Origin of the sequence: Microbacterium sp. Beta, assembly GCF_005502545.1 — a bacterium.
Taxonomy (GTDB): domain Bacteria; phylum Actinomycetota; class Actinomycetes; order Actinomycetales; family Microbacteriaceae; genus Microbacterium; species Microbacterium oxydans.
This window is the reverse complement of the sequence record NZ_SCOG01000019.1, coordinates 1-57,170: the sequence shown is the minus strand read 5'-3', so window position 1 is coordinate 57,170 and position 57,170 is coordinate 1. Positions and strand designations below refer to the sequence as shown.

The 57,170-nt window shown below is 68.4% G+C and carries 54 protein-coding genes, 1 tRNA gene, 1 other RNA gene and 2 pseudogenes; 14 read left to right on the top strand and 44 right to left on the bottom strand.

Going from position 1 to position 57,170, the window contains the following annotated elements; translation table 11 throughout:
* Positions 1-52 precede the first annotated feature (52 nt).
* From tmk to FFS56_RS15690, 5 genes and pseudogenes are all read right to left on the bottom strand, one after another.
* Positions 53-682, bottom strand: a complete 630-nt coding sequence (tmk, locus tag FFS56_RS15710) for a dTMP kinase (protein WP_127012525.1) — start codon at positions 680-682, stop codon at positions 53-55.
* On the bottom strand, positions 679-3,525 hold the full coding sequence (topA, locus tag FFS56_RS15705; RefSeq protein WP_127012526.1) for a type I DNA topoisomerase: 2,847 nt from the start codon (positions 3,523-3,525) through the stop codon (positions 679-681). The genes tmk and topA overlap by 4 nt, the downstream gene beginning before the upstream one ends.
* An 80-nt stretch (positions 3,526-3,605) precedes the next feature.
* Positions 3,606-3,932 (bottom strand): hypothetical protein, encoded by a 327-nt coding sequence (locus FFS56_RS15700; RefSeq protein ID WP_058632084.1) that lies wholly within the window; start codon positions 3,930-3,932, stop codon positions 3,606-3,608.
* Positions 3,932-4,306 (bottom strand): TadE family type IV pilus minor pilin, encoded by a 375-nt coding sequence (locus FFS56_RS15695; protein WP_164734106.1) that lies wholly within the window; start codon positions 4,304-4,306, stop codon positions 3,932-3,934. Before FFS56_RS15695 ends, FFS56_RS15700 begins: the two co-directional genes overlap by 1 nt.
* Before the next feature lie 20 nt (positions 4,307-4,326).
* Positions 4,327-4,437: pseudogene (locus tag FFS56_RS15690) on the bottom strand (DUF4244 domain-containing protein); the annotation flags it as partial.
* Between the two features lie 23 nt (positions 4,438-4,460).
* Here FFS56_RS15690 and FFS56_RS15685 point away from each other — a divergent pair.
* A complete protein-coding gene (locus tag FFS56_RS15685) occupies positions 4,461-6,020 on the top strand; it encodes a recombinase family protein (protein ID WP_137772279.1) in 1,560 nt (519 codons plus the stop codon).
* A 48-nt stretch (positions 6,021-6,068) separates the two neighbouring features.
* Here the strand turns inward: FFS56_RS15685 and FFS56_RS15680 are convergent, their stop codons facing one another.
* From FFS56_RS15680 to FFS56_RS15615, 13 genes are all read right to left on the bottom strand, one after another.
* Positions 6,069-6,725, bottom strand: a complete 657-nt coding sequence (locus FFS56_RS15680; RefSeq protein WP_127012528.1) for a cation transporter — start codon at positions 6,723-6,725, stop codon at positions 6,069-6,071.
* On the bottom strand, positions 6,722-7,081 hold the full coding sequence (locus FFS56_RS15675) for a metalloregulator ArsR/SmtB family transcription factor (RefSeq protein WP_127012529.1): 360 nt from the start codon (positions 7,079-7,081) through the stop codon (positions 6,722-6,724). The genes FFS56_RS15680 and FFS56_RS15675 overlap by 4 nt, the downstream gene beginning before the upstream one ends.
* A gap of 210 nt (positions 7,082-7,291) precedes the next feature.
* On the bottom strand, positions 7,292-7,717 hold the full coding sequence (locus tag FFS56_RS15670) for a hypothetical protein (RefSeq protein ID WP_127012530.1): 426 nt from the start codon (positions 7,715-7,717) through the stop codon (positions 7,292-7,294).
* A gap of 3 nt (positions 7,718-7,720) precedes the next feature.
* Entirely contained in the window at positions 7,721-8,179 is a 459-nt protein-coding gene (locus FFS56_RS15665) for a hypothetical protein (RefSeq protein ID WP_127012531.1), read from the bottom strand.
* 46 nt (positions 8,180-8,225) lie between these two features.
* Complete coding sequence (locus FFS56_RS15660) at positions 8,226-8,804, bottom strand: recombinase family protein (RefSeq protein WP_127012532.1); 579 nt, start codon at positions 8,802-8,804, stop codon at positions 8,226-8,228.
* A gap of 491 nt (positions 8,805-9,295) precedes the next feature.
* On the bottom strand, positions 9,296-9,532 hold the full coding sequence (locus tag FFS56_RS15655; RefSeq protein ID WP_127012533.1) for a hypothetical protein: 237 nt from the start codon (positions 9,530-9,532) through the stop codon (positions 9,296-9,298).
* Entirely contained in the window at positions 9,529-9,990 is a 462-nt protein-coding gene (locus FFS56_RS15650) for a hypothetical protein (RefSeq protein ID WP_127012534.1), read from the bottom strand. Before FFS56_RS15650 ends, FFS56_RS15655 begins: the two co-directional genes overlap by 4 nt.
* A gap of 15 nt (positions 9,991-10,005) precedes the next feature.
* Positions 10,006-10,356 carry a hypothetical protein gene (locus FFS56_RS15645; RefSeq protein ID WP_127012535.1) on the bottom strand — a complete coding sequence of 117 codons (351 nt, stop codon included), beginning with the start codon at positions 10,354-10,356 and terminating at the stop codon, positions 10,006-10,008.
* Positions 10,353-11,021 carry a hypothetical protein gene (locus FFS56_RS15640; RefSeq protein WP_127012536.1) on the bottom strand — a complete coding sequence of 223 codons (669 nt, stop codon included), beginning with the start codon at positions 11,019-11,021 and terminating at the stop codon, positions 10,353-10,355. The genes FFS56_RS15645 and FFS56_RS15640 overlap by 4 nt, the downstream gene beginning before the upstream one ends.
* A complete protein-coding gene (locus FFS56_RS15635; RefSeq protein ID WP_127012537.1) occupies positions 11,018-11,584 on the bottom strand; it encodes a hypothetical protein in 567 nt (188 codons plus the stop codon). The genes FFS56_RS15640 and FFS56_RS15635 overlap by 4 nt, the downstream gene beginning before the upstream one ends.
* A gap of 81 nt (positions 11,585-11,665) precedes the next feature.
* A complete protein-coding gene (locus tag FFS56_RS15630) occupies positions 11,666-12,301 on the bottom strand; it encodes a protein rep (protein WP_171011059.1) in 636 nt (211 codons plus the stop codon).
* Positions 12,302-12,891: 590 nt separating this feature from the next.
* The gene (locus FFS56_RS15620; protein ID WP_338068254.1) at positions 12,892-13,791 is read right to left on the bottom strand and encodes a type II secretion system F family protein; all 900 of its coding nucleotides are present in this window, start codon (positions 13,789-13,791) and stop codon (positions 12,892-12,894) included.
* The gene (locus FFS56_RS15615) at positions 13,788-14,798 is read right to left on the bottom strand and encodes a TadA family conjugal transfer-associated ATPase (RefSeq protein ID WP_231589625.1); all 1,011 of its coding nucleotides are present in this window, start codon (positions 14,796-14,798) and stop codon (positions 13,788-13,790) included. The genes FFS56_RS15620 and FFS56_RS15615 overlap by 4 nt, the downstream gene beginning before the upstream one ends.
* A gap of 414 nt (positions 14,799-15,212) precedes the next feature.
* On the opposite strand from FFS56_RS15615, the gene acs reads away from it, so the two are divergent.
* Positions 15,213-17,180: an acetate--CoA ligase gene (gene acs / locus FFS56_RS15610; protein ID WP_046746459.1), complete on the top strand. Its 1,968-nt coding sequence runs from the start codon at positions 15,213-15,215 to the stop codon at positions 17,178-17,180.
* 45 nt (positions 17,181-17,225) lie between these two features.
* Here acs and FFS56_RS15605 read toward each other — a convergent pair whose 3' ends face one another.
* Positions 17,226-17,951 (bottom strand): TetR/AcrR family transcriptional regulator, encoded by a 726-nt coding sequence (locus tag FFS56_RS15605; RefSeq protein ID WP_082108520.1) that lies wholly within the window; start codon positions 17,949-17,951, stop codon positions 17,226-17,228.
* Here FFS56_RS15605 and FFS56_RS15600 point away from each other — a divergent pair.
* Positions 17,950-19,737 carry a hypothetical protein gene (locus FFS56_RS15600; RefSeq protein ID WP_137772330.1) on the top strand — a complete coding sequence of 596 codons (1,788 nt, stop codon included), beginning with the start codon at positions 17,950-17,952 and terminating at the stop codon, positions 19,735-19,737. The genes FFS56_RS15605 and FFS56_RS15600 overlap by 2 nt on opposite strands.
* Positions 19,738-19,937: 200 nt before the next feature.
* A pseudogene (locus FFS56_RS15595) lies at positions 19,938-20,222 on the top strand (acetyl-coenzyme A synthetase); the annotation flags it as partial.
* Positions 20,223-20,312: 90 nt separating this feature from the next.
* Here the strand turns inward: FFS56_RS15595 and FFS56_RS15590 are convergent.
* Complete coding sequence (locus FFS56_RS15590; RefSeq protein WP_061016521.1) at positions 20,313-20,771, bottom strand: RidA family protein; 459 nt, start codon at positions 20,769-20,771, stop codon at positions 20,313-20,315.
* On the bottom strand, positions 20,768-20,992 hold the full coding sequence (locus FFS56_RS15585; protein ID WP_021199127.1) for a hypothetical protein: 225 nt from the start codon (positions 20,990-20,992) through the stop codon (positions 20,768-20,770). The genes FFS56_RS15590 and FFS56_RS15585 overlap by 4 nt, the downstream gene beginning before the upstream one ends.
* 89 nt (positions 20,993-21,081) lie before the next feature.
* Between FFS56_RS15585 and FFS56_RS15580 the strand changes: the two genes are divergently transcribed.
* The 7 genes from FFS56_RS15580 to FFS56_RS15550 all read left to right on the top strand — a co-directional run bounded on the left by FFS56_RS15580 (position 21,082) and on the right by FFS56_RS15550 (position 27,458).
* Positions 21,082-23,643 (top strand): transglycosylase domain-containing protein, encoded by a 2,562-nt coding sequence (locus FFS56_RS15580; protein WP_233437317.1) that lies wholly within the window; start codon positions 21,082-21,084, stop codon positions 23,641-23,643.
* On the top strand, positions 23,634-24,581 hold the full coding sequence (locus FFS56_RS15575; protein WP_233437318.1) for a metallophosphoesterase: 948 nt from the start codon (positions 23,634-23,636) through the stop codon (positions 24,579-24,581). The genes FFS56_RS15580 and FFS56_RS15575 overlap by 10 nt, the downstream gene beginning before the upstream one ends.
* A gap of 9 nt (positions 24,582-24,590) precedes the next feature.
* Positions 24,591-25,136, top strand: a complete 546-nt coding sequence (locus FFS56_RS15570; protein WP_127012542.1) for a hypothetical protein — start codon at positions 24,591-24,593, stop codon at positions 25,134-25,136.
* Between the two features lie 55 nt (positions 25,137-25,191).
* Positions 25,192-25,268 (top strand) — tRNA-Pro (locus tag FFS56_RS15565).
* A gap of 66 nt (positions 25,269-25,334) precedes the next feature.
* On the top strand, positions 25,335-25,811 hold the full coding sequence (locus FFS56_RS15560; RefSeq protein ID WP_127012543.1) for a VanZ family protein: 477 nt from the start codon (positions 25,335-25,337) through the stop codon (positions 25,809-25,811).
* The gene (locus FFS56_RS15555; protein ID WP_046747913.1) at positions 25,808-26,563 is read left to right on the top strand and encodes an HAD-IIB family hydrolase; all 756 of its coding nucleotides are present in this window, start codon (positions 25,808-25,810) and stop codon (positions 26,561-26,563) included. The genes FFS56_RS15560 and FFS56_RS15555 overlap by 4 nt, the downstream gene beginning before the upstream one ends.
* Positions 26,564-26,615: 52 nt before the next feature.
* Entirely contained in the window at positions 26,616-27,458 is an 843-nt protein-coding gene (locus FFS56_RS15550) for a DUF1295 domain-containing protein (protein WP_127012544.1), read from the top strand.
* A 38-nt stretch (positions 27,459-27,496) separates the two neighbouring features.
* Here the strand turns inward: FFS56_RS15550 and FFS56_RS15545 are convergent, their stop codons facing one another.
* The 16 genes from FFS56_RS15545 to ffs form a co-directional block, all read right to left on the bottom strand.
* On the bottom strand, positions 27,497-28,756 hold the full coding sequence (locus FFS56_RS15545) for an alpha-hydroxy acid oxidase (protein WP_046747911.1): 1,260 nt from the start codon (positions 28,754-28,756) through the stop codon (positions 27,497-27,499).
* Between the two features lie 10 nt (positions 28,757-28,766).
* Positions 28,767-29,489 (bottom strand): FCD domain-containing protein, encoded by a 723-nt coding sequence (locus tag FFS56_RS15540; RefSeq protein WP_127012545.1) that lies wholly within the window; start codon positions 29,487-29,489, stop codon positions 28,767-28,769.
* A 103-nt stretch (positions 29,490-29,592) separates the two neighbouring features.
* Complete coding sequence (locus tag FFS56_RS15535) at positions 29,593-30,246, bottom strand: thymidine kinase (protein WP_046747909.1); 654 nt, start codon at positions 30,244-30,246, stop codon at positions 29,593-29,595.
* A 9-nt stretch (positions 30,247-30,255) separates the two neighbouring features.
* Positions 30,256-31,686, bottom strand: a complete 1,431-nt coding sequence (gene mqo / locus FFS56_RS15530; RefSeq protein ID WP_230977863.1) for a malate dehydrogenase (quinone) — start codon at positions 31,684-31,686, stop codon at positions 30,256-30,258.
* 124 nt (positions 31,687-31,810) lie between these two features.
* On the bottom strand, positions 31,811-32,881 hold the full coding sequence (locus FFS56_RS15525; protein ID WP_046747907.1) for an aspartate-semialdehyde dehydrogenase: 1,071 nt from the start codon (positions 32,879-32,881) through the stop codon (positions 31,811-31,813).
* Between the two features lie 180 nt (positions 32,882-33,061).
* A complete protein-coding gene (locus FFS56_RS15520; RefSeq protein ID WP_046747949.1) occupies positions 33,062-34,342 on the bottom strand; it encodes an aspartate kinase in 1,281 nt (426 codons plus the stop codon).
* Between the two features lie 105 nt (positions 34,343-34,447).
* Positions 34,448-35,365: a DMT family transporter gene (locus FFS56_RS15515; protein ID WP_046747906.1), complete on the bottom strand. Its 918-nt coding sequence runs from the start codon at positions 35,363-35,365 to the stop codon at positions 34,448-34,450.
* The gene (gene recR, locus FFS56_RS15510) at positions 35,362-35,955 is read right to left on the bottom strand and encodes a recombination mediator RecR (protein WP_046747905.1); all 594 of its coding nucleotides are present in this window, start codon (positions 35,953-35,955) and stop codon (positions 35,362-35,364) included. Before recR ends, FFS56_RS15515 begins: the two co-directional genes overlap by 4 nt.
* On the bottom strand, positions 35,955-38,297 hold the full coding sequence (locus tag FFS56_RS15505; RefSeq protein ID WP_171011034.1) for a DNA polymerase III subunit gamma and tau: 2,343 nt from the start codon (positions 38,295-38,297) through the stop codon (positions 35,955-35,957). The genes recR and FFS56_RS15505 overlap by 1 nt, the downstream gene beginning before the upstream one ends.
* Positions 38,298-38,342: 45 nt before the next feature.
* The gene (locus FFS56_RS15500) at positions 38,343-40,850 is read right to left on the bottom strand and encodes a glycosyl hydrolase family 65 protein (protein ID WP_046747903.1); all 2,508 of its coding nucleotides are present in this window, start codon (positions 40,848-40,850) and stop codon (positions 38,343-38,345) included.
* Positions 40,847-41,605, bottom strand: coding sequence for an HAD-IA family hydrolase (locus tag FFS56_RS15495; RefSeq protein WP_127012547.1), 759 nt, complete (start codon positions 41,603-41,605; stop codon positions 40,847-40,849). The genes FFS56_RS15500 and FFS56_RS15495 overlap by 4 nt, the downstream gene beginning before the upstream one ends.
* Positions 41,606-41,705: 100 nt before the next feature.
* Positions 41,706-42,926 carry an acetate kinase gene (locus FFS56_RS15490; protein WP_127012548.1) on the bottom strand — a complete coding sequence of 407 codons (1,221 nt, stop codon included), beginning with the start codon at positions 42,924-42,926 and terminating at the stop codon, positions 41,706-41,708.
* Entirely contained in the window at positions 42,923-45,067 is a 2,145-nt protein-coding gene (gene pta / locus FFS56_RS15485; protein ID WP_137772199.1) for a phosphate acetyltransferase, read from the bottom strand. The genes FFS56_RS15490 and pta overlap by 4 nt, the downstream gene beginning before the upstream one ends.
* Before the next feature lie 64 nt (positions 45,068-45,131).
* On the bottom strand, positions 45,132-45,824 hold the full coding sequence (locus FFS56_RS15480) for a hypothetical protein (protein ID WP_052748705.1): 693 nt from the start codon (positions 45,822-45,824) through the stop codon (positions 45,132-45,134).
* Complete coding sequence (locus tag FFS56_RS15475; protein ID WP_061016496.1) at positions 45,821-46,429, bottom strand: rhomboid family intramembrane serine protease; 609 nt, start codon at positions 46,427-46,429, stop codon at positions 45,821-45,823. The genes FFS56_RS15480 and FFS56_RS15475 overlap by 4 nt, the downstream gene beginning before the upstream one ends.
* A 65-nt stretch (positions 46,430-46,494) precedes the next feature.
* An RNA gene (gene ffs / locus FFS56_RS15470) (signal recognition particle sRNA small type) lies at positions 46,495-46,591 on the bottom strand.
* Positions 46,592-46,749: 158 nt separating this feature from the next.
* Here ffs and FFS56_RS15465 point away from each other — a divergent pair.
* Genes FFS56_RS15465 through FFS56_RS15455 form a run of 3 tightly spaced genes read left to right on the top strand, consistent with a single transcriptional unit; the run spans position 46,750 to position 51,197 of the window.
* Positions 46,750-47,739: a MoxR family ATPase gene (locus FFS56_RS15465; RefSeq protein WP_113681385.1), complete on the top strand. Its 990-nt coding sequence runs from the start codon at positions 46,750-46,752 to the stop codon at positions 47,737-47,739.
* Positions 47,740-47,749: 10 nt separating this feature from the next.
* Entirely contained in the window at positions 47,750-48,940 is a 1,191-nt protein-coding gene (locus FFS56_RS15460; protein WP_046747897.1) for a DUF58 domain-containing protein, read from the top strand.
* Complete coding sequence (locus FFS56_RS15455) at positions 48,927-51,197, top strand: DUF3488 and transglutaminase-like domain-containing protein (protein WP_046747947.1); 2,271 nt, start codon at positions 48,927-48,929, stop codon at positions 51,195-51,197. Before FFS56_RS15460 ends, FFS56_RS15455 begins: the two co-directional genes overlap by 14 nt.
* A gap of 22 nt (positions 51,198-51,219) precedes the next feature.
* On the opposite strand, the gene FFS56_RS15450 is transcribed toward FFS56_RS15455, so the two are convergent.
* Genes FFS56_RS15450 through mpaA3 form a run of 7 tightly spaced genes read right to left on the bottom strand, consistent with a single transcriptional unit; the run spans position 51,220 to position 57,021 of the window.
* Positions 51,220-52,110 carry a rhodanese-related sulfurtransferase gene (locus tag FFS56_RS15450; RefSeq protein ID WP_046747896.1) on the bottom strand — a complete coding sequence of 297 codons (891 nt, stop codon included), beginning with the start codon at positions 52,108-52,110 and terminating at the stop codon, positions 51,220-51,222.
* Between the two features lie 51 nt (positions 52,111-52,161).
* Positions 52,162-52,896, bottom strand: a complete 735-nt coding sequence (locus FFS56_RS15445; protein ID WP_127012550.1) for a hypothetical protein — start codon at positions 52,894-52,896, stop codon at positions 52,162-52,164.
* Positions 52,893-53,621 carry an ABC transporter permease gene (locus FFS56_RS15440; protein ID WP_127012551.1) on the bottom strand — a complete coding sequence of 243 codons (729 nt, stop codon included), beginning with the start codon at positions 53,619-53,621 and terminating at the stop codon, positions 52,893-52,895. The genes FFS56_RS15445 and FFS56_RS15440 overlap by 4 nt, the downstream gene beginning before the upstream one ends.
* Positions 53,618-54,340 (bottom strand): ATP-binding cassette domain-containing protein, encoded by a 723-nt coding sequence (locus FFS56_RS15435; protein WP_046747893.1) that lies wholly within the window; start codon positions 54,338-54,340, stop codon positions 53,618-53,620. The genes FFS56_RS15440 and FFS56_RS15435 overlap by 4 nt, the downstream gene beginning before the upstream one ends.
* Positions 54,337-56,028 (bottom strand): daptide biosynthesis intramembrane metalloprotease, encoded by a 1,692-nt coding sequence (mpaP, locus tag FFS56_RS15430; RefSeq protein ID WP_137772198.1) that lies wholly within the window; start codon positions 56,026-56,028, stop codon positions 54,337-54,339. Before mpaP ends, FFS56_RS15435 begins: the two co-directional genes overlap by 4 nt.
* Positions 56,025-56,846 (bottom strand): daptide-type RiPP biosynthesis methyltransferase, encoded by an 822-nt coding sequence (mpaM, locus tag FFS56_RS15425; RefSeq protein WP_249352993.1) that lies wholly within the window; start codon positions 56,844-56,846, stop codon positions 56,025-56,027. Before mpaM ends, mpaP begins: the two co-directional genes overlap by 4 nt.
* A 55-nt stretch (positions 56,847-56,901) precedes the next feature.
* On the bottom strand, positions 56,902-57,021 hold the full coding sequence (gene mpaA3 / locus FFS56_RS20985; protein WP_307723493.1) for an MpaA3 family daptide-type RiPP: 120 nt from the start codon (positions 57,019-57,021) through the stop codon (positions 56,902-56,904).
* Positions 57,022-57,170 lie beyond the last annotated feature (149 nt).

The following is a 57,170-nucleotide window of genomic DNA, read 5'->3' as shown; positions in this document are numbered from 1 at the left end:
GCCTAATCGTGGCCACAGACGTCGGAAGCACGGAGAGGTGCCACCGCGCTGGTCAGTCGAGAAGGGCGCCGATTCTCGCCCTGATCTGCTCCGCGATCGCATCCGGGGCCGCTGCGGCGTCGACGACGAGGAACCTGTTCGGCTCGGCTCTCGCAAGGTCGAGGAAGGCGTCGCGGACGCGTCCGTGAAAGTCCGACTGCTCCGCCTCGAGCCGGTCGAACGGCTTGTCGGCGGAGTCCAGCCGAGCCCGCGCCTCACTGGGGGCGAGGTCGAGCAGGATCGTCAGGTCGGGCAGCGCACCCTCGGCGGCCCAGAGCGAGAGGTCGCGGATCTCCGTCCCATCGAGCACCCGACCCGCGCCCTGATACGCCACGGACGAATCGAGGTAGCGATCCTGCAGCACGATGTCGCCCCGACCGAGGGCCGGGCGTACGACGGTGGCGACATGGTGCGCCCGGTCCGCGGCGTACAGCAGAGCCTCCGCGCGCGGTGCGATGTCGCCGCGATGGTGCAGGACGATGTCGCGGATGAGCTGACCGACCTCCGAGCCGCCGGGCTCACGGGTGCGGACGACCGTACGTCCGGCCCCTTCGAGCCAGTCCGCGAGCAGGTTCGACTGTGTGGTCTTGCCCGAGCCGTCGCCGCCCTCGAGAGTGATCCACACCCCGCGGCCTGAGGTCACGAGTCCGCCTTCTCCGCTGCCTTCGCCGCGGCGTTCGCGGCACGCGTCGCGGCGGCCTTCTTCGCCGCCGCCGAACGCGCAGCGGACGTGGCGGCCGTCGTCTTCTTCGCTGCAGGCTTCTTGGCCGGTGCCTTCTTCGCTGCGGGCTTCTTCGCGGGTGCCTTCTTCGCGGGTGCCTTCTTGACGGCACCGCGCTTGGGGGCGGGGCCCTTGGCGCGCTTGTCGGCGAGCATCTGCACCGCGATCTCGAAGGTGATGTCCTCGACCTTCTGCCCACGCGGAATCGTGACGTTCGTCTCGCCGTCGGTCACGTATGCGCCGAAGCGGCCGTCACGGATCCGGATCGGCTTGCCGCTGACCGGGTCGGCCTCGAACTCGGCGAGCGCGCTGGAGGCCCTGCGTCCGGCGCCGTACTTCGGCTGGGAGTAGATCTCCAGCGCCTGCTCGAGCGTCACGTCGAAGATCTGCGACTCCGACTCGAGCGATCGCGAATCGGTGCCCTTCTTCAGGTACGGTCCGAACCGCCCGTTCTGCGCCGTGATCTCATCGCCGGATTCGGGGTCGACGCCCACGACGCGCGGGAGGCTCAGCAGCTGCAGCGCCGTCTCGAGGTCGATCTCGTCGACGGACATCGAACGGAACAGCGACGCGGTGCGCGGCTTGGGAGCCGCTTCCTTCTTCGCGCCCCGCTTCGGCTTCGGCTTGTCGACGACCTCGCCGGTCGCCTCATCGACGGCGGCATCCTCCGACACGGGATCGTTCTCCTGAACGTACGGCCCGAACCGGCCGTCCTTCACGACGATGATCTTGCCGTTCTCGGGATTCTCCCCGAGAACGCGGTCACCGGCGACGGGAGCGTCGATGAGCTCCTGCGCCTTCTCGGCGGTCAGCTCGTCCGGCGCCAGGTCTTCCGGAACGTTGACGATGCGCGGCTTTGCCTCGGGATTCGCCGGGTCGGCCACCTCGAGGTACGGGCCGTACTTGCCGAAGCGCAGCGTGGCGGTGTCGGTGATGCGCGTGGAGTTCAGCGCACGGGCATCGATCTCGCCGAGGTTGTCGACGACCTGGCGCAGCCCGACGTGGGCGTCAGAGCCGAAGTAGAACGACTTGAGCCACTCGACGCGGTTCTGCTCGCCACGGGCGATCGTGTCGAGGTCGTCTTCGAGCGCAGCCGTGAAGTCGTAGTCGACGAGGTCGGCGAAATGCTCTTCGAGCAGACGCACCACGCTGAACGCGAGCCAGGTCGGCACGAGCGCCTGCCCGCGCTTGACCGCGTACCCACGGTCGAGGATCGTCTCGGGGATCGAGGCGAACGTCGACGGACGTCCGATGCCCTTCTCCTCGAGGACCTTCACGAGAGAGGCCTCGGTGTAGCGCGGCTTCGGCGTGGTGCGGTGACCCTTGGCCTCGGCATCCGACACGGCGAGCTGGTCGCCGACCGCGACGGCAGGCAACGACTGGTTCTCCGCGGCGTCGGCATCTCCGCGCTTCTCGTCGCGACCCTCCTCGTACGCCTCCAGGAAGCCCTTGAACGTGTAGACGGTTCCGGATGCCGTGAACTCGGCCTTCCTCTCCCCCGCGTCGACGGCGATGGTGACCGTCGTGGTCTCGTACTTGGCGTCGGACATCTGGCTGGCGACGGTGCGCTTCCAGATGAGGTCGTAGAGGCGCTGCTCATCGCGATCCAGCTCGGATGACAGGGAAGCCGGCGTGCGGAAGTTGTCGCCCGAGGGGCGGATGGCCTCGTGGGCCTCCTGGGCGTTCTTGCTCTTCGACTTGTAGACGCGCGGCTTCAGCGGCACCGCTGCATCGCCGTAGAGCGAGACCGCCTGGCTCCGTGCCGCCTGCACCGCCTGGGTGCTCAGCGACGTGGAGTCAGTACGCATATAGGTGATGTAGCCCTTCTCGTACAGACGCTGGGCTACACCCATGGCCTGCTTGGCTCCCATCGACAGCTTGCGGCCCGCCTCCTGCTGCATCGTGGAGGTCGTGAACGGCGCGTAGGGGCTGCGCGTTCCCGGCTTGGCCTCGACCTTGGTGACGTTCCCGGTGCCGACGGCGTCCACAGCCGCGGCGAGCGCGGTGGCCGCGGCCTCGTCGAGGATGACGACGGCCTTCTTGAGCTTGCCGTCGTCGTCGAAGTCCGAGCCGCGTGCCAGCTGGCCGCCGTCAACGCGGACGAGTCGGATCTTGAACGAGGTACCCGTCGCCGCGGCTGCCGCATCGACGTCCCAGTACTCGGCAGAGGTGAACGCCATGCGCTCGCGCTCGCGGTCGACGATGAGGCGCGTCGCGGCGGACTGCACACGACCGGCCGAGATCCCGGTCTTGACCTTGTACCAGAGCACGGGCGAGACATCCCACCCGTACAGGCGGTCGAGGATGCGGCGGGTCTCCTGCGCGTCGACGAGGTCGTGGTCGAGTTCGCGGGTGTTGCCGACGGCGGCCTGGATCGCGTCCTTGGTGATCTCGTGGAACACCATGCGCTTGACCGGGACCTTGGGCTTGAGGGTCTCCAGCAGGTGCCAGGCGATCGCCTCGCCTTCGCGGTCCTCATCAGTGGCGAGCAGGAGTTCGTCGGCGCTCTTCAGCGCACGCTTGAGCTCGGCGACCGTCTTGGTCTTCCGATCGGAGACGACGTAGTACGGGTCGAACCCGTTGTCGATGTCGATGGAGTACTTCCCGTACGCCTGCTTGTCCGCAGCCGGGATGTCCTTCTTGTCAGCGAGGTCGCGGATGTGGCCGACGGAGCTGAGCACCTCATAGCCGTCGCCGAGGTATCCCTGAATAGACCGCATCTTCGTCGGGGACTCGACGATGACGAGCTTCTTGCCTTCAGCCAAGGGTGCGTCCTTTCTTCGAAGCACACCATACACACCACTGTGTGGGGTCGTTCACAGTGAGCGAGGTCGCGCTGCCGTCGCTATCCCTCGGGTGGCCCGGCACGGGCTCGGGAGACGGCTGCGAGTCCAGCGTACGCCGCCTGCACCTCCACGGTCGCCACGAAGCCCTCGAGGACGCAGCCGGTGAGGGTCGCGCCGGCAGCGAGCGCGACCCTCTCGGCGAGTGCGCAGGGCTGCTCGGATGTGGTCACGGCACCGCTCGCCGCATCGGCAGCGGCGAGCGCCGCAGCATCGGCCGCACCCGCCGCTCGTTGCGCCGTCACGGCCGCACCTCCGACAGCGGCGAGACCCAGGGAAATGGTGGCCGCGACCGCGAGTATGCCAGCCGCCAGCGCCGAACCGGCCATCAGAGTCCTCCCTCGAGTGCGCAGCTCGAGGCCCGCAGCGGCATGCGGATCAGCGCGCCGACGGAGACATCGACGGAGGTGGTGACGCATACGAGGTCGCCCCGGGGCGAGGACGACATCTCCGCCCCTGGCACGGCAGCATGCACCACCCGCTCTGCCGCACCGTGTCCCTCGCCACGTCCGAGAAGACGAGCGGCGTCCGCGGAGGCGTCCTGCAGCGCGACCTGGCGCGACGCCGCTCCGAGCGCCCCTGCCCCGAGAAGGAGCGCGAGCACGACGGCGGGAAGTGCGAGTGCCAGCTCCGCTGCGGCGGATCCGCGCTCGTCCGCATGTCGCGGCGTCGGCGCCGCATCGCCACCGCCAAGCTCGGTCATCGCGCGTCTCCCTGCCCACATCACGACACCGTGAGCGCGCGCCGCACGAGGTCCGTGAGGATGCCGCGGACTTCATCGGAGCGCATGATCACGACGAGGAGCCCGGCGAAGGCGACCGCGGCCACCGTCGCAGGAAACGAGCATAATTAGATGAATGGCACAGGAAAAGGTACGCGCGGCGCTGTACGTCCGGCAGAGCGACCGGGTAGAAGCGGGCATCGAACAACAGATCGAAGTGCTGGAGGACAAGGCCAGCCGAGAGCACTGGATCGTGGCGGACGTGTACAGCGACAACAACACGAGCGCGAGCAAGACTCGGAGGGCGGGCACTGATTGGGCGCGCATGCTCGAAGACATCGATGCAGGGAAGATTGATCTTGTCGTGGCCGTCACTGCGGCACGACTCCTACGCCGTCGAGTAGACGTCATCGAGTTGGCCAAGCCGAAGCGCGATGTACGCGTCGTCACCGTCCGCGACGGTATCGACACCAGCACGATGGGCGGGCGCATCATGCTCGACGTGCTCACCGGCATGGCTGAGGAGGAGATCACCGAGAAGGACGCGCGTGCTGTCCCCTACCGAGCGAAGCGGCGCAGTGCGGGTCATCCACCTTCCGGCCTGGTGCCGTTCGGTTACTCGTGGGTGCCCGCCGACCGGAAAGATCCGGACTGGCGGAACCGCACCCGTTACGTCATCGTGCCAAGCGAGGCCGAGATCGTTCGCTACATGTCTGCGGAGTTGCTCGGCGGGGCCAAACTCGGTGCCATCGTTGCCGCGATGAATGAGATGGGATGGAAGACGCGCGAGGGAGCCCGCTGGACCTCCAGTACAGTCCGGCGCATTCTCATCTCTCCCTTCCATGCGGCCATGCTGCCGCCTGCCATGCCGGAGGGCGTGAAGTACTCGGCGGACCGGTTCGGATGGTCTGAATGCACGCCCGGGGCCTGGGACGCGATCCTGCCGGAGGACGCCGTCATCGCTGCGCGGTCCAAACTGCTGGATGACACGCGGCGCACCCACGACGGAGACACCAGGGCGAAGTGGCTGCTCTCCACCATCGGGCGCTGCGGCGCTTGCGGTGGTCCTCTGCGTATGGCCACCACCAAGACGGTCAACCCAGTGCGCGGGTACCGCTGCACCAAGGGTTGCTTCCAGCGCCCAGCGAGCCTAATCGAGGACTACGTCACTAACGCCGTAGTCGGCGTTCTCAGTGCCCCTGGATTGCTCTCCTGGGTAGATGACGGCGGGCACGACATCGACGCGCTCAGGCTTCGCAGAGAGGCGATAGCGGCACGACGAGCTGAAGCGGAGGCGCTCTACCGCTCGCGCAGGCTGAGCGCCGAAGGCTTTGCCGACGAAGTCGATGAGCTGGATGTTGAGGCTGACGAAGTGGAACGGGATCTCGCGGATGCGCTGAGGTCAAACCCTCTCGCTCAGTTCGTCACCGGCGACGACATCCGCACCATCTGGGACGGGCTCAGCATGGGTCGGCGACGTGCGGTCCTCAGCGCGCTCGTGCACGACGTCCAGGTGCTTCCCGTGGGCAAGGGACGGCGGCTGCGCACGGTCGAGGAGATCGACGGGACGGTCACCCTCGGATGGCGACGAGTCGAGCGTCGCCGGAGCCTGGAGACAGGCCAGGCGACGAGGACACCGAAGGTTGCACAGGAGGCGCAGGACGCCATCGCTGCCGCTCTCAGCGGCCAGGAGTAGGTCGCGGTGATCCAGACCGCACAGAAGGGACTGGATCACCGACGCCAGTCAGTCGTCGTCGCTCTCGCCTGCCAGGTCTTCGAGGACCTCGAACGGCGATTCGACGTCTCCGCGCCACGCCTCGATGCCCTCCCGGATCGCGAGGACGGCCACCACGAGCGCGGCGACAGAGTCGGCCCACCACCAACCGAACAAGGTGTTCAAGATAAGTCCGATGAAGACGGCACCGGACAGGTAGATGCACAGAATGAGCTGCTTGGCATCGGCCATCACGCTCTTGGAGTCCAGCTCTCGCCCTGTGCGCACTTCGAACCACGCGAGCAACGGCATGACAATGAGGCTCAGGGCGGTGATGCCGAGGCCCAGCGGGCTGTGCTCGGGGCCTTCCTGGCTGATGAGGCTCATCACCGCATCCACGGTGACGTAGGCCGCGAGCGCGAAGAAGGCCAGACCGATGACCCGAACGGTCACCTTCTCCCAGCGCTCCGGGTCCTTCCTGGTGAACTGCCACGCGATGGCTGCGGCGGACAGAACCTCGACCACAGAGTCGAGCCCAAACCCGATGAGGGCCGCGGAAGATGCGAGCGTGCCCGCCCAGATCGCGACGATGGCCTCGATGACGTTGTACGAGATCGTGAAGCCCACGATGAACCGCACACGGCGGTGCAGGGTGGTCCGCCGTGCGGCTGTCAGCTCGGCGCTCATGCGCTCTCCTCCGCTCCATAGCAACCGGCCACCGTGCACGACGAATCGACGCACGGAGCGCTCTCGTCAACGGCGAGAGTCACATCGACCAAGGCCACCAGGGCGGCGGTCAGGTGCGGGTCTGCGATCTCGTACCGCGTCTGGCGTCCCTCCGGCTCCGCCACCACGATCCCGCAGTCTCTGAGACAGGTCAGGTGGTTGGAGACGTTGGAGCGGGACAGCTCCAGTGCGCGGGAAAGTTCTGCCGGGTAGCTCGGGGCCTCCAGCAATGACATGAGGATTCTGGATCGCGTCGGATCTGCCATCGCTCGGCCAAGCCGATTCATGACATCGAGTCGAGTAGTAATAGTCAGCACTCGATGACTATACAGTGAGCGCTGTACTGAGTGCCAGTTTGGTCGCCCTTCAAGAGAGCCTGGTAGCCCTACATTGCGGGCAGGCCCACCACTCGCCGCGGTCAGACTGCTGCGGCACCATCGTGGCCACGCACTCGGGGCACCGCGGGCTCATCCCGTCGAAGTCGTCACCCTGGGACATCGGGATGTCCGGATCGATGGGCGGCAGGATCATGCAGTGACACTCGGCAGGATACGGCGGTTTCGGCGGACCTCGTCAGCGTCCACGAACCTCCACACGAGAACGACGTCAGGGCGACTCAGAGAGTACCGCTCGCCGACCAGAACGCCGAGTGAGTCCCCTGCGTAGATCGTCAGCGGGAACTCTTGACGGAACCTCAACAAGCCCGCCTTCTTGGCGGGGTCGGCCTCCACCGCCGTCACGACGACATCGCGCGTCGAGGTGTTGCGAATAGTGAACAGATCGCCGCTGTCGTGCTGGGCGTCGTCCCACGGAGGCGCATCGTCGTCGCGCCTGATCCGTCGCTCAGCTCGGCGTGCACGTAGTTCTCCGAGAATGCCGAAGAGGAGACCGACGAGGCCGATCAGCCACGGAACCCAGTCCCACACCGCTGCGCCGATCTTCTCCCAGTCCATGGGCTACTCGACGGTGAGGTCATCGTGGCGGGGGCCGTAGTCCGGGGGCTCGCCGTTTTCGCCCCCGACCGGCTTGCCGTCCGGACGCTTCAGGGGAACGTGACAGGTCTCGCAGACGATCCAGTCGCCATCTCCACGCGGCACGTGATACCCACGGGTCAGGCACTTTTCGGCATTGGCATCGCTCTTCTCTCGGAAGCCCATAACCATGCTGATCGTCTCGTCGTCTTGGACGAAGTAGCCGCCCTCGCGGCGGACCCACACGCCCGCTAGTTCAAGCTCCGCTGCCGTCAGCGTCGTCTCCGCGGGGATCGCCTCCAGGTAGTCGTCGGAGACGAATCCCGGCACGCCACGCTGGAAACTCTCGATGATCGCGAACGTGTGCAGTTGAAACGCGGGCATGCTCAGCGGGGGAAGCTCGCCCGCTTGGATGAAGTTCTCGTGCTCGTCATCGTCGCTCATACGCTCAGCCTGGCAGATTCCCCCGACCGTAGCGCGAGAAGATCGGCTAGTCGGCCAAGGCTCGGTAGACCGATGCGCGGCTGATGCCAGTCAGCTTCACGATCTCGGCCACCGTCCGTCCCTTGGCCTTGTGCTGCCGAATTTTCCTGACGTTCTCCGCGGTCATTGCCGTAATTGGTCGTCCCGCGATCTGCTCGCCATCCTTGGCGCGGGCCGCACGAGCTGCGCGAGCCTCTGCGACGCGCTCGGCGTTCATCGACCTCTCCCACTCCGCCACATGCGTCATGACCGCCCGCACGAGCTTGCCCGTAGCGCCGCTGAAGTCCTCGCCCGGCTTCAGGCTCTTGACGATGATGCCGCGCTCTTCGAGGTCGGCCAGGGTCGAAAGCACGTGCAGGGCGGAGCGGCCTAGCCGGTCCATGCTCGCGACGGTGATCGTGTCGCCCGGGCGAACTCGGGACAAAAGGTCATCCAGGCCGGGGCGAGACTGCCGTGCGCCGCTGATCCTGTCGCGGAAGATGTCGGCGTCATCAATGCCCGCGCCGAGCAGTGCGTCGATCTGACGGTCGTTGGTCTGCGATGTAGTCGAGACTCTTGCGTAGCCGAAGCTCTTCGAGGTGGTCATGTCTCAACTGTAAACCGTACGGGGTATCTGAGACAAGTAGCAGAGACAGTTTTTGGTCACTGTTTCGAGCCGATCTCATCCTCGAATCTGGTCTTCCGCGGATCGTCTCGAATCCTTGGAATTGAGACACGGCGCTGCACGGCGTCCTGGCTCAGTTCGACTCGATCAAGATCGAGCGTCGCCTCGCAGGGTCGTCTGGATCGTCAACGCGACCGTCTCGCGCGCGACACCGAAGTGCTCCGCCAACTGCTGATGCGTCCATCCACCTCGCCATAGCTGGATCAGCTCACGATCCTGGTCCACGGTGAGGCGGCGGCGTCCTCTAGCGCTTTCCACTCCCTGCCGTCTGAGTACCGAGTGCAGGGTTCGCGGCGCGATGCCAAAGAGATCGGCGACGGACGCGACGCCGTATCCTGCGCTCCGAAGCGTCGCCGCCATTGCTTCACGCTCGGGACTCAGCGCACGCGGCTTCCCAGGACCGCGTGCGGCGGTCACGGTTCCCCACCGAAGAGTGAGCGTGCGTGGTTGGTCTCGACGTTGGACATCGGCGCTTCCAGTACCCGCCCCTGACGCTCGACCAGCCGGACGACGCGCCCTGAGCGTTCATGCACGAGCGTGTAATCGGGGAGAACGAGAACATCAGCGTCTAGGGGCACGCCGGTGGTCATCGTGCCGCCCACGCTGACGACCCGCACTCCGTTGATCGACGGCTCCACGAAGGCGCTCATCGTGCACCCCTTGGGAACCGCCAGGCCACGATGTCCGAAACGAGATCCGCTGAGAGCCCGTGCAGCTCTCGTAGTTCTCCGTCCGCGTTGAGGGTCAGCACATGCAACCGCTTCGCGGAGTCAACCACGTAGATCGTGTCCTTGCCCTTCGAGGAGCTGAAGGCGATGCTCCAGTCCGCGGGAAGGCGAACCCTCGTCCCGTCGATGAACACGGAGATCGTGGTGGTGGATGCGGGGACGCGCGGAGGATCTCCCAGAGTGACGCCCTGCATGTTCGCCAGGTGCGCCTGGATGCGCGGAGTCGGCTTCCGCGGAGGGAACGACATCGTCCGTACCGGGGGTGGCGCGTCCCAGTCGTCCCCGGGTGGCTGCTGGGCTTGCTGCGGGGCGGAGTACGCCTCTGGGTGCGCGACCCACGGAGCACGAGGGTGGATCTTGCGGCCTGCGCGGCTGGTCATGGTGATACCTCGGGATCAAGTGTGTGCAGCGGTGACCTGCGAGAAGGTTTCCAGGGTCATGCAGACGAGCGAGTCGCCCAGGGGACGCTCGCGGCGGTGCTGCACGAGAGCAACGAGCTGATCCTCATCGGCCTCGGCGTGCGCGCTGTCGAGGTCGCCACCGATCCGGAACGTCGCCCTGCTGGAGGTAGCGAGGTGCCAGCCCTCGACGCCACGCACGTCGGAGCTGCTCTCCCCGATGGCATCGGAGATCTTCCGGCGCATGGGGCGAGCCTCGGCATCATCGTGGCCGCTGATCGCGAGGTACAGCGCCGTGGCCTCGCGGAACCGGAGGGCGTCCGTCAGATTCCGATTTCGACCGGTCACGACGTGCCCCCACGAAGATTCGGCGTGCCCGCCCCCGCGCTCGCCGCGATGGCCGCCTGCTGCGCCTCGTACGCCACGTCGCCCCTGTACACCGCGTGCACCGTGCTCGTGGTCGGCGGAGCACCGTAGACCTCCTTCACGCGCTGGAGAGCCTCTGCGCGGCGGTTCGGGTCGGTCTCTGCCCACGCCGCCCTCCGCGCGATCTCTCTCTGCTCGGACCATGCCGTGTCGCCATACTCCCAGGGCTGCATCTCCGCGGGCGGCTCACCCGGGGCAAGGTGGACTCGACCCCACCGCGCGACCTGGCGATCTGGATCGTGCACGAGGGCAGTCCAACCTGGGTTGCCGTTGCGGTCCACGTCGGCTGCGATCATCTCCTCGGTGACGACGACGCGGTCGCCGCGGGTGAGGGCAAGCGAGGGAAGTCCACCCCAGAGCGACGTGGTGCGCGGGAGCAGCATGCCGGTCGCCGTAGCGTGCACGACATCACCGGCCTTCACCAGAAGCACGCTCTCGACGTCGGAGACCTGAGACGCCTCACGCACGGCTGCGGCCTCTCGCGCCTCTCGGAGACGCCGGACACCTGCGGGTTCAGGCGCTGCTGCCGCACCCAGCTCGTCGGTCAGCTCGGCCAGTCGTGCAGCCTTGTCGATGTTGTCGCTCATGATGCGACTCCTTTCATTTCTGGATCTGAGGGAAGCTCGGCCCGTATGCCGTCTGCCAGCTCGGTGAGCCCTTCGGCGTCGAGCGCATCAGCAACGAGAGAGGCCAGCTCTGGGGATGCATCGAGAGCGGTGTCCAGGGCTCTCGCGAGCTGCGAGACCTTGGTCCGGTCGGCTGCGACGCTGTCGTGGTTGATCTGGAATCGGTCAGCCAGTGAGTCGAGGGCACGGCGTTCGGCTTCGCCGAGTCGGGCTCCCAACTGGGAGTTGCCAGCGGCGTACGCCGTCGTTCGGGCGGCACGAGCATCGTTAGCGATCTCCGCGAGGCGCTCCACGAGGGCGACCGGCCTGGTCTCCGGAGTCGAGGTGAGGACCTCCTGCAACGCGGGCCGGAGATGCCACTTCAGATGCCGGTACAGAGAATCGCGAGACACCTCGAACTGTCGCGCCAGTTGCGCAATCGGCAGATGCGCCACGAGACCAGCATCGATGTCTCCGACGTGCTGGTGGCTGCACACGGTGCACGATCTGCCGTACAAGGTGACGTTGCTCTGTGGTGCTGGCATGAAAGAACCCTCCATATTCAATATCGACCGGTTCAGCCAATTCCCAGACTCAGCGCTGCATGACGTCTTGGCTCGGCAGGGTCACGAGGGCTTGCAGATGCCCGCCGTTCGCCACAACTGCTTGCCGTAGGTCGCACCCTCGACCTCGTGGAGGAGATCCAGGGCGTCGGCGTCTCCGCGCGTGTAAGCGTCCATGGTGAGACTGGAGAGCGTGGCACTGCCGTCCGCCTTGGGCTTCGTCAGCACGTGCTGCTTGGTCACGTAGCGCACGGCGACGTCGATCTGCTCCACGGGGACGAGGCGGACGTGCTGGCCCATGGTCGAGGCGCTGATGCCCAGCCTGTTGGCTGCTGCGAGGTACCGGTCGCGGAGGGTTAGCGCGAATGCGCGAGCCTCGGTCCGGGTCATTCGATTCTGGAAACAGAGAAGAACGTGTCCGTGCGGATGCCAGCCGCCGACAGGGCGCTCGATCTCGATCACCCTGGCGTACCCGTCCACCTTGGACGACAGCCATCCTGAGGCGTTGACCGCCGTCATCAGCTTCGTGAGATCTCGGAGCATCGGCCCGAGCGCCCTATCGGGCGAGGAGGCGATGGTGTACGTCCACAACAAGGCGTACCTGACTCTGCTGGAGTCGAGAGCATCGAGGAGCTGTCTGCGCTGACGCCGGGCTCGGCGGGCACTGCATCGGTCGCAGAGCGACCCCTTGCAGGTCATGCCGCGTCGGCACTGCGCGATGCTCCGTCGAGTCGTCAGAGCCCGCTGCGCCGCGTTCCTCGCGTACTTGGCCTCTGAGCCGAAAAACACGCCATCTGTTGAGGAATAGATAGAGGAGCGCAGACCCAGGCGGACGGCGTTGGCCTCGCAGATCTCGATACGGCGAGGATGGCGACGGTGGGCGTCGGCTAGTACTGTAGACATCGGAAATCAACCTTCAGCCGCTCTCGTCTTGGTAGGACGCGGGCGGCTTTCCATTTGCCAGCCCGGGCGGCACTCAGCGCCGAGAGTACCCTCTCGGACGCCCCCTGTCTATTTAGTGTTTATACGCGCTAACCAGGGATTCCTTCGTGCCGCATACGCTCTAACCTGTCCACAGGGTTATCCCCAGCTTTGACGCGTAGAAGTGTCATTTGGCTGTGACAGTGGCCATCGTGGTGATCGCGTATTCGGCTGTGGCCGCCCCGGTGTCGTCGCCGAACAGCATGGCCGCGCGGCGGCGGTCGAGCGCAGGGATGTTCTTCATGGTGTTCCTTCTTTCTCTCTGGGCGATGCGTAGGCATCGGATGGTGCTGATGGACTGTTGGCGGTCACAGGGGCATCGGAGTGGATGCGAGGACGCTGAGCAGGAGAGGCGCGACGCCGAGGAGCAGGAAGGCGGGCAGCGTGCAGATACCGAGCGGGAACAAGAGCCGTGTCGAGAGCTTCGCCGCACGGAGCTGCCCCTGGACCCTCGCGGCATGCCGGTCCTGGGCGGCCGCTGCCCGCAGGAGCTCTGCGGCAGGGACCCCTGCAGCGCGGGACAGCTCGAGCACGGCGGCGACCCGCTCGTCGCCGCCTCCGGAGACGGATGTCTGCGAGACCAGGTGCAGCGCGCGGTCGATGGAGGCGCCACCGGCGAGCGCGATCGCGACCAGTTCTGCCCGCATGCCGGGGGTGCCGGGTTCCGGCGCCGCTCTCCTCAGGAGCAGCGATGTCCACAGCCGCGCCGCCACCACGAGGAGGAGGCCGAGAATCACGCAGGCGGCCCCGAGCACACTCCCGAAGATGACACTGAGGGTGTCGAAGCCGAGCGCGAAACCGAGGAGCAGCCCGGCCATGGGCATCCAGAGCAGCAGACGTGCCGTCCCGGCCGGTTCCGCGAGAGCGATGCGCACATCATCGGCAGCAGCGGCGGCATCCCGCAACGTCTCCGCGATCATGCGGAGAACCTCGGCGAGCGGGGCCCCGACCGTCGTCGCGACCTCCCAGGCCGCGGCGAGATCGACCCAGGCCCCGCCCTCTGCTTCGATGGCGTCGAGGAGCGGGATGCCACGATCGAGCCGATCGACGACGGCGCGTGCTGGCACGTCGTCGGTGGCGGCGAGATGCCGCCACGCGACGAGGGGGACCGCTCCGGCCTGCAGCAGCACAGCCAGCGTCTGCACCGACGTCGCAGCGTCCGCTGAGGTCGCATCCCGCCGCTGCGCCGCGCGAGGAGATCGCCTCACCGCCACGGCTGCACCTCCTCGATGTCGAGCCGATCCGCTGCGATGACGAGCCGGCCCGCCTGGCGGATCCGACGGATGCCGCCGGGGGCACGGTCGAGATGGAGGACGATGGTGAATGCGCTCACTGCCTGTCGCGCGAGTGCCACCGCATCCATGCCGGCGAGGGCACCCAGGGCTTCGAGGCGGGCGGGAACGTCACGGAGCCCGCTGGCGTGCAGGGTGCCTGCGCCGCCATCGTGTCCGGTGTTGAGTGCGGTGAGCAGCTCGCGGACCTCTTCTCCGCGACACTCGCCGACCACCAGGCGATCCGGCCGCATGCGCAGAGACTCACGGACCAGGCGGCTCAGCGTGATGCCGCCGGCGCCCTCGAGATTCGGCTGCCTCGCCTCGAGAGCGACGTGGTGCGGATGCCTCGGCCGCAGTTCGGCGACGTCTTCGATCGTCACGATGCGCTCCCCCGGCGCGACCTCGGACAGCAGAGCGGAGAGCAGCGTGGTCTTGCCCGTTCCCGTTCCCCCGGTGATGAGGATGTTCGCCCGCTCGGCCACCAGGCCGAGAAGCCAGGCCTCTTGGCGCGCATCGAACGCGCCGAGCGCAGAGAGGGATCGAAGGTCCGCGGCGCGCACCCGGGGGATGCGTATCGAGAGCGCGGTTCCTGTCGTCGACACCGGAGAGAGCACGGCATGCACACGGACGCCCGAGTCGAGGCGGACGTCGACGCAGGGCGCCTGGTCGTCGAGATGGCGTCCGCCGAGCCCGACCAGCGCGACGGCGAGGTCACGAACCTCACGCTCCGAGGCCCTCCAGGCGGCAGCCGGCTCGGCGCCATTCCCCCGGTCGACATAGAGCCCGCCCGCACCGTTCACGAACACATCGGTCACCGCGTCGTCGATGTGAGGAAGAAGCGGTCCGAACACGGGATCCAGACGGAGGGGTGCCGGCGACGTGGTCTCCTCGGATGCGAGCGAGCGCACTCCCCTGGGCTGGATGACGAAGGAATCAGGCATGACGGCGACGTTATGCGCAGTCGCGGAGGGGGAAGTCCCGAGAAATCCGGATCCTCCAGCGCCTGTGGAGAAACCGGTTCGTCACCCCGTGGTGCAGTGCCTGGCTGCCGGCCGGACCCGAGGATGCTCCGAGGACGCAGAGAGCGCTCCCAAAGGAATGGGCGGCATCTCACGGGGGGAATGAGATGCCGCCCACGACGTTCCACGATTGGGGGAATCGGGCACGCCAAGGCCGGAATGAGAATTCGGCTGTCGTCGAGTGTACGCAAGGCGACCGTCCTGACAAAACCGGCAACACTACCGACTTTCGGCAGTATGCGCGGCGAGGCCGCAGGGATAGATTCGCCCTGACCTGGTCGCCCACCCCCACGACCATGCTCGCAAGACCCGTATGCCGCAAAGGAGCGCCTGCCGATGAGCAGCCAGATCGACCATCTTCTCGACGAGACCCGGAAGTTCGCACCGTCGGAGGAGTTCGTCGCCCAAACCATCTCGTCGCCCGAGCTCTACGAGCGGGCGGCCGCCGACCGCGAGGGCTTCTGGGGCGAGCAGTCCCGTGAGCTGGTGCACTGGCACAAGCCGTTCACGCAGGTGCTCGACTGGACCAACCCGCCATTCGCGAAGTGGTTCGACGACGGCGAGCTGAACGTCGCGTACAACTGCCTCGATCGCCACGTCGAGGCCGGCAACGGCGACCGCGTGGCGCTGCATTGGGAAGGCGAGCCCGGCGACTCGCGCCGCATCACCTACGCCGAGCTGACCGACGAGGTCAAGCGCGTCGCGAACGTGCTGGAGGGACTCGGCATCGGTCAGGGCGACCGCGTCGCGATCTACCTGCCCATGATCCCCGAGGCGATCGCCTCCATGCTGGCCGTCGCCCGCCTCGGCGCCATCCACTCCGTGGTGTTCGGAGGATTCAGCGCCGACAGCCTCCGCTCGCGCATCGACGACGCCGGCGCCAAGCTCGTCATCACGGCGGACGGCGGCTACCGCAAGGGTCGCGTCTCGGCGCTCAAGCCCGCGGTCGACCAGGCACTCGCCGACCGCGGAGACGGCGAGCAGCAGACCGTGGAGCACGTCCTGGTCGTCAAGCGCGGCGAGAACGAGGTCGACTGGATCGAAGGCCGCGACATCTGGTGGCACGACGCCGTCCCCGCAGCCTCCGCCGAGCACACAGCACAGGCCTTCCCCGCCGAGAACCCCCTCTTCATCCTCTACACCTCGGGCACCACCGGGAAGCCCAAGGGCATCCTGCACACCTCCGGCGGGTATCTGACCCAGGCGGCGTACTCGCACAAGTACGTCTTCGACCTGCACCCGGAGACCGACGTGTTCTGGTGCACGGCCGACATCGGCTGGATCACAGGGCACAGCTACGTCGCCTATGGACCCCTCGCCAACGGTGCGACCCAGGTGCTCTACGAGGGGACGCCGGACGCCCCGCACCCCGGCCGCTGGTGGGAGCTCATCGAGAAGTACAAGGTGTCGATCTTCTACACCGCGCCGACCGCGATCCGCTCGTTCATGAAGATCGGCCGCAGCGTCCCCGCGAAGTTCGATCTCTCGTCGCTGCGACTGCTCGGCTCGGTGGGAGAGCCCATCAACCCCGAGGCGTGGATGTGGTACCGCGAGGTCATCGGCGCCGGCAAGACGCCGATCGTCGACACCTGGTGGCAGACCGAGACCGGCGCGATCATGGTGTCCGCCCTCCCCGGCGTGACGGAGACCAAACCGGGTTCGGCCCAGGTGCCGCTCCCCGGGATCTCGATCGACGTGGTGGACGAGCAGGGCGTCGAGGTCGGCAACGGCAGCGGCGGGCTGCTCGTGATCACCGAGCCGTGGCCGAGCATGCTCCGCGGTATCTGGGGCGACCCCGAACGGTACCGCGAGACCTACTGGGAGAAGTTCGAGGACCAGGGCTACTACTTCGCGGGCGACGGCGCGCGCCTCGACGACGACGGCGACCTGTGGCTGCTGGGCCGCGTCGACGACGTGATGAACGTCTCCGGCCACCGCCTGTCGACCGCGGAGATCGAGTCCTCCCTGGTCGCGCACGAGGCGACGGCGGAGGCCGCCGTGGTCGGAGCCTCGGACGAGACCACAGGACAGGCCGTCGTCGCCTTCGTGATCATCAAGCAGAGCTACCTCGACGCGCACTCCCCCGAGGGACTCGCCGACACCCTGCGTCGGTGGGTGAGCGACCAGATCGGCGCCATCGCCCGCCCGCGCGACGTCTACATCGTCGGGGAACTCCCCAAGACCCGGTCGGGCAAGATCATGCGCCGTCTCCTGCGCGATGTCGCCGAAGGCCGCGAGGTCGGCGACACCACGACGCTCGCGGATACCGCGGTGATGAGCGTGATCTCGGCGCAGGTGAAGTAGCGGCGGTCCCGAACGCCTCGTACCGCTGATCGCGGTGCGGGGCGTTCACCGTGCGGGTACGCTCAGCTCCCTCATCCGCTCGCGCACCGTGCGAAACACGGCGGGGTCGAACGGGAAGTCCCCGCCGTCCTCACCCACCAGCCGCATAACCTCGTCGCCGAGCGTGATGGAGAAGTTCACGATCATCCGCGCCTCGGTGGCGTGATTGGCGTCCGCCAGGCGAGCCGATGCCGGATGCGCATCGAGCCAGTTCTCGATCACGTCCTGCAGTCCGGCGCGGCTCGTCCCGGCCGCCCACGACACCGTCGTCGTCGTGCCCGGCTCCCGGGCGAAAAGCGCGAACCGCTTGCGCAGGAGTTCGTCGTCACCCTGCCCGCGGACGGTCTCCATCACGATCCACGAGGCGGCGATCACGAGGTCGTCTCGGTGCGCGCTCAAAATGCGCTCGGTGAGCACAGGGTCGTAGACCAGGGCGGATCCGAAGATCGCATGCTCGAGCGAGGGGAAGTAGTTGAAGAACGTGCTGCGCGACACCATCGCCACTTCGCAGATGCGGTCGACCGTCACGGCGTGAACGCCTTCTTCATAGGCAATTCCGACCGCGGCCTCCTCCATGGCCCGACGCGCGACGCGCATCTTCTTCTCGCGGAGCCCTTCCGTCATCGCCGTCCCTCCTCTCCCTTCATCCCACCCTAGGTCGATCTCCCTGGGTTGCGTAAAAGTTTGGACTGAGTCCATACTTAGCCACGAACCATCAGAAAGGATCGCCATGCCTCACACCGTCGCGCGACGACGTCGGAATCTGGTCTCCCCGCTACGCACCGCAGGTGTGCTGTCCGTAGCCACCGGCCTTGTCTTGGTGGGGCTGCCCGCGATCGCCAGCGCCGCGGAGTCCGAAGCAGGCCACATACTCATCACGACGACTCTCTCCGACGGGACGGCATCCGCTCCGCTCGGCGGCGCGACGGTGACCGTGCTCTCCACCGGCGAGCTCGACCAGGTCATCGCCACCGGCACCACCTCGGCAGACGGAACCGTGTCCGTGCGCATACCCGCGACGGACACCAGCTTCATCGCCGAGGCATCCTGGCCCAGTGCTGTCGGCGACCTCCTCGAACCCGTGGCGAGGAGGGAGTTCAACCCCACGCGGGGAGATGCCGTCACCGTCCCGCTGGAGGGCTCCTTCGGTGAGATCAGCGGCGCGGTGACCGCGACGTCGGATGCCTCCCCTCTCGCCGACCTCTCGGGCGCGAGCGTCACCATCCTCAGTGGCGGCACGGTAGTGCAGCGCGTCGCCGTCGTCGCAGACGGCACGTTCCGATCAGGCTCATTGCCGACGACATCCACCGACGATTACAGCATCCGCTTCGAGCCGCCCACAGGATTCATGCTCGCGGACGCGCAACCGTCGGACAATCCCGCCTTCGCGCTTCCCCGGGGCGAAGAGAGCCCCAGCCTCGTCGATGTGGCTCGCTCCTTCGCGCTCATCTCGGATACCGCAGCACCGACACCCACACCCACCCCCACAGACACCCCGACACCGACGCCCACGCTCTCCACCGACCCGGTACAGCAGGCCTACATCGCGGTCTTCCAGCGCCCGGACGATGTCGGTCTCACCGGCGCTTTCAGCGGCATCTCGGAGCCCGAGCTTGCCGACCTGCTCGCGGCCGCGGCGGGCACACCGAATGTCACATTCCCTCTCCTCAACGGCTCGGGACAGGCGCTCGGCCTCGCGGAGCGGCCGTCTACGAACGAGGCGGCCGCCGCATCCCAGCTACTGTCGCCAGTGGTCTCCAGGCTGCCGGGCGTGACCGTGAACGAGATCTCGCTCACCGCGTTCGATCTCGAAGGGGCTCTGCGCGCCGTCCAGGATCAGCGTGTCCGGCTGCTCGACCAGCAGCTTTCCTCTCAGGTCACGGATGTGCAGAAACGCAACGCCCGCGTGGTCACGCTCAACGCGGCCATCACGGCTCTGAACGCATACGTCGCCGGGCCGACTGATGAGTCGCTGGCCACTGCGATAGCGGCCGCACGCCCGGCCGTGGGGTCGCACGTTCTCCTTTCGGCGACGTCGGACTCCACCGAGGTGAGAACGGCCGCTGCCGACCTCGTCGCAACGCTGCGCGTCGAACGCGACGCCGTCACGAACACTCAGCAGACGGATATGCTGCGACTGGCCGGCTTGACCGACAAGCGCAGTGAAGCGGCCGACCTGATGTCCTCATTCCTGACGAAGATGCAGGGTTCGCAGTCGTCGATCATCGGCAACATGCGATCGACCCCGGTATCGCTCGGCACTGTTCGGTGGGACCGCGCCGCCATCACCGGAGGCTTCGACCTCACCGGCGTCACGGACGGGGAGCACCACCTCATCCTCAGCTTCGACGACATCGGCCTCACCGTCGTTGCCGCGGTGACCGTGCAGCGCAATGAACTCGCCGCGACCGGAGGCGAGTTGAGCCCGGCGCTCTGGGTCGGGGCAGCACTGCTCGTGCTCGGAGCGGGCGCACTGATCGGCTCATCGCTGCGGACGCGGCGCCGTACGCGCGTCTGATGCGGTGACACGGGCGGAGGCCGCCGGCGCCATCGGCGCGGGCGGCCTCGGGCGAGCTCGAGCTGGCGATGCTCCCCATCGTCCGCGAGACTTGTCGCGGTCTCCTCACCGGACCGGGCATCGGGACTGACGACGAGAATGACAACGTCGCCCCTCTCCGCTCAACCCCGACGAACCGATCGCTGACGCATACTTTGACAACAACCGGCCAGGCCGTGGTGGCCTTCGTCATCATCAAGGAGAGCTACCTCGCCGCGCACGAGCCCGCGGGCCTCGCGCAGCAGCTGCGCCTGTGGGTCGGCGAGCAGATCGGCGCCATCGCCCGTCCGCGCGACGTCTACATCGTCGGCGAGCTGCCGAAGACCCGCTCCGGCAAGATCATGCGTCGCCTTCTCCGCGATGTGGCCGAGGGCCGCGAGGTGGGAGACACGACGACGCTCGCCGACACGGCCGTGATGAGCATCATCTCGGCGCAGGTGAAGTAGGACGAGCAGCAGGCAAGAGAAACGCGCCTCCCCATCTCGGGGAGGCGCGTTTCTCTTGCGGACACGACGGAGGACGCCGCCGGGACGCATTCAGGCGAGGAGGAACGTCACCTCGACCTCGACCGGACTGCCGAGCGGGAGCTCCGCGACGCCGACAGCCGCGCGTGCGTGGCGCCCCGCATCACCGAAGATCTCACCGAGGACCTCGCTCGCGCCGTTGATGACGGCGGGCTGCCCCGTGAAACCGTCCGCGGATCCGACGAACCCGCCGACGCGGAGCACACCGCCGATGCGGTCGACGCCACCCGCGGCATCCGCCGCCGCGGCCAGAGCGTTCAGCGCACACGTGCGGGCGTAGGTCTTCGCATCCTCGGCGGAGACGTCGGCGCCCACCTTGCCCGTGGCCGGCAGCGCACCGTCGACGAACGGCAGCTGGCCCGAGGTGTAGACGAGGCCCCCGTGCACGACCGCAGGGACGTAAGCGGCGACCGGGGCGGCGACCGGAGGCAGCTCGATGCCGAGCTCGGCGAGGCGGGCGGAGACGCTCATGCCTGGCCTCCCTCGAACTGGCGGGCGGCCTGTTCTGCGGCGGCGAGGCCGGCATTCGTCGACGCGTCGGACGTGACGGGGCGCTTCAGGTAGGCGACGAGCCCGCCTTCGGGCCCCTGCACGACCTGCACGAGCTCCCAGCCCTGCTTGCCCCAGTTGTTGAGGATGGCTGCCGTGTTGTGGATCAGCAGCGGCGTGGTGAGGTACTCCCACGTGGTCATGGCACTCCTGTCGATCGGGGCGCGGCACCGGAAATCCGGGGCGGGCTCGTCAAAGGCGGTATTCAGGGAACTCCCCTACGATCAAGCGTATGCCCCAAAAGAATCGCACGGTGAGAGGCGTGCTCGGCGGTCTCGTCGGGCTCGTCGGCCTGAGCGCCGTCGCCGGTCTCCTCGTCACGGCCAGCGTCACCCCGGTGCTCGCGATGACCGGCCTCGCAGGCACCCAGGCTCTCACCCTCTTCGATCAGCTCCCCGAGAGCCTCGACCCGAGCACGCCGATGGAGCAGTCGACCATCTACGCGACCGCCCCCGACGGTTCGCAGGTCGAGCTCGCGTCGTTCTACGAGCAGAACCGCGTGCCGGTGACCTACGAGCAGGTCTCCCCCACCCTCTACGACGCGATCCTGTCGAGTGAGGACAAGAACTTCTACAGTCACGGCGGGGTCAACATCGGCGCGACCGTGAAGGCCCTGGTCGACAACGTACGAGGCACCTCCAGCCGTGGTGCGTCGACGATCAGCCAGCAGTACGTGAAGAACGTGCTGATCCAGAAGTGCGAGCAGGACGTCGACACCACGTCTGACACCTACTCGGAAGACCTCCAGCAGTGCTGGCTCGACGCCACCAACGCGACAGGGGCGAAGGGCATCGAGCGCAAGCTGCAGGAGATGCGCTACGCGATCCAGATCGAGAAGGACTTCTCGAAGAACGACATCCTCCTCGGCTACCTGAACATCGCCAACTTCGGTGGAACCGTGTACGGCATCGAGGCGGCCGCGAACTACTACTTCTCCACGACGGCCGCGAACCTCACGGTCGCGCAGTCGGCGACTCTCGCCGGCATCGTGCAGAACCCGAACACCTACCGGATCGACAAGCCGGAAGGCACGATCACGAACTCCGAGGGCGTGGCGCTGAACACGGCCGCGGATGGGTACGCACTCACGAAGGACCGCCGTCACTACGTGCTGGGTCGCATGCTCGCCGACGGCAAGATCACGCAGGCACAGTACGACGAGGCCGACGCATCGGAGATCACGCCTGCGCTCAACCCCCCGACGCAGGGGTGTGCATCCGCCGGAACCAGCGCGTACTTCTGCCAGTACGTGAAGTCGATCGTCCTGAACGACGAGGCCTTCGGGAAGACGCAGCAGGAGCGCACGGATCTGCTCCGCCGCGGTGGCTTGAAGATCTACACCACGCTGGACTACCGCATCCAGAACCCGGCCGCCGAGAGCATGTCCGAGATCGTTCCCGCCAACGCCGACAACCAGAACTTCGGCGCCGCCGGCGTCTCGGTCGAGGTCGGCACCGGACGAATCCTCTCGATGACGCAGAACACCATGTTCACCGAGACGCCCACCGACGACCAGGCCTACACATCGCTGGTGTTCGCCGGTGACAAGGACCACGGCAACTCTGGGGGCTTCCAGGTCGGATCGACCTACAAGCTGTTCACGCTGATCGACTGGCTCGAGAAGGGCCACTCCGTCAACGAGGTGCTCAACGGAAGCGTCCAGACGAATCTGAGGATCCCCGTGTGCGGCGCCAAGCAGAGCACGGACACGAAGAAGATCGGCAACTTCGGCGGTGGCGGCGGTGGGACGAGCTCGGTGCTGAACTTCACGAAGAACTCGCTCAACAGTGGGTACTTCGCGATGGCCTCGAAGCTCGATGTCTGCGACATCAACAAGGTCGCCGACCGGATGGGCGTCACGCTGGCGAACGGCGGCAAGGTCACCGACGAGAACGTGCCGTTCGACGTGCTCGGCCCGAAGAACATCTCCCCGCTGGCGATGGCGAATGCCTACGCGACCGTCGCGAGCGGTGGGAAGTACTGCTCGCCGCGCGCGATCGACCGTGTGGTCGGCGCGGACGGCAAGGACCGCGAGCTGCCGGCATCGTCCTGCACCGACGGAGTCCTGCAGCCCGAGATCGCGGCGACCGCTGCCTTCGCGCTGCAGAGCGTGATGGGCGGCGGCGGCACCGGTTCCCGCGCCAACCCGAACGACGGCACTCCCCTCATCGGCAAGACGGGTACGCACGACCGCTGGTCGACCATGATGATCGAGTCCAGCACCAAGGTCACCACCGCCGTCTGGGCGGGTCGCTGGCAGGGCCAGGCCAACATCTACCAGAAGCGGGCCAACGGCTGGAACCTCAACGACATGCGATACCCGCTGGCCAAGGCCGCGCAGGGGGCAGCCAACGCCGCGTACGGCGGAGACGCCTTCCCGAAGCCCGACGGCAAGCTGACCCGACAGCAGCTGACGACGGTTCCGAGCGTCGTGGGCAAGTCCGTCGAGGAGGCGACCGGCATCCTGACGGACGCCGGCTTCCAGGTCTCCGTCGGAGGAGCGGTCGACAGCGATCTCGCTGCCGGTCTCGTCGCCGGTCAGGACCCCACAGGGGAAGCTGCGAACGGCGCGACGGTCACGCTCACGACCAGCAACGGTCAAGGCACGACCGTCCCCGCCAACCTCGTGGGAATGTCGAGAGCTCAGGCGACCGCTGCGCTCGGAGCGGCCGGCTTCACGGACATCGAGTTCGACAACTCGTGCAATCCGCCGACATCCGTCGTAGGCAACTCCGACCCTGCGCCGGGCACTGCGGCCAGCAAGTCCACCGCCGTGCGTGTGACGTGCCAGTAGCGGCAGGCCGCGGCGCACACCCGGCCCTCATCGCGCTCGGCGCGGTGGGGGCCGTGGGTGCCGGTGCCGCGATCTGGGGCGTCGGCATCGAACGGTACCTGTTCACCGTGCGCGAGGCCTCAGCAGTGGCCCTCCCGCCCGGCGCAGCACCGCTGCGCATCCTGCACATCTCCGATGCGCACATGGCGCCGTGGCAACATCGCAAACAGGACTGGCTCGCCTCCCTCGCCGAACTGAAGCCCGACCTCATCGTGAACACCGGGGACAATCTCGGCCATGAGAACGGACTCGACGGCATCCGGCGTGCCTTCGCTCCTTTCGCCGGTATCCCCGGCGTGTTCGTGCACGGCTCGAACGACGTGGCAGCGCCGTCTCCGCGGAACCCTTTCCGCTACTTCCTCGGCCCATCCAAGAAGAACCACAAACCGGAGCTGCTCGACACCGACGCGATGGACCGGTACTTCACGGATGAGTTGGGCTGGACCGACCTGAACAATGCCGCAGCACGGTTGCGCATCGCAGGCACCGACGTCGATCTCTTCGGCGTCGACGACGCCCACCGTGACTGGGACCGGCTGGACGCGCTTCCCGACGCGATCTCGGCACTCGGCGCTCGTGACGCGGCGGCGCCCGTCCTCGGCGTCACGCACGCGCCGTATCAGCGGGTGCTCAACGGCTTCACCGATCTCGGTGCCGATGCGATCCTCGGAGGCCACACGCACGGCGGTCAGGTGTGCATTCCCGGGTACGGGGCTCTCGTGGCGAATTGCGACATCCCGCTCAAGCAGGCCAAGGGGCTCAGCACCTGGTCGCACGGCGGACGCACCGTGCCGCTCAACGTCAGCGCGGGGTGCGGACACTCCATCTACGCGCCGGTCCGCTTCGCCTGTCGACCCGAGGCGACGCTTCTCACGCTCACGGCACAGCCTCGGCGCTGAGCGCGCCGGGTGACGCAGTTGCTTCCGCCCGGCGAGGCGAAGACGGCACGGACCGCAGCCTTCGGGGCGAGCGCGATGTACCTCCTGATCCCACTGACCTTCTCGGTGCTCGCTCTGCCCCTCGTCAGTGAGGCCACGCGCCCACCGCTCGGACTGGCGGATTGGCCTCGATCCGCCCTCACTCTGCTCGCGGTGTTCATCATCGGTGTCCTGCTGCCCGCGACGGCTCTGCTCCGTGGAATCCGCTCGCTCGTGCGTCCCCCTGCGCGCGTGCTTCTCGCCGCTCTCGCATTCCTGTTCACGCTGATCCGGGGTGTGATCGTCGCGTGGGCCATCGGTCTGGGCGCCAGCGGAGGGAACAGCGAAAGTGCCGTCGGGATGCTGTCCGTGTGGGTGTTGACGACGTCGAATGCCTGGCCCATCCTGGTCACCGCCGGTTGCGTGGCTCTGCCACGCGGGCGTGCGCGCCTCATCACGCTCGCGGCATCCACGGGCGGAGGGCTCCTGCTCCTGATCGTCGCGCTCATCACCGTGCGCATCACCGCACAGGTGTGATCCGGCCTCGATTCGGCGCGGGGAGCATTTCCCTGTAGACTCGGAGGGTTGCAAACGGGGTGTGGCGCAGCTTGGTAGCGCGCTTCGTTCGGGACGAAGAGGTCGCAGGTTCAAATCCTGTCACCCCGACCAGTAACACCGGAAGGCCGCCCTCAGGGGCGGCCTTCTCTGTACCGGGACCGTGCACGAAGGGAACGCATGAGCTCTCTGCTCCCGCCGCCGCGCCGTTTCACCCGGGTATGGGCGCTCGTCCTCAGCGTCCCGTTCCTGATCGGCCTCGCCGCCCTCGCCCTCACGCCGTCGAAGGTCGAGGACTCGATGCCGAACCTGCTCGACGTCCTCCTCACGACCACACACCGTCTCGGCTGGGAGTGGCTCGACTTCACGCGCCTCGAGATCATCGCGAACGTGCTGGTCTTCGTGCCGGTCGGCATCCTCGCCTTCCTGCTCCTCCCCCGCCGCGTGTGGTTCCTCGCACTGTTGGTGGGACCGCTGCTGTCCGCGATGATCGAGACCGCTCAGCGCGTGGCTCTCCCCCACCGCGCGGCGACCGTGAACGATGTCGTGGCCAACTCCACCGGCGCGATCCTCGGCGTCACCGTCGCGCTCGTCTTCACCCTGCTGCTCGCCCCGAGATCCTCTCAGCGTCCACCTTCTAGGCTGGAGACATCATGACCACGCCCACGCTCGTCGCCTTCGATCTCGATGACACGCTCGCCCCTTCGAAGGGTCTGATCGACCCGAGGATCGCCGATCTGCTGCGCGCACTCCTGCGCACCGTCGACGTCGCCATCATCTCCGGCGGCAACGAGGCGCAGTTCCGATCGCAGGTCGTCGCCCGACTCGGCGATGCGGATGCCGCTGACCTCGCGCGCCTGCACCTGCTGCCCACCTGCGGCACCCGCTACCTCCGCCACGACGGCACGGACTTCGCACCGGTCTACGCGCACGATCTCAGCGACGCAGACAAGCAGGCGGCTCTCACGGCTCTGCGCGAGGAGGCCGAGCGCCTCGGGCTATGGGAAGCCGAGCCGTGGGGCGACATCCTGGAAGACCGCGGATCCCAGATCACGTTCTCGGCACTCGGGCAACGCGCGCCGCGCGAGGCGAAGCACGGGTGGGACCCGACGGGCGCCAAGCGGAGCGCTCTGCGGGACGCCGTCGCCGCACGTCTGCCCGGCCTCGAGGTCCGCTCCGGTGGATCGACCTCCATCGACATCACCCAGGCAGGCATCGACAAGGCCTTCGGCATGCGGCAGCTCGCCGAACACACCGGCATCGCCCTCACCGACATGCTGTTCTACGGCGACCGGCTCGATGAGGGCGGGAACGACTATCCGGTGCTCGCGATCGGCGTGCCCTCCATCGCCGTGGAGGGTTGGGAAGACACCGCCGACAGACTCGACGCACTCCTGCTGACCCTCTGATCCACATGGTGTCGTGCGGCACGCCACCACCGCATGGTCCTAGCATGGCGTCATGGATGCCCTCCTGATCGTCATCGTCGTCGCCGCGGTCTCCAGTGCGGCCTGCTGGGTGCTCTCCCTGATCACCCGTGACACCTCCTGGGTCGATCGCGCCTGGTCGATCGTCCCCGTCGCCTATGTGTGGATCTTCGTCGCCGGGGCCTTCGTGAACGGCGAGGGTTCGGCACGCGTCGTCCTGATGGGTGTCCTGGCGACGGCGTGGGGAGCCCGGCTGACCTTCAACTTCGCCCGCAAGGGCGGCTACACCGGGATGGAGGACTACCGATGGGCGATCCTCCGAGGACGCATGCGTCCCTGGCAGTTCCAGATCTTCAACCTGCTGTTCATCATCTGCTACCAGATGGCGCTGCTCGTGCTCATCACGCTGCCGGCTGCCCTCGCCGCCCAGAATCCGTCTGCGCTCACCGGATGGGATGCGCTGTTCATCGCCGCGTTCCTCGCGTTCCTGGTCGGCGAGACGATCGCCGACCAGCAGCAGTGGGTGTTCCATCAGCGGAAGAAGAAGGCGGGCGGCACCCTCCCTCCCGGCTTTGCCACGACCGGACTGTTCCGGTACAGCAGGCACCCCAACTTCTTCTTCGAGCAAGCGCAGTGGTGGGCCTTCTACGCGATCGGTGCGACGGCAGCGGTCACGGGTGGCGCCGGAGTCATCGGCGGCGTGCTGAACCCGACGATCATCGGACCCGCGCTCCTCACCGTGCTGTTCATCGGCTCGACGATCTTCACCGAGTCGATCACCGCGTCGAAGTACCCGGCATACGCCGACTACCGCCGCACGACATCGATGCTCGTGCCGTGGCCTCCGCGCACGCGATCCGTGGCCACGCAGTCCTGAAGCCGGCGCCGACCGGGTATTTACGCCCAGGCAGGCTCTCAGCTCACGCGAGCCTCCGCGGCGGCGCGTGCGACGGGAACCAGCCTGGTCAGCTGGGTCACGTGCGCGGGCTCGAGCTCGGCGAGGGACGCGACACCCAGCAGGCGCATCGTGCGCTCGATCTCGCTGCGCAGGATCGCGATCGTGCGGTCGACGCCCTGACGTCCACCCGCCATCAGACCGTAGAGGTAGGCCCGCCCGATCAGCGTGAAGTCCGCGCCGAGCGCCACCGCGGCGACGATGTCGGCGCCGTTCATGATGCCGGTGTCGATCATGACCGTGAAGTCGTCGCCGACCGCCCGACGCACCTCCGGCAGCAGATGGAAGGGGATGGGCGCGCGGTCGAGCTGACGCCCTCCGTGGTTCGAGAGGACGATGCCGTCGACTCCGGCGTCACGCAGGCGCACCGAGTCCTCGACGTTCTGCACGCCCTTGATGACGATCTTGCCCGGCCAGATGTCGCGGATCACCGCGAGATCGTCGTAGCTGATCGTCGGGTCCATCGCCGCATCCAGCAGCTCCCCCACCGTGCCCCCTGTGGTGCTGAGGGAGGCGAACTCGAGCTTCGGCGTGGTGAGGAAGTCATACCACCACCACGGCCGCGGAATCGCGTTGATGATCGTGCCGAGCGTGAGCTGAGGCGGGATGCTGAAACCGTTGCGCTTGTCACGAAGGCGCGCACCGGCGACCGGTGTGTCGACCGTGAACTGGAGGGTGTCGAAGCCCGCCGCCGCCGCACGACGGGTGAGTTCGTAGGAGATCTCGCGGTCGCGCATGACGTAGAGCTGGAACCAGTTGCGCCCCTGCGGGTTGGCAGCCTTGACACCCTCGATCGAGGTGGTGCCGAGCGTGGAGAGCGTGAACGGGATGCCGGCGGCCGCGGCAGCTCCAGCACCGGCGGTCTCCCCCTCGGTCTGCATCAGGCGCGTGAAACCGGTGGGCGCGATCCCGAAAGGCAGAGCGGACGGACCGCCGAGGATGTCGACGGTCGTGTCGACCGTGGGAGCCGGACGCAGGATGCCGGGATGGAACTCCACGTCCCGGAAAGCCTGACGGGCCCGGGTGAGGGACAGCTCGCCCTCCGCGGCTCCGTCGGTGTAGTCGAAGGCCGCCTTGGGCGTGCGTCGCTTGGCGATCAGGCGCAGGTCGTCGATGGTGAGGGCCCCCTCCAGCCGTCGCTTGCGGCCGTCGAGCTCCGGCTTCTTGAACTTCATCAGCTCGAGGAGTTCGGCGGGGTTCGGGAACTGGCGCTGCACCATGATGTGCCTCTCAGATCTGGGGGTGGATCTCACGGGTGAGGCCCGTGGACGTGTAGTAGCCGGTGATGTGCGTGTGGATCAGGGACCGCGCGGCATCCACGTCACCGGCATCGATCGCGGCGACCAGCGCGCGGTGCTCGGCACGGAGCCGGGCCGACATCGCCTCCCAGTCCGGGATGGTGGCGACACCCGCCTGCACGTAGGACTCGATCGAGGAACGCAGGCCAGCCATCATCGCGGCGATGACCGTGTTGCCGCTGGCCTCGGCGAGCGAGAGGTGCAGCTGAGCGTCGAGGGCGAGGACCTCCGATGGCGAGAGCAGGGGTTCGTCCATCGCGGCGAGCAGTTCCCGCGCGCGGCTCGTGTCACGCTCCGGTGCGCCGGCCATCGCCACCACCACCGCATCCTCGAGCACCAGACGAGTCCGCACGACATCGTCGAGGGGGAAGCCCTGCGCCGCGACCTGAAGCCTCAGCAGCGCCGACATGCCTCCCGTGGGCGTCGCGATCACGATGGCCCCCGACTGCGGGCCGGAACCGGTAGCGGTGCGGATGAGCCCCATCACCTCGAGGACACGGAACGCCTCACGGACGCTCGAACGCCCGACGCCGAGCTCGGTGGCGAGATCCCGCTCGGACGGCAGTCGGTCCCCCGGGCCGAGGCGCGCGTCGAGCAGGTCGCGTTCGATGTGCTCGAGCACGAGGCGCCATGCGCGTGCCGGCTGGTCCGCCATCGATCCTCCTGTGGTCTGACCACAGAGTATCGCGTGTGGTCAGACCACGCAAACAGGGTCGCCGACACACCCGCTGCGCCGGGCGCGGGTGAGGGCGGCGGGCTCAGCCCAGGCGTCCGCCGGATTCCTCGAGATAGCAGGTGCCGCACAGCGACTCGTAAGTGGTCAGCTCGGGCGACGCCGACCCGGTCGCGCCCTCGTCGATGGCGACCTGGTCGCCGTCGAACACGAAGCGCCCGCCCACGACGCGGCCGTTGAACACGGCCTTCCGTCCGCACCGGCAGATGGTCTTGAGCTCCTCCAGCGAGTGCGCGATCGCGAGCAGGCGCGCGGAACCGGGAAAGGCGTGGGTGAGGAAGTCGTTCCGGATGCCGTAGGCGATCACCGGGATACCGTCGACGACGGCGATCCGGAAGAGGTCGTCGACCTGAGTCGGGGTGAGGAACTGCGCCTCGTCGATCAGCAGGCACGCCACGTCGCGCGGGCCTTCGGGAAGCAGCTCGTCGTCGGTCGCATGCTGCATGCGCTCACGATGCTTCGCGAACACCCTTCGTGCATCGTCGTCGGGGGCGATGAGGAAGTCGACCCGGCGTGTGACGCCCAGCCGACTCTCGATCTCGGACGCGCCCTTGGTATCGATCGCCGGCTTCGCGAGCAGCACCCGCTGCCCACGCTCCTCGTAGTTGTAGGCAGCCTGCAGCAGAGCAGTCGACTTGCCCGAGTTCATCGCGCCGTAGCGGAAGTAGAGCTTCGCCACGGGACGATCTCAGACGTTGATGCCGAGGACGGCTGCCGTGGCTTCGGTCGACTTCTCCGCGAGCTCCGGGTTCTCATTCAGCTTCTCACCGAATGTGGGGATCAGGGCACGCAGCTCCGGCTCCCACCCCGGGTACTCGGCCGGGAAGCACTTCTTGAGCAGGTCGAGCATGATCGGGACGGCGGTGGATGCTCCGGGCGACGCCCCCAGCAGGCCCGCGATGGAACCGTCGGCCGCCGCGACGACCTCGGTGCCGAACTGCAGGATGCCACCCTTCTTCGGGTCCTTCTTCATCACCTGGGCGCGCTGACCGGCATCGATGAGGGTCCAGTCCTCATCCTTGGCCGTGGGCATGAAGGTGCGGAGGCTGTCGACCTTCTTGGCGTGGTTCTTCAGCAGCTCGCTCACGAGATACGTGATGAGGTCGGGGTTCTTCACCGCGACCTGCAGCATCGGCAGCAGGTTGTGCGCACGCACCTGGGTGACGATGTCGAGCATCGAGCCGTTCTTCAGGAACTTCGGGCTGAAGGTCGCGAACGGTCCGAACATGAGGGAGGCCTCGCCATCGACGACACGGGTGTCGAGGTGCGGGACCGACATGGGCGGAGCGCCGACCGACGCCTGCGAGTACACCTTCGCCTTGTGCTGAGCGACGATGGTCGGGTTCGTAGTCTTGAGGAACTGCCCGCCGATCGGGAAGACGCCGTAGCCCTTGATCTCGGGGATACCGGAATTCTGCAGCAGCTTGAGCGCCCAGCCACCCGCACCGACGAACACGAAGCGGGCCCTGACCTCGCTCGGGGTGTGACCGATGCTGTTGCGGTACTTGACCAGCCAGGTTCCGTCCTTCTGCTTCTTCAGGCTGCGCACCTCGTGATTCGTGCGCAACGAAACGCCGGCGTCGGTCAGGTGGTCGAAGAGCTGGTGCGTGAGGGAGCCGAAGTCGACATCGGTACCGGCGGGCACACGCGTCGCAGCGAAGGGCTCGCCCTTGCGCCGCTGCTGCATGAGCAGCGGCGCCCACTTGTTGATGACGCGAGAGTCCTCGCTGTACTCGATGCCCGCGAACAGCGGCTGCTTCTTCAGCACCTCGTAGCGGTTCTTGAGGTAGGCGACGTCCTTCTCGCCCCGCACGAACGTCATGTGCGGTGTCGCGTTGATGAAGGTCGACGGCTCGTCGAGCACGCCCCGCTCCACCAGAGACGACCAGAACTGACGGCTCTGCTGGAACTGCTCGTTGATCGACACCGCCTTGGCGGGGTCGAGGGGAGCGTCGCCCTGCTGGGGCATGTAGTTCAGCTCGCACAGGGCGGCGTGGCCCGTGCCGGCGTTGTTCCACGGGTTGGAGCTCTCCTGAGCCACCTCGGAGAGTCGCTCGAAGGCGACGATCTTCCACTCCGGCTGCAGCTCGTGCAGGAGAGTACCCAGGGTGGCGCTCATGATGCCACCGCCGATCAGGACGACATCGACGTTTTCAGTCACCGAGCCAGTCTAGTTCGCGGGCGCGCTGCCGCCGACCATGCGGCCGGTTCCACCAGACCTCTTCCACATGACGGGGATACCGTCAGGCTATGACCGCCAGGCGCTCGGCCAGGATCTCGGCGATCTGCACCGCGTTCAGCGCGGCGCCCTTGCGCAGGTTGTCATTGCTGAGGAACAGCACGAGCCCCTTGCCCTCGGGGGCGGACTGGTCGGCACGGATGCGACCCACGAAGCTCGGGTCCTGCCCCGCAGCCTGCAGCGGCGTCGGCACCTCGTCGAGCACGACGCCGGGAGCGGAGCTCAAGACCTCGCGTGCACGCTCGGGCGTGATGTCGTCGGCGAACTCGACGTTGATCGACAGCGAGTGCCCGGTGAAGACCGGTACGCGCACGCAGGTGCCGGCGACGCGAAGATCGGGGAGTTCGAGGATCTTGCGGCTCTCGTTGCGGAGCTTCTTCTCCTCGTCCGTCTCGTTGTCGCCATCCTCGACGAGGTTGCCGGCGAAAGGGATGACATCGAACGCGATGGGCGCGATGTACTTCTCCGGCTCGGGGAAGTCGACCGCGGATCCGTCGTGCACGAGGCGCAGGGTGTCGCCCTGGGCCAGCACTCCCTCGACCTGACCGAGGAGCTCCTGGGCACCGGCGAGACCGGACCCGGAGACGGCCTGGTAGGTGGAGACGATCAGACGCTCGAGACCGGCCTCCGCGTGCAGCGCCTTCAGCACGGGCATCGCGGCCATCGTGGTGCAGTTCGGGTTCGCGATGATGCCCTTGGGGCGCTCGTCGATCGCGTGCGGGTTGACCTCGCTGACCACGAGCGGCACCTCGGGGTCCATGCGCCAGGCGCTGGAGTTGTCGACGACCACGGCGCCGGCTGCGGCGAATCGGGGTGCGTAGGCACGGCTCGCCGTGGCACCGGCCGAGAACAGGGCGATATCGATCCCCGCAGCGTCCGCGGTCTCGACGTCTTCCACGATGACGGTGGCGCCGCCGAACTCGATCGTCGTGCCGGCAGAGCGCGCGGACGAGAACAGCCGCAGATCGCGGATCGGGAACGACCGCTCGGCGAGAATCTCGCGCATCACGGTGCCCACCTGGCCGGTGGCGCCGACGATGGCGACGGAGAGTCCTGAATCGGAGATGCGGGTCATGATGTTCCTTGGCGTCGTGCGGTACTGCGTACGAGGCTTCGGGCGCGGCGTCGGGGTGCTGAGGCTGCGCCTGGCGCCGGTGTCAGGGTTGCGGTGAGTCTACCGCGACCGGAAGGAGTGCCGGCTCTCCGCTCCCCGCACTCGAGTCGTCGGCAGGAAAACGAGGGGGAACGGCAGAGATCAGCGGCCGGTGCCGGCGTGGACCGTGGCCTCGGCGTCGCCGTCGAGCCCATAGGCGGTGTGCACGGTGCGAGCGGCCTCGGTGAGGTCGGTGTCGCGGAGCACCACGGAGATGCGGATCTCGGAGGTCGAGATCATCTCGATGTTGATTCCTCCGGCGGAGAGCGCCTCGAAGAGCGTCGCGGAGACGCCGGAGTGCGTGCGCATGCCGGCCCCGACGACCGAGAGCTTGCCGATCTGGTCGTCGTGGATCAGGTTCTGGAACCCGACCTCGGTCTGCTCCCCCGCGAGGGCCTTGAGGGCACCGGCGGCATCCGCCTTCGGCACAGTGAAGGAGATGTCGGTGCGTCCGGTCGCCGACACATTCTGCACGATCATGTCGACGTTGGCGCCCGACTTCGCGACGATCTTGAAGATCTCGGCGGCCTTGCCCGGCACGTCGGGCACGCCCGCGACCGTGATCTTGGCCTGGCTGAAGTCGGTGGCGACGCCGGCGACGATCGGTTCTTCCATGACTGCTCCCTCGGCTTCGCGAGGGTTCTTCATGCCCTCGCCCAGAACGTACGTGCCCTCGGACGACGAGAAGGTCGACCGAGCGTGAATGAGGACCCCGTGGCGGCGTGCGTACTCGACGGCGCGGATGTACAGCACCTTGGCCCCGTTGGCTGCGAGCTCGAGCATCTCCTCGCTCGAGACGTGGTCGAGCTTCTGCGCCTTCGGGATCACACGCGGATCGGCGGTGAAGATGCCGTCGACGTCGCTGTAGATCTCGCACACGTCGGCGTCGAGCGCGGCGGCGAGCGCGACGGCGGTGGTGTCGGATCCTCCACGACCGAGGGTCGTGATGTCGCGGGTGTCGCGGTTGAAGCCCTGGAACCCGGCCACGATCACGATCGCCCCTTCGTCGAGGGCTTCACGCAGGCGCACCGGCGTCACGTCGACGATGCGGGCGGCACCGTGCTGCGAGTCGGTGATCATGCCCGCCTGGCTGCCGGTGAAGGAGCGCGCCTCGAAGCCCATCGAGTGGATCGCCATGGCCAGCAGCGCCATCGAGATGCGCTCTCCGCTGGAGAGCAGCATGTCCAGCTCGCGCGGAGCAGGGATCGGTGCGACCTCGTTCGCGAGGTCGAGCAGCTCGTCGGTGGTGTCGCCCATGGCGCTCACGGCGACCACGACGTCGTGTCCTGCGCGACGCGTGTCGACGATGCGCTTGGCGACGCGCTTGATGCTCTCTGCGTCGGCGACGGATGAGCCGCCGTACTTCTGCACGATGAGGGCCACGATCACTCCCTGGGATGATGGGCGGATCCGCCCACGCTCATTCTACGATCGGCGCGTATGCCCCGCCGCGCATGTGACACCTGCCGGGTGCGCGGCGAGCAGGCGTCAGAGCGAGGGCGGGAGCGCCTGGGGCGAGACCGGACGGAGGCGGCCGCCGGTGGCAGCGAACCAGCATCCGACGATGATCAGCGGGAAGCCGAGCAGCAGACCGGGAGTCAGGGGTTCGGCGAGGACGATGGCACCGAGGATGATCGCGACCACCGGATTCACGTAGGTGAACAGCGGGGCGCGCACAGGTCCGACCTCACGGATGAGCGCGAAGAACGCCAGGAACGCCACCGCCGTGCAGATCACTGCGAGTGCGAGAAGCGCGACGATCGACGGCAGCGTGGGCACCTCGTGCTGGGTGAGCGCTCCGATCGGCAGATAGAGGATCCCGATCATCAGCAGGGACAGGGTGATGGTGCCGAGCGAGGGGACGTCGTTGAGCTTGCGCGCCACGATGAACGGCGCGATCGCGTACAGCACGGCGACCAGGAGCACCTCACCAGCGGCGAGAAGGCTGACCTCGCCGCCGAAGAGTCCAGGACCGGCGACCACGACTGCCACGCCGACGAAGCCGACCAGCAGTCCGATGCCGCGGGCGGGCCTCAGCACTCCGCGGTCACCGCCGCCCAGGGCGATCAGGGCGGCGAACAGCGGCACCGTCGCCACGAGCAGACCGGTCATGCCCGAGGGCAGCGTCATCTCGGCATGCCCGAGCAGCACGAAAGGCCCTGCCATCTCGACGGCACCGAAGGCGAGCACCCAGGGCCAGTGCTTCAGAGCGGCTCGCAGCGCTCCGCTGCGGATCGCGAAGGGCAGCAGTAGGAGAGCCGCGATGAGAGTGCGCCCCGCCACGATCGCCGGCGGGGAGAACGACTCGACCGCGACGCTGATGAACAGATACGGCACTCCCCACAGCAGCGCCATGGCCCCGAAGAGGAGCCAGCCGCGCCGCGAGAAGCCCGCGTTCGGGCTCACAGGATGCGCCGGCCCTCGAAGGCACGACCGAGGGTGACCTCGTCGGCGTACTCGAGGTCTCCGCCGACGGGCAGCCCGGAAGCGAGGCGGGAGACCGTGATCTGCATCGTCGTGAGCAGACGGCTGAGGTAGCTCGCGGTCGCCTCCCCCTCGAGGTTCGGGTTGGTGGCGAGGATGACCTCCTGCACCGTGCCGTCGGCGAGGCGTGTCATCAGCTGGGCGATGCGCAGATCGTCCGGACCGATGCCGGCGATGGGGCTGATCGCTCCGCCGAGCACGTGGTAGAGCCCGCGGAACTCCCTGGTGCGCTCGATCGCCGCGACGTCTTTCGCGTCTTCGACCACGCAGATCAGCGCCTGGCTGCGGCGCGGATCGCGGCAGATGGCGCAGCGCTCCTGCTCGGCGACGTTGCCGCAGACCTCGCAGAACCGCACGCGGGTACGGATCTCGCCGAGCAGCTCGGCGAGACGCGCGACATCGAACGTCGGCGTCTGCAGGATATGGAATGCGATGCGCTGGGCGGACTTGGGCCCGATACCGGGAAGCCGTCCGAACTCGTCGATCAGCTCTTGGACGATGCCGTCATACATCAGGAGAACCTCGTCGGGGGCTCGTAGGGCTCTTCGCGCACGAACGTCGCGCCGAGCACCTGGCGGATCACGGCCTCACCGTAGCGCTGCACTCCCCCGGCGGAGGGCTGGCGCTCGACGACGACCGGCGGGGCGGCGGCGACAGCGGTGCGCTGCGTCTGCGGCGCGGACCGCGCAGGAGACGCCTGCCGCGGGAGCGGCGACTCTGCGGGCGGCTCGTACGAAGGGTCGTACGGCGGCTCATCGTCGAAGGCCGGAGCCTCGTCATCGCCGGGCAGCGGGGGCTCGTCTCGGTCCACGGCACCGTCGGAGGGGGGCGCGGGAGCCGAAGCGGCAGCCTCGACCTCTTCGGGCTCGTCGTCGACGGCGAGGGGCGCCGTCGGAACCGGAGCCTGGTTCACCGGCCGCTCGGTCGCGGTCGGGATCGGCGCGACAGCCCATTCCGTCACCGCCGAGGCGGAGGCGCTGCGGGACTGCGGACGGGGGGAACCCGCTGACGCAGGCTCCGATGCGGGAGCGGCATCCGCCGGCGTCGACGCCCCTGACGGCGAGGGCTGACGCGGAGCACCTCCCGCCGGCATGGGCGCCGGCAGGTACTTCACGCGCACGCCGAGCTCGTTCTCGATCGCCGACCGCAGGTGATCGGAGGGACCGGAGCCGGGGGTCGTGCCCTTGAACTTCGCCACATCGTGCTGGCTGGTGAACCCGAGGGTCAACACCTCGGTCTCGGTGACGTAGGCAAGCGGCTGCACGGCCGTGGCCAGCAACCAGGACGTGCGGCTGATGCTCTCGAGACGCGTGAGCACCGCCGGCCACGCTGCACGGATCCGCTCGAAGGTGACCGGCCCCTGCGGTGCGGTGACCTCGGGGGTTGCTGCTTCGGGAGCGACGCCGGCGGTCTCGTCTGCGCCTCGCGCGCCTTCTCCCTGCTCGTCTGCCGGGCGCTGATCGGCAGGGGCGGACTCCGCCGCGGTGGGCGCCGGTGCCGCGGGCTCCGCTGCAGCGGCGGCGGGCGCCCCCGAAGGAGCGGCGGACGGAACCGATGCAGTTGGCGCCGGAGCTGGGGCTGCCGGGGGTGCAGACGGTGCTACCGCTGCCGGGGCCGGAGTTGCCAGGGCCGGAGCTGCCGGGGCTGGGGCTGCCGCGGCCGGAGCAGCAGTCGGACGGGCGGAAGCCGTGGCCGCGCGCTCGCCTCCAGCCACGGGCGCCGACGCGGCGGTGTCGGTCGCTCCGGCGAGGACGCGCGCGACCATGAGCTCGAGGTGCAGCCGTGGCGAGGTGGCACCGGACATGTCGTCGAGGGCGGCGCTGACCACATCGGCCGTGCGCGAGAGCCTGGCGGAGCCGAATGCGTCGGCCTGAGCCCGCATGCGCTCCAGGTCGTCTTCCGCGACCCCGCGCAGGACGGCGGAGGCTCCGGGCCCGACCGCCGCGATCACGATGAGGTCGCGCAGACGCTCGAGCAGGTCGTCGACGAAGCGGCGAGGGTCCTGGCCGGTCTGCACCACGCGGTCGATCGCGGGGAAGGCGGATGCGGCGTCGCCGGCCGCGAGCGCGTCGACGATCTCGTCGAGCAGCGCAGCGTGCGTGTATCCGAGCAGGGCGACAGCGCGCGCGTAGCCCACCGTGACCGTCTCGGACCCGGCCGGAGCGTCCGACCCGGCGATCAGCTGGTCGAGGAGCGAGAGGGTGTCACGCGGCGAACCGCCTCCCGCGCGGACCACGAGCGGGAGCACACCCTGCTCGACGATCACGCCCTCCTCGGCGCACAGCTTGGCGACGTACTCGAGCATCGCGGCAGGCGGCACGAGTCGGAACGGATAGTGGTGGGTGCGCGAGCGGATGGTGCCGAGCACCTTCTCGGGCTCGGTGGTCGCGAAGATGAACTTGACGTGCTCCGGCGGCTCTTCGACGAGCTTCAGCAGCGCGTTGAACCCCTGGGGCGTCACCATGTGCGCCTCGTCGAGGATGAAGATCTTGTAGCGGTCGCGGCTCGGGGCGAAGGTGGCCCGCTCACGCAGGTCGCGCGCGTCGTCGACGCCGTTGTGGCTCGCGGCGTCGATCTCGACCACGTCGAGCGATCCACCGCCGGCGCGCGACAGCTCGACGCAGCTCGGGCACACTCCGCAGGGCACGTCGGTAGGCCCCTCGGCGCAGTTCAGGCACCGCGCCAGGATGCGCGCAGACGTCGTCTTCCCGCACCCGCGAGGACCGGAGAACAGGTAGGCGTGGCCGACCCGGTCGCCTCGCAGCGCCGTCATCAGCGGATCGGTCACCTGGGACTGCCCGATCATCTCGCCGAATGCTTCGGGGCGGTAGCGGCGGTAGAGGGCTGTGGTCACCACAACAGCCTACGGCGTGCCACCGACCTTCGGCGGGCCGAGCGGTCAGTCGATCGGTTCGATCACCGGGATCGCCGTGGTGATCACGGGAACGGACGCCGACATGCGCGTCCCGTCCTCGCGTCGGGCGTCGGCGAACTGCCGGAGGGTCGGCCGTCCGGGGATCAGCGGACCCTGATCGGCGAGCGGCACGACGACCTCATCCTCCACCGTCGCGATGTAGGCCGTGTCCCGCACGCTGAAGGGCACGGGCGGCCCGTTGCGCACTTCCACGCGGAGCTCGTCCTTCGTCACCGTCACCCTCAAGGTCGACCCCTGCCACTGCAGCGGGAACGACAGCGACGGCCATCCGGCAGGGAGCCTCGGGTCGAAGCTGAGGTCGCCGGCGTAGTCGCGCATACCGCCGAAACCGCACACCAGCGCTGTCCATACCCCGCCCGCCGACGCCACGTGCACGCCGTCAGCCGCGTTGTGGTGCAGGTCGTGCAGGTCGACGAACAGCGACTGCTCGAAGTACTTCTGCGCGAGGTCCTGGTACCCCACCTCGGCCGCCAGGATCGACTGCACGACGGCCGACAGCGTCGAGTCGCCGGTGGTCAGCGGGTCGTAGTAGTCGAAGTCGGCCTTCTTCTCCTCCGGCGTGAAGTGATTGCCCTGCAGGAACAGCGCGAGCACGACATCCGCCTGCTTGAGCACCTGGAACCGGTAGATCACCAGAGGGTGGAAGTGCAGCAGGAGCGGACGCTGTTCGGCCGGGGTGTTGGCGAGGTCCCAGACCTCGCGCTCGAGGAACAGCGAGTCCTGCGGGTGGATGCCGAGCCCCTCGCTGTAGGGGATGTACATCGCCTCGGCCGCGCGGTCCCAGGCCTCGGCCTCTCCTGGTCCGAGTCCCGTGCGATCGACGAGCTTCACGTAGTCCTCGGGATAGCTCTCGCGGATCTCGCGCACGACCTTGGCCGCGTAGCGGAGGTTGTAGCGCGCCATGACGTTCGTGTACAGGTTGTCGTTGACGACCGTCGTGTACTCGTCAGGGCCGGTGACGCCATGGATGTGGAACGTGTCGATCCCGTCGCCCGCCCCGGTCTCCTCGACCAGACGCGAAGCACGCCAGAACCCGAGCGTCGCCCACAGCCGCGCGGTCTCGATCGCGATGTCCGCGCCCTCGCGGCGCAGGAACTCCTCGTCCCCGGTGGCACGCACGTACTTGCCGAGCGCGAAGCTGATGTCGGCGTTGATGTGGTACTGCGCGGTGCCGGCGGCGTAGTAGGCGGAGGCCTCCTCGCCATTGATCGTGCGCCACGGGAACAGGGCTCCCGCCTCGTTGAGCTGGGCCGCCCTGCGCCGTGCGGCCGGCAGCATCCCCACCCGTGCGCGGAGGGCGTTGTAGGCCCATCGGGGCGACGTGTAGGTGAGGAAGGGGAGCACGTAGATCTCGGTGTCCCAGAAGTAGTGGCCGCTGTATCCCGAACCCGAGACGCCCTTGGCCGGCACTCCGGCGCCGTCGGCGCGCGCCGATGCCTGAGCGAGCTGGAAGAGGCACCAGCGGGTGGCCTGCTGCAGGTCGTCCCGTCCTCCGATCTGCACGTCGCTGCGGTCCCAGAACGCGTCCAGCCACTCCCTCTGACGACGGAACACCGTCTCGACGCCCTCGTCCGCAGCCCGATCGAGCGTGCGCCGGCACCGGTCGACCAGCTCCCTCGGGGGCACGCCACGCGACGTGTGGTAGCTGACGAGCTTGGTCACGGTGATCGGCACACCGGCCTTCGCCTGCACGCGGAAGACGTTCTTCGCGATGTCGGGCTCGACGAGCGTGCGGGCGTTGAACTCGTTCTCGGTCTCCACCACGTGGTCGGCGACCACCGCGACCGTCATCCCCGAATCGGCGACGCGGTAGGACAGCGCAGAGCGCAGCCCGTCCTGCCAGTGCTCGGCGGGCTCCAGCACGCGATCGGCGATCTTCTCGGCCTTGCGGGGGTCGAACGCCGCGGCCTTGGTGCCGATCGGCGTACCGGCGTAGACGCCAGCGCCGTCCTGCCTGTTCAGCAGCTGGCAGCTGATCGTGACCGGCGCATCCGCGTTCTCCACCACGACCTCGAGTCGCAGTACCGCGAGGTGGCGCTCCTCGAAGCTCACGATCCGCTCGTCACGCATCCGCACCCGCTTGCCCGACGGCGTCTCCCACACGACGAAGCGCTCGAGCACGCCGGTGCGCAGGTCGAGGGTGCGACGGTACTCGCGCACGTCGGCGTCGTCGAGCGAGATCGGCTCGTCGTCGACGTACACCCGCATGACCTTGGCATCCGGTGCGTTGACGATCGTCTGCCCGACCTCGGCGAAGCCGTAGGCCTGTTCGGCATGGCGGATCGGCCACGTCTCGTGCAGCCCGTTGATGAAGGTGCCGTGCTCCTGGGCGCCGCGACCCTCGATGTGGTTGCCGCGCAGACCCAGGTAGCCGTTGCCGACCGAGAACAGCGTCTCGCCGACGCCTTCCTCCGAGTAATGCGTGTCGATCAGACGCCACGGGTCGACGGGGAAGCGGTCGCGATCGATCATGCGGACTCCGGGGTCTCGGTGCGGGAGGCGGGAAGGAAGACGGCGAGGTCGCCGACGACGACGGTCGCACCGGCGGCCCGGAGGGCGTCTGCGCCCGTGCCCCGGTCGACGCCGACGACGGTCGCGAAACCGGCTGCGGCGGCGGAAGCGGCGCCGGACGTGGCGTCTTCGACGGCTACGGCGCGGGCCGGGTCGACGCCGAGGGCGGCGGCACCGGCGGCGAACATGTCGGCTGCGGGCTTGGAGGCCAGACCATCGCGCTCGGCGACGACGCCATCGACCACGATGCGGAAGAAGGAGCGGATGCCGGCGGCGCCGAGGACCTCTTCGGCGTTCTTGGAGCTCGAGACCACCCCGAGCGGGATTCCGGCCTCGTGCAGAGCCTCGACGAGGGCGAGCGAACCGGGATACGCAGCGATGCCCTGACCGCGCAGCGATGCGGCGAACGCGGCGTTCTTGCGGTTGCCGATACCGCACACGGTCTCGGCTGAGGGGTCGTCGTCGACGTCGCCCCATGGCAGCTCGACGTTGCGACTGCGCATCAGGCTCGCCACGCCGTCGTAGCGCTTCTTGCCGTCGACGTAGTCGTAGTAATCGGCATCGGTGTACGGCGGAGTGATGCCCCATCGGGCGAAGACGTCGTCGAAGACGGCCTTCCACGCACGCATGTGCACCTCGGCCGTGGGGGTCAGCACGCCGTCGAGGTCGAACAGCACGCCGTCAGCGTGGAACAGGTCGGGCAGTGCTTCGGGCACAGAGCCTCCAGGAGAAGGGCGATCGTCGGGCCGGCACCTCTCCGTGCCACTGTGCAAGCGTAATGCGGTGACGCGCCACGGGGTAACCCCCGAGAGCGGATCAGAGCAGCTCGGCCGTCTGCCTGGCGATCTGCAGTTCCTCGTCGGTGGGCACCACCAGCACCGTGACGCGAGACGCATCCGTGGAGATGCGCCGGATGCCCCGCTCGCGCGCCTCGTTCCTCGCCCCGTCGATCTCCACACCGGCGAACCCGAGCGTCGCCATGGCCGCAGCGCGCACCGGGGCCGCGTTCTCGCCCACACCGGCCGTGAAGGCGATGACGTCCACTCCCCCGAGCTGTGCGATGTAGGCACCTGCGTACGCACGCAGGCGGTGCACGTAGACGTCGAAGGCGAGGATCGCCGCGTCGTCCTCGGCCTCGACACCGGCGAGGATGTCGCGCATGTCACTGCGCCCCGCGAGGCCGGCGAGCCCGCTGCGGGTGTTGAGCAGGGAATCGAGGTCGTCGATCGACAGGCCGGCGCGGCGCGACAGGTGCACGAGCGCCGCCGGGTCGATGTCTCCGGAGCGTGTGCCCATGACCAGGCCCTCGAGCGGCGTGAGGCCCATCGAGGTCTCCACCGACCTGCCGCCGTCGATCGCGGTCACCGACGCGCCGTTGCCGAGGTGGAACACCAGCTGACGGAGCTCGGAGATGTCGCGGCCGAGGAACGCGGCAGCCGACTCGCTCACGTACTGGTGGCTCGTGCCGTGGAAGCCGTAGCGTCGCACCCGATGCTCCGCGGCGAGCGCGGCGTCGATCGCATAGGTGTAGGCGGCGGGCGGGAGCGTCTGGTGGAAGGCGGTGTCGAACACCGCGACGTGCGGCACCTCGTCGAACACCGCCCGCGCGGCACGGATACCGGCGAGGTTCGCGGGGTTGTGCAGCGGCGCGAGCACCGCGAGCTCGTCGATCTGACGTTCCACGTCGGCGTCGATGAGGGTCGGGGCGTAGAAGCGCGCCCCACCGTGGACGACGCGATGCCCGACCGCGACGGGGCGGTGGTCGTCGAGCGAGGGGCCGTGAGCGGCGAACTGCTCTCGCATCACCTCGAACGCCTCAGCGTGGTCGGCGATCGGCCGCTCGCTGCGGAAGGTGGCATCGAGCATCGTCGGCACGGCATCGCCGTCGACGACGGGGCGCACGGTGTGGGCGACCGGGCTGGCCTGCTGACCGATGCGCTCGATCAGTCCGCTCGTGAGGAGGTTCTCCTGCTCGATGTCGATCAGGCTGTACTTCAGTGACGAGGATCCGCTGTTGATGACCAGGATGGCGCTCATGCCGGGTCCTCCGTCTGCTCTGTCGTCCGCTCTGCTCCCTGCGCCTGGATGGCCGTGATCGCCACCGTGTTGACGATATCGGCGACGAGGGCACCACGGGAGAGATCGTTGATGGGCTTGTTGAGGCCCTGCAGCACCGGTCCGATCGCGACGGCGCCGGCCGAGCGCTGCACGGCCTTGTACGTGTTGTTGCCGGTGTTGAGGTCGGGGAAAACGAACACGGTCGCCCTGCCCGCCACGGCAGAGTCGGGGAGCTTGGCCTTGGCCACTGCCGCGTCCGCCGCCGCGTCGTACTGGATCGGGCCCTCGACGGGAAGCTCGGGGGCGCGCTCGCGCACGAGAGCCGTGGCCGCGCGCACCTTGTCGACATCGGCACCGGAGCCGGACTCCCCCGTCGAGTACGAGAGCATCGCCACCCGTGGATCGATGCCGAACTGCCGGGCGGTCGTCGCCGACGTGACCGCGATGTCGGCGAGCTGCTCGCTGGTGGGGTCGGGGATCACGGCGCAGTCGCCGTAGACGAGCACGCGGTCGGCGAGCGCCATCAGGAACACGCTGGAGACCACGTTCACACCCGGCTTGGTCTTGATGATCTCGAACGACGGGCGGATCGTGTGCGCCGTGGTGTGCGCGGCGCCGGACACCATGCCGTCGACGAGTCCGAGATGCACCATCATGGTGCCGAAGTACGACACGTCGGTCACGGTGTCGGCGGCCTGAGCGATGGTGATCCCCTTGTGCGCCCGCAGCCGTGCGTACTCCGCGGCGAAGCGCTCGACGAGGCCGGGGTCGTTGGGACTGAGCACCTGAGCCGCAGCGATGTCGATCCCCAGCTCGGCCGCCCGACCACGGATGGCCGCCTCGTCGCCGAGGATCGTCAGATCGGCCACCTCTCTCGCCAGCAGCGTCGCCGCGGCGCGGAGGATGCGGTCGTCGTCCCCTTCCGGCAGCACGATGCGACGGCGGTCCGCGCGGGCGCGCTCGATGAGTCCGTACTGGAACATCAGCGGCGTCACCACGTGCGCTTCCGCGAGCCCGAGCTGCTCCGTCAGTTCCGTGATGTCGACGTGGGCCTGGAAGAGGGCGAGCGCACGGTCGTACCGTGTTCGCGAGTCGGCGGAGATGCGTCCTCGAGTGCTCATCACCCGGACCGCCGTGTCGTAGGTGCCCAGATCGGTGGTGATGATCGGCACCGACGACGCGAAGCCGTCGAGCAGCTGCACGATGGGCTCAGGCAGCGGGAACGGTCCGTTCAGGATGATGCCGGCGATGCGCGGGAAGGTGCCGGACGAATCGGCCAGCAGTGCGGCGAGCAGCACCTCGGTACGGTCGGCGGGGATCACCACCACGGCCTCTTCGGTGAGCCGCGGCAGCACATTGACCATCGACATGCCGGCGACGACGATCGTCAGCGCCTCTCGCGTCAGCCGGTCGTCATCGCCTTTGAGCAGCGTGCCGTCGACGGCGGCGAGGATGCCGCGGATCGAGGGCGCGACCAGTGCGCGGTCCTCGGGGATCGCCCACACGGGTGTGCTCTCGGCCGGCAGGGCTGCGTGCACGGCAGCGACGATGTCGTCGAGCGCTGCGGGATCGGCGCGGTTCACGGCGACGGCGAACAGCTCCGCACGCTCCTCCGCGAGCTCGGACAGGGCGAGAGCGGCGATCTGCGCGATCGCCGCAGCCGGACGAGCCGTCGTCGTGCCCAGCTGCTCGGCCTGACGCTGTTGGTCGCGGCCGCTGAGCACGAGCAGCACCGGCGCGCCGAGGTTCGCCGCGATCCTGGAGTTGAAGCCGAGCTCGGCGGGACTCGCCACATCGGTGTAGTCGCTGCCGACCACGACCACGGCGTCGCACTGCGCCTCGACGGCCTTGAATCGCGCCACGATCGTCGACAGCGCGGCCTCGGGGTCGGCGCGCACATCGTCGTAGGTGACGCCGATGCAGTCGTCGTAGTCGAGGTTCACCCCGTCGTGGGCGAGCAGGAGCTCCAGGATCTCGTCTCGTTCCGTGACCGACCGGGCGATGGGCCGGAACACGCCGACCCGCGGCGAGACGCGCATCAGGGCATCGAGAGCCCCGAGGGCGATCGTCGACTTGCCGGTATGGCCTTCGGCCGAGGTGATGTAGATGCTCTGCGCCACGGCTTCAGCTTAGGCGCGGCGTCGATGAACGCACCGAGCGTCGCACCGGATCAATTGCCTGGCGTCACTCGCACGGTCCGGACAGGGCGTCGACGACAGCCGTGGCGTCGGCCCCGAACCGGGAGTAGTAGTCGCGATCGGTGTTGATCTGCACCCGATGGATCGCGTGCGACGGCTCCATCGTCTGCCAGTCGGGGAGCCGTCCGAGCCGCTCGAAGAACAGCGTCGTCGCCGTCGCGGGATCCATCCTCTGCTCGGCGCTGCCCCACCACTCCTGCTGCTGGAACAGTCCGATGCTGGTGGTGCGCGAACCGTCGGGGTTTGTGAATCCGCGCGTCTCCCAGTCGCCGTAGTCGATGTTGCGCAGGCTGCTCTCGCCCATCGCCGTCATCACACCGAGGATCTGCCCGTCCCGTCCGAAGCCGAGCGCCCCCGCCGTGCGGATGATCGTGGCGGCGTTCTCGAGCTGCTCGCCGCTCCAGCCCTCGATCCCCGCCGCGGGGAACGTCTGCGGATCGTCGATGCAGATCGGTGCGGGATCGCGCGCGAGACCGAGCGGGATCAGGACGAAGAGGCCGACGGCCACGATGAGCGCACCGGCGGAAAGCAGAAGGCGCTGCGCGATCTTCCGGCGCCGGAGGCGATTCGCCGCCTGGCGTCGAGCACCGGGCTTGCGCCGGCGCTTCGCGGTTCCTCGCCGCGTCGTCTTCCTCGCCGCCGGCTTGCGCTTCGCCCGCGACGCCGGTGCGGCACTCATACGGGCAGGGCTCCGCGCTCGGCTCTCGGGCGGCGACCGACGAAGGCGGCCACGCCGCCGCCGATGGCGCCGAACAGGTGCCCCTGCCAGGAGATGCCCTCGGCGACACCGAAGACGCCGGCGAACATCGATCCCCCGTACACCCCGATCACGACCACGGCGATCACGGCGTACAGGATGCGGTGCGCGACGCGGCCGGGGGCGAACACCCGCATGACGACATAGCCGAAGTAGCCGAACACCAGCCCCGATGCGCCGACCGTGAGTGTGCCCGGCGCGTTGAACACCCAGGTGCCGATGCCGCCGACGAGCGCGACGACGGCCGTGACGGCCCAGAACCGGCGGGTGCCCTCCACGGCGACGAGGCACCCGAGCACCAGGAACGGCACCGAGTTCGCGATGAGATGCTGCCAGTTCGCGTGCAGGAGTGGCCCGAGCACGATGCCCCCGAGTCCGGAGGCGTCCCAGGAGCGCAACCCGAAGCCGGTGAAGGAGCCGGGGAGGATCGCGTCGGCGAACTGCACGACCCACATGGCCACGAGCAGCAGCACCGGTGAGGCGAATCGGCCGAGCGGGTGCTGCGCCTGAGGCGGGGTGACGGTCACCGGACGATTGTCGCAGGTGCAGCCAGGAGACGACTGAGCGTCGGACGGACCCGCCCGCCGGAAATGAAAGTGACCCTCCGCGCACCCAGCAGAGCCCGGTTACCCTTGCTGCGTTTCCGCCCTGGGGGAATTGGCCTGGATGCCGCCACGCGGAGAGCCGTCAACCATCCTAACCCGACCGGCGCCGCGTTTCGAACCGCGCTCCCCTGCGCGCCTATCCGGTGCACGCATCCTCAGGGGAACCTGCCAGAGCGGCGCATCGTGCGCAGGGTTACGATCGAGTGACGCGCACCGCAGCGCCGCGATGTGAGAGGGAACGCATGCCAGAGAACGCCCCCCTGATGCCGGTGACGATCGACGCCGAACGCTTCGCCGCGCAGACGTCGGCCATCCTCGGTTCGATCGGCCAGGTCATCGACGGGAAACCGGATGCGGTGCGCAGCGCTCTCGTATGCCTGCTCGCCGAAGGGCACCTGCTCATCGAGGACGTTCCCGGCGTGGGGAAGACGATGCTCGCCAGGGCTCTCGCCGCCAGCGTGGACGCGACGGTGCGACGCATCCAGTTCACCCCGGATCTGCTGCCGGGCGACGTCACGGGCGTCTCGGTCTACAACCCGGTCGACCGCGAGTTCGAGTTCAAGCGCGGTGCCGTGTTCGCGCACATCGTGATCGCCGACGAGATCAACCGCTCCTCCCCCAAGACGCAGTCCGCCCTGCTGGAGGCGATGGAGGAGGGCCAGGTCACGGTCGACGGCTCCACCCACCAGCTCCCCCAGCCGTTCCTGGTCGTCGCGACCCAGAACCCCCTGGAGATGGAGGGCACGTACGCCCTCCCCGAAGCGCAGCGCGATCGGTTCATGATGCGCATCTCGATGGGATACCCCGACGCCGCGGCCGAGGCCCTCATGCTGCGCCAGCGTGACGTGGTGAGCCCGCTCGCCGCCGTCTCGCCCGTCGCCGATGCGTCCTCGATCTCGCAGCTCATCGCATGGGCACGGTCCGTGCACGTCGCGCCGGCCCTCGAGGAGTACACGGTCGCCCTCGCGCAGGCGACGCGCAACGACCCGAACCTCCACCTCGGCGCCAGCCCCAGGGCCACGCTGCAGCTAGTCAGGGCGGCGAAGGTGTGGGCGGCGCTCGACGGCCGCGACTACGTGATCCCCGATGACATCACTGCCCTGCTCATCCCGGTCCTCGCGCACCGTCTGCTTCCGGCGCGCGGCGCACATCGCACGGGAGCCCAGCCCGTCGAGGCCGCTCTCACCCAGATCGTCGAGCGGGTGCGCGTACCCGTCGCGACCCGTTCCTGACACACCGATCATGCGACGACGACGAGCCCTCACCGGTCGCGGCGCCGGAGCGCTCGTCGCCGCGCTCTGCTGCATGATCGCCGCGAACCTGCTGGGCACCCGCATCCTGCTGTACCTCGGCGTGCTGCTGGCGGCGGTCACGCTCTTCTCCCTCCTCGCCGTCAGGCTGCCCCGACGATCCGGCACCGTCACGCGGCAGATCTCCACCGATCTGCTGACGGTGTCCGAGACGTCCCGCGTGACCGTGCGCTTCTCGCTGCGCGCGATCCGCGTCCCCCGCGGGCTCTGGCACGATGTGCTCCCCGACGCGGTGTCGGGCGACTCCGGCGGCGAGTATCCTCCGGAGAACGGGCAGCTCAGCTACCTGATCACCGGTGTCAGAAGAGGCGTCTGGCCGTTGGGTCCGCTGATGCTGCGCACCGTCGACCCGTTCGGGCTGGCCCAGCGTGAGCAGGCGTTCGGCGAGACCCGGAGCGTCACCGTGGTGCCAGAGGTGTTCGCCCTCGCCCCGCTCGCCGTGCGGGTCGGGGCGGCCGGGGGGACAGCGCACACCTCATCGACCAGGCTCGGACAGGGCAGTGACAACCTCTCGCCGCGCGGCTACATCCCGGGGGATTCGATGCGGCGCATCCACTGGCGTGCCACGGCACACCGCGGTCAGCTCATGGTTCGCCAGGAAGAGGAGGAGTCCAGCCCCGACGCGGTGGTCGTGCTGGACCGGAGCGGGCGCCGCTGGGATACCCAGGGGAGCGACGTCGATCCTGCCTTCGAATCCGCCGTCTCGCTGTGCGCTTCCGCGGCCGTGCATCTGGCCTCCGAGGGGTACAGCGTCGACGTGATCGACAGCGCAGGCACGTTGCTCGGCGCCCTCCGCGGGCACGAGGACGACCGCGACAGCCTGCTCGCAGCGCTCGCGATGGTCACGCCTCGCGGGGAGAACCGCGACCTGATGGCACTCATCGGAGGCACGCCTCCCGGACCGCTCGTCTACATCTCCGGGCGCCTCGATGAGGAGGACGCCACGCTGCTGAGGTCGGCGGGCGCCGCAGCGCCGATGCTGTTCAGCACCGAACTTCTTCCGGGGGCCACCGAAGCGGCGGCACGTCATGGGTGGACCGTCGCGCCCCTCGGCGAGGACATCTCGGCCGCGTGGGAGGATGCCGTCTCCGCACGGATCGGAGTCGGCGATGTTCCGCGCTGAGCACGCTCCGCCGAGCCCCGCCGCCGTCGAGCGCAGGCCGGCGTTCTGGCACCGCGACCACGACGATCCCCCCGGGGCCGTCGGCCCCGGGGCGCTCGCGGCGACGGCGGCACTCGTGGCCATGTGGCCGTTCACCTCGGTGATCGCACCCGGGGCGTGGTCGTTCACCGTGATCGCGGTCATCGTCGCCGTGGCCGGGTCGGGAATGCTCGCGCGGCACCTGCTGCGTCGCCGGGCCGCCTGGGTGCAGGACCTCGCCACGCTCGCTGTGCAGATCGTGGTCGCCGTCGCCGTGGTGACGCTGCTCATCGCCGGCGATACGGCTCTCTTCGGCATCATCCCGACATCGGAGACCGCGACGCTGTTCGGCGTGCTGGGCGCCTCCGCGGTCGAAGCGGTCGTGTTCGGGTCCGCTCCTCTGGACCCGTCCCCCGGCCTCGCGGCCGCGATGGGCGTCGGCTTCGCGGTGGTCGCCATCCTGCTCGACCACCTCGTGGCGCACCGCTCGGCCGTGCTGGCGGTGCTCCTGACCGGAGTCGTCGGCGCGGTGCCGATGATCGTCACGCTCGGCGACACCAACGTCGCCTGGTTCGTCCTGTTCGGCGTGATCGCACTGCTGCTGCTCCGCTACACGGCCAGGAAGCATCCCGAGTCCCCTCGCCGTTCGTCGACGTCTCTGGCTGTGGCGGTGGGGGCTGCCGCGCTTGCGACGACCGTGGCCATCGCCCCACTGCTTCCCGTCACCGCGAGCCTCGCCGGCAACGGAACCGGGGTGACCGTGGACGCCTCGCTGCGCCTCGGAGACGATCTGCGACAGCCGAACCCGGTCGAGGTGCTCACGGTGGCCGCCGAGGGCGAGACCGCGCCCTACCTGCGCCTGACCACCCTCTCCCGCTTCGACGGCCGCGTCTGGCAGCCCGACGACAGCGATCTGCAGGCGCAGGACGACGGGTTCGGGCCCCCGGAATGGGCAGAGGACATCGCGACGGAGGAACAGAACACGTCGATCAGGGTGCTGCGGATGTCGAGCTCCTGGCTACCCGTGCCCTATCCCGCAACCGCCGTGCAGGGCCTCAGCGACGCGTGGCGGATCGCTCCGGACAATCGCACGCTCTACTCCCGGGGCGCGGACGCCGTCGGCAACGACTACACGGTCACCTCCACGCGGCTCATCCCCACCCTCGAACAGATCAGGGCGGTCGATGCCGCGTCGCCGGTGGTCGAACCCGACGCCGAACCGGTCGAGCTGCCGGGCATCATCAGCGAGCTCGCCGACGATGTGACCGCGGCCGCGAGCACCGACTACGACCGGCTCGTCGCGCTGCAGAACTGGTTCCGCTCGCAGTTCACCTATTCACTCGAGACGCCGGTGGAAGAGGGCTTCGACGGGACGGGAGCCGACGCCGTCGCGGAGTTCCTCGACGTCCGCTCCGGATACTGCGTGCATTTCGCCGGAGCGTTCGCTCTGATGGCGGAGAGCCTCGACATGCAGGTGCGCATCGTCGTGGGGTACCTCCCCGGCTCCCTCACCGACGAGAAGCGCGGCAGCGAGTCGGTGTTCTCCGTGACCAGCGACCGGCTGCATTCCTGGCCGGAGGTGCTGTTCCCCGGCATCGGATGGGTGCCCTTCGAGCCCACCGCCTCCCTGGGCGTGCCCACCGCGTTCCGTCCCGGAGCGACGCAGGGCGGCAGCGCCGGAACCCCGTCGACACCCGCTCCGACCACGGCGCCGCAGGCCGAGGAGACGTCCGGTCCGGAGATCGATCGCAACGACGCCGGAGGCGACTCGGCCAGCAGCGACGAGCTGCGTCGCCTCGACCCGACGCCGGTCGTCTTCACTGCGTTCGGCGTCGCCGTGGTGCTCCTGCTTCCTGCGATGATCCGCCTCGTGGAACGCCGCATGCGCCTGAGCAGAGCGCGCCGAGGGGACTCCGCGGCTGCATGGGCCGAGTTGCGGGATACGCTGATCGACCTGCAGATCCCCGTCTCGGACGCCGACACCCCCCGAGTGCGCGCAGCCGGCCTGGTGGCACAGCATCAGGTCCCTGCCGAGGCGATGCGGCAGCTCACGGACGCGGTCGAGCGCTCGAACTACGCCCGCGCCGACGAGAGGGCCGACGATCTCTCCGAGCCCCTGAAGGAGGTGCTGACCGGATTGCGTCGGAGCGCCGACCGCAGGACGAGGGTGCAGGCGGTGGTGCTGCCGCGTTCCCTGTACGCTCCGCGAGCCGCCGAGCCGGGCGTGACGACGGCCTGAGCAGTGCCGCGGTGCCGACCGCTCAGGCGGCGTGAGCGGTGCAGCGCACGGCGTCGCAGCCTTCGCAGACCACGAACTGCGATCGACACGACAGATCGGGGCAGTTCGCGGTGCGCTTGGTCGGCGCGCCGCACCCGACGCATTCCCCGATGACGGCTGCGTGGTCGGAGAAGTCGACGGACCCTCGACCATCGAACACGTAGAGCGATCCGTCCCAGAGCCCGTCGTCGCCGAACTTCTCGCCGTATCGGACGATGCCGCCTTCGAGCTGATACACCTCACCGAACCCGCGGGCCGTCATCAGGCTGGAAAGCACCTCGCAGCGGATGCCACCGGTGCAGTACGTGACGACGGGCTTGCCCTTCAAGTCGTCGTAGACGCCGGAGTCGAGGAGCTCGACGAAGTCCCTGGTGGTCTCGGTGTCGGGCACGACAGCCCCGCGGAAGCGCCCGATCTGCGCCTCGAGGGCGTTCCTCCCGTCGAAGAACACCACGTCGTCGCCGCGCTCTTCCACGAGGCCGTGCAGTTCCTCCGGGGTCAGCCGGGTGCCGCCGCCGACCACACCGTCCTCGTCGACGCGAAGCTCCCCCGGTGCGCCGAACGACACGATCTCGTCACGCACCTTGACGCTGAGCTTCGGGAAGTCGAGGCTGCGACCCTCGGCGTCCAGACCGGTCCCCTCGCTCCATTTGATGTCGGCACCGGCGAACGGGCGGTATGAGCGGAACGAGCGCAGCCACTTCTTGAGCGCGGTGATGTCGCCGCCGAGCGTGCCGTTGATGCCGTCCTTCGAGATGAGCAGGCGTCCGCGCAGGCCGAGTGCCTCGCCGAGGTCACGCTGCCAGACGCGCACGGCATCCGGGTCGGCCAGAGGGGTGAACGCGTAGAAGAGGACGATCTTTGGTGTTGCCACCTAGGGATTTTACGTCGTCCGCCTGCGCCACCCGTATCCCCCGTCGCGCGGTCATCTCACGTCGCGGGAAAGGAAAGCGGCTCCTCCCGCGATCAGCACGGCGAGCACCCATCCGGCGGAGACCAGGAGAGCGACAGGCCCGGTCAGCTCCTGATGCGGTGGGATCCCCACTGCGCCCATGTCGAACCGGAAGCCTTCGAGCAATGCGAGAAGCGGCAGATACGCGGCACCGGTGCTCCAGAACATCGCGACGATGACCGCCACCCCCATCGAGAGAGCCGAGACGAAGAGTGCCGCGAGGTGGGCTTGCACGATGAGTCCGATCCCCATGCCCCAGAGGGAGGCGAACGCGCCGAGCACGAGGGTGGAGAGAAGCACCGACCACTTCACCGGCAGTCCTCCCATGACGATCGTCAGCGCCGAGTGTCCGCCGAGCACGGCCGCGAGCGCGACCACGGCACCGCCCATCGCGCACGTGATCGTCCTGACCAGGAGCATCACCCACCGTCGCTGCATCGTCAGACGTTGCGCGACCGCCCCGTCCCGACGGTCGATCGTGTACCGGAACGAGCCGTAGACGGCGGCGAGGATCCCCGCGTAGGTCGCGAGGACGGTGCTGAGCGGGGCTGCGAGCTCCGCGCGGGCGTCGACGGAGGCGTTCGCGACCTCGGACGGGATGCTCGCCGCCAGGGTGAGCGACATCGCGAACGCCGCGACCGCGACCCCGAGGAGGACGACATCACCCGCGAGGCTGCGCGCCTGAGCCCGCAGAGCCCGACCGATCACGCACCGCTCCGGCGCCCTCGCACCCAGGCGATCGCGAGCAGCCCGAGCGTCCACGCGAGCCCGACGGCGACGGCAGGGGCGAGCTCCAGCAGCCTGCGCTGATACCCGGGCACACCGATGGCGGCGATGGCCATGCCGGGCGAGAACTTCGCGACCTCCGGCGCCGTGCGCAGCAGTGCGGACTCCAGCGCCATCGGGAACACGAGGACGATGATCGCCGTGGCGTAGTAGTTCTGCGTGATCCAGCCGATCGCGCCGCCGATGAGCGCACCGAGAATCGTGCCGACGAGAGCCCCCGCGTAGATGCGCCAGGCTTCCTGGGTGAGGGTCGGAGCCACACCGTCCTGGACGAGGAAGACGAAGACGCCCGCGGTCCACAGCGCGAAGACACCGAGCGACAGGGCGACGGCCACCGCCACGCCTGCCACGAGTTTTCCGCCGAAGGTTCGCGGGAACCCCACTGCCGTGAGCGTCCTGTCCATCGACGCGTAGTAGTACTCCCTGGTCACCGCGTAGGCGCTGACGAACGCGGCGGAGATCACCGACCACGCCAGCGGCTCGAGGAGACGAGAGGTCGCCACGCCGGCGGCGACACCCTCGAGGTCGAAGCGCGACCCGTCGGAGAAGAGCACGAACAGCGGCATGAGCACCGCGACGAGGTAGACGGCGAGAACCGAGGGACCGCTCACGGACCGCAGCATCTCCCCGCGGATGACACCCCTCATGCCGATGCTCCCTCGACGAGATCGAAATACCTGCTCTCGAGCGAGTCGACGTCTCCCGCCACGAGCTCGCTGAGCGGGCCGGCGAAGAGCGCGCGACGCTTGATGACCACGACCTGGTCGACGACCTGTTCGAGTTCCGGGAGCTGATGGCTGGAGACCAGGACCGTCCCTCCCCGCGCGACGAAGTCACGGAGGAAACGGCGGAGCCAGCGGATGCCGTCGGGATCGAGGCCGTTCGCCGGCTCGTCGAGGATGAGGGTGCGTGGAGAGCCGATCAGTGCGGCCGCCAGACCGAGTCGCTGCGTCATGCCCGTCGAGAAGGCCTTCACCCGACGACGGGCATCATCCGCGAGGCCGACCTCTTCGAGCACCTCGTCCACGCGTCGACGGGGCGCGCCGGCTGCGAGTCGGCAGATCTCCAGATGCCGCCGCGCGGTGATGCCCGGTTCGAACCCGAAGCCGTCCATATGCACTCCGACGCGCGACGCCGGATCGCGCCGCGCCGCGAACGGCTCCCCGTCGATCAGACAGTCGCCGCTCGTGGGCCTGAGCAGACCGACGATGGCCCGCAGGGTCGTCGATTTGCCCGCGCCGTTCGGCCCGAGCAGACCGACGATCGAACCGCGCGGCACGGCGAACGACAGGTCCTCGACCGCCGCCCGATGCCCGAATCTCTTGGTGAGCGCTCGCACCTCGATCGCAGGCTGGTTCGTCTTCATTGCCTCTCCTCCTCTTCTGCCCACAGGGGCGACAGCGGCGCCATCACACCCCGCATCCAGAGCATCTGCCACACGTTGGTCGTTCCGAGGTCGATACGGGCCTGGCCGGTCGACGGGAGTCTCCGCTCCGGCATCTCCACGTCGACGGTCCCGACGACCACGGCGGGAACAGTCAGTCCCTCGGCTCTGACGGGGAACAGGGCGTCCACGGGAACCGTGATCGGTTGCGGCGGCTGGGGGCGGACACTGCCCACCCCCAGCGGTTCGTTCATGAGGATGCCGCGACTGCTCAACAGCACGCGGGCGCCGTCGGGCACCTCGACCGCGGTCCTTTCGCCTCCCTGGACGAGGCTCACCCGACCGTCGTCGGCGACGAACCCGAACGTCGCCGTGGCGGGAACGGGCAGCAGCGTGCCGGTGATCACGACCGCCGCAGCCAGGGCGACACCCACTCCGACGAAGCGGACTCGGGAGACGCCGGAGCCCAGCACGCGGGAGAGCGCGCGCACCAGCAGTCCGCAGCCCACCAGGACGACGACGGCTTCGAGCGCGACCACGAACAGACCGAGCACCGGTCCCCCGTCGGCGAACGCGTGCACCGTCCTGGTCACCACGAGCACGACCATCACGACCGGGGCGAGCAGGCTCGTGAGACCGAACGGCACGCTCCACCACGTCTGCACGCTCCGGTTCACCGGCGCTCCGCCGAACAGCCGGCGGCTCAGCGCGTTCGCACCGTCGCTGATGGTCCTGGCACGGAGGTTCGGCGTGTCGAGGGCGTTCATCAGGGCGATGTAGCCGTCGAATCGCACGAACGGGATGAGGTTCACGAGCACGATGACGACGCAGGAGGTGGCCAGAAGCAGCAGCACGTCTCTGACCGTGGACCGGGGCGCGGCGAGCGCGAGCAGCACCGCGGCCGCCGCCACGACGGCGTGCACCGCCGGACCTGCGAGCGCGACGGCCACGCGGTGTCGTCGGTCGGCGAGACGCCATCCGTCCGTGACGTCGACGAAGAACGCGGGTGTGAGATAGAAGATCATGAACCCGGCTCGTCGGGGACTGCCGCCGAACCTGGTGAGGGTGAGCCCGTGAGCACCCTCGTGGAGCAGGGTGATGAGCGAGAGCAGGACGATCAGCGTCAGCACCGCACCCAGCGGCAACGGCCGGGTGAGGACGTCTCGCAGGTCGCCGGCCTGCAGGATCGCGGCCACCAACCCGGCACAGAGGAGCACGGCCACAGATGCCACAAGCACGCGAGAGGACGGGCGGAAGACTGCGCCGTCGAGACGTGCGAAGAGGGTGGGCGCGCGAAGGGTCGCGAATTGCAGGGTGAACGGCGGCCGGTAGCTGATGCGCCCGGGTGCGCGCTTCGCACCGCCCTCGAGCAGTCCGTTGTCCCGGAACCGTCCGACCAGTCGCAGAAAGCTCTCCGGCGATTCCGACGCGGCGAACCGTCGGTGCAGGGCCTGCACCGTGGTCCCGCCGTCCATCGCCGTCAGCAGTTCGATGACCGCGGGCGACACCCTCGACGATGGCACGCCGTCGACGACGGCGATCCACGCCGCGTCCTCGCCCGTGCTCTCGAAGACGACACCGTGGGCCAGCAGCGGGCAGGTGTCGGCTCCCAGCGGCTCCGTCGCCGGGGATGCCCGCCTACGGGAGAGCTTCCGAAGAACCGCCGTCATCCCGTGCCTCCCGGGGAGCGACCTCGCGATGTCGTGAGCAGGAGGATGTCCATTCCCCCGGGCGAACGGACGGGAGCGACATCGGGCGCGGCGAATCCCGCCTCGACGAGTTCGCTCGACAGGACCTCGTGACCGAGTACGTGCAAGCGGCTGGTGAGCACGGGCACCGATGCACCGGCGTCGATGTCGGACGCTCGAACCCAGTTGACCACGCGGACGGCGCCGCCTTCCTCGATCTGCTGCGAGAAGAGATAGGTGTCCGTTCCGGCGGGTCCGGGGACCGTGATCTCCTCGTCTCTCGCCGACGCCAGGCTCTCCGCGGCGGCGCCACCCGCGACGGTCAGGGCGAAGACCCCGTCCGGGGTGAGGTGCTCATGCACGCGCGCGAACAGCAGCGATCGATCCTCGCGGTCGAGCAGGGTCACGGATGTGGCTCCGAGCACGATGAGCCCGTAGCGGCGTCCGAGGTGGAAATCGCGCATGTCCGCGACGACGCAGTCGAGCCTCGGGTGGTCGGGCATCGCACGGCGGAGGTGCGAGAGCATGTCTCGCGAGGTGTCGATCGCGGTCACCTGCTTGCCGGATCTCAGCAGCGGGATCGTCAGTCGCCCGCTCCCCGCCGCGATGTCGAGCACGGGGTCGGCGGTGACTCTCGCGAGCCCCAGCACCTCGCGGACCTCCACGCGATCAGGGCCGACGAGCCGCTCGTAGAAGTCCGTCCCCGCCCCGGTGTACAGGTCGAGCGGCTGCGCCACGGCATCGGCGCCGTCGAGCAGTGCCGACACGGTGTCGGTGATCAGGTCTGGCATTCGGTTCATGGCCTCTCTGGGATCGGAGGGGAAGTGCGGGCGAGAGGACCCGCCCGCACTCCGGTCAGGTCGCGATGGCTGCCGCCCCGCCGATGATGGCGATGATGTAGCTCGCGTGCTCCCACCATTCGGTGGGCGCGTCGATCTGTTCGAGTTCCGAGAACTCCAGCGACGTCGTCTGCACAGTGCACCTCCTTCGATTGGTCCGTTCGGCAGCTGTCTAGGGCGTGTTGATCAAGAGGTTCCGCTCCTCGGTGGGTGAGTCTTGAACGGTGACGCGACAGGAGATCTCTGACGAGGTGTGGGCCGTGATGGAGCCGTTGATGCCGACGG

Coding starts and splice junctions, on each gene's coding strand:
- FFS56_RS15555 (WP_046747913.1), top strand. CDS start 25,808: ATGACCACGCCCACGCTCGTCGCCTTCGATCTCGATGACACGCTCGCC.
- FFS56_RS15640 (WP_127012536.1), bottom strand. CDS start 11,021: ATGAGCGACAACATCGACAAGGCTGCACGACTGGCCGAGCTGACCGAC.
- mqo (WP_230977863.1), bottom strand. CDS start 31,686: ATGAGCGCCACCCTGGGTACTCTCCTGCACGAGCTGCAGCCGGAGTGG.
- FFS56_RS15695 (WP_164734106.1), bottom strand. CDS start 4,306: ATGACCGAGCTTGGCGGTGGCGATGCGGCGCCGACGCCGCGACATGCG.
- FFS56_RS15590 (WP_061016521.1), bottom strand. CDS start 20,771: ATGAGCGTCTCCGCCCGCCTCGCCGAGCTCGGCATCGAGCTGCCTCCG.
- FFS56_RS15560 (WP_127012543.1), top strand. CDS start 25,335: ATGAGCTCTCTGCTCCCGCCGCCGCGCCGTTTCACCCGGGTATGGGCG.
- FFS56_RS15545 (WP_046747911.1), bottom strand. CDS start 28,756: ATGGTGCAGCGCCAGTTCCCGAACCCCGCCGAACTCCTCGAGCTGATG.
- FFS56_RS15455 (WP_046747947.1), top strand. CDS start 48,927: ATGTTCCGCGCTGAGCACGCTCCGCCGAGCCCCGCCGCCGTCGAGCGC.
- FFS56_RS15665 (WP_127012531.1), bottom strand. CDS start 8,179: ATGAGCGACGATGACGAGCACGAGAACTTCATCCAAGCGGGCGAGCTT.
- FFS56_RS15635 (WP_127012537.1), bottom strand. CDS start 11,584: ATGCCAGCACCACAGAGCAACGTCACCTTGTACGGCAGATCGTGCACC.
- acs (WP_046746459.1), top strand. CDS start 15,213: ATGAGCAGCCAGATCGACCATCTTCTCGACGAGACCCGGAAGTTCGCA.
- FFS56_RS15465 (WP_113681385.1), top strand. CDS start 46,750: ATGCCAGAGAACGCCCCCCTGATGCCGGTGACGATCGACGCCGAACGC.
- mpaP (WP_137772198.1), bottom strand. CDS start 56,028: ATGACGGCGGTTCTTCGGAAGCTCTCCCGTAGGCGGGCATCCCCGGCG.
- FFS56_RS15500 (WP_046747903.1), bottom strand. CDS start 40,850: ATGATCGATCGCGACCGCTTCCCCGTCGACCCGTGGCGTCTGATCGAC.
- mpaM (WP_249352993.1), bottom strand. CDS start 56,846: ATGAACCGAATGCCAGACCTGATCACCGACACCGTGTCGGCACTGCTC.
- FFS56_RS15655 (WP_127012533.1), bottom strand. CDS start 9,532: ATGAGCGCCTTCGTGGAGCCGTCGATCAACGGAGTGCGGGTCGTCAGC.
- FFS56_RS15540 (WP_127012545.1), bottom strand. CDS start 29,489: ATGGCGGACCAGCCGGCACGCGCATGGCGCCTCGTGCTCGAGCACATC.
- FFS56_RS15700 (WP_058632084.1), bottom strand. CDS start 3,932: ATGGCCGGTTCGGCGCTGGCGGCTGGCATACTCGCGGTCGCGGCCACC.
- FFS56_RS15480 (WP_052748705.1), bottom strand. CDS start 45,824: ATGAGTGCCGCACCGGCGTCGCGGGCGAAGCGCAAGCCGGCGGCGAGG.
- FFS56_RS15490 (WP_127012548.1), bottom strand. CDS start 42,926: ATGAGCGCCATCCTGGTCATCAACAGCGGATCCTCGTCACTGAAGTAC.
- recR (WP_046747905.1), bottom strand. CDS start 35,955: ATGTATGACGGCATCGTCCAAGAGCTGATCGACGAGTTCGGACGGCTT.
- FFS56_RS15670 (WP_127012530.1), bottom strand. CDS start 7,717: ATGGACTGGGAGAAGATCGGCGCAGCGGTGTGGGACTGGGTTCCGTGG.
- FFS56_RS15605 (WP_082108520.1), bottom strand. CDS start 17,951: ATGGCGATCCTTTCTGATGGTTCGTGGCTAAGTATGGACTCAGTCCAA.
- FFS56_RS15550 (WP_127012544.1), top strand. CDS start 26,616: ATGGATGCCCTCCTGATCGTCATCGTCGTCGCCGCGGTCTCCAGTGCG.
- FFS56_RS15660 (WP_127012532.1), bottom strand. CDS start 8,804: ATGACCACCTCGAAGAGCTTCGGCTACGCAAGAGTCTCGACTACATCG.
- FFS56_RS15460 (WP_046747897.1), top strand. CDS start 47,750: ATGCGACGACGACGAGCCCTCACCGGTCGCGGCGCCGGAGCGCTCGTC.
- FFS56_RS15650 (WP_127012534.1), bottom strand. CDS start 9,990: ATGACCAGCCGCGCAGGCCGCAAGATCCACCCTCGTGCTCCGTGGGTC.
- FFS56_RS15615 (WP_231589625.1), bottom strand. CDS start 14,798: ATGCCTGATTCCTTCGTCATCCAGCCCAGGGGAGTGCGCTCGCTCGCA.
- FFS56_RS15685 (WP_137772279.1), top strand. CDS start 4,461: ATGGCACAGGAAAAGGTACGCGCGGCGCTGTACGTCCGGCAGAGCGAC.
- FFS56_RS15525 (WP_046747907.1), bottom strand. CDS start 32,881: ATGACCCGCATCTCCGATTCAGGACTCTCCGTCGCCATCGTCGGCGCC.
- FFS56_RS15580 (WP_233437317.1), top strand. CDS start 21,082: ATGCCCCAAAAGAATCGCACGGTGAGAGGCGTGCTCGGCGGTCTCGTC.
- FFS56_RS15630 (WP_171011059.1), bottom strand. CDS start 12,301: ATGACCTGCAAGGGGTCGCTCTGCGACCGATGCAGTGCCCGCCGAGCC.
- FFS56_RS15600 (WP_137772330.1), top strand. CDS start 17,950: ATGCCTCACACCGTCGCGCGACGACGTCGGAATCTGGTCTCCCCGCTA.
- FFS56_RS15440 (WP_127012551.1), bottom strand. CDS start 53,621: ATGAGGGGTGTCATCCGCGGGGAGATGCTGCGGTCCGTGAGCGGTCCC.
- FFS56_RS15435 (WP_046747893.1), bottom strand. CDS start 54,340: ATGAAGACGAACCAGCCTGCGATCGAGGTGCGAGCGCTCACCAAGAGA.
- FFS56_RS15680 (WP_127012528.1), bottom strand. CDS start 6,725: ATGAGCGCCGAGCTGACAGCCGCACGGCGGACCACCCTGCACCGCCGT.
- FFS56_RS15585 (WP_021199127.1), bottom strand. CDS start 20,992: ATGACCACGTGGGAGTACCTCACCACGCCGCTGCTGATCCACAACACG.